The sequence below is a fragment of the Pseudomonas fungipugnans genome (assembly GCF_029955235.1).
Taxonomy (GTDB): domain Bacteria; phylum Pseudomonadota; class Gammaproteobacteria; order Pseudomonadales; family Pseudomonadaceae; genus Aquipseudomonas; species Aquipseudomonas fungipugnans.
Window position 1 is genome coordinate 1,494,690 of sequence record NZ_JARBWL010000002.1, and the last position, 56,555, is coordinate 1,551,244.

Below are 56,555 nucleotides of genomic sequence, written 5' to 3' on the forward strand. Positions count from 1 at the left end.
CCCAGGAAGCGGCCGCGCCATTGTTGCGCAAGATCATGAACATTGGCTGGCTGATTGGCGAGAAAGGCAAACGGGTGCGCTCGGCGCCGACCCCGTCGCGCAGCTCGGCGTCGCGCCAGCGACTGGTGGCCATCGGCTCGTCCGCAGGCGGGCCGGCGGCGCTGGAACTGTTACTCAAGGGCCTGCCGAAGGATTTTTCCGCCGCCATCGTCCTGGTGCAACATGTGGACCAGGTGTTCGCCGCCGGCATGGCCGAATGGCTCAGCAGCGCCAGCGGCCTGAACGTGCGCCTGGCTCGCGAGGGCGAACCGCCCCAGCCTGGCACGGTGTTGCTGGCGGGCACCAATCACCATATTCGCTTGTTGAAAAACGGTACGCTGGCTTACACCGCCGAACCGGTCAATGAGATATATCGGCCCTCTATCGATGTGTTTTTCGAGAGTGTGGCCAGTTACTGGAACGGCGATGCGGTGGGCGTTTTGCTGACCGGCATGGGCCGTGATGGCGCGCAAGGGCTCAAACTCATGCGCCAACAGGGTTATCTGACCATCGCCCAGGACCAGAACAGCAGTGCGGTGTATGGCATGCCGAAGGCGGCCGCGGCCATCGACGCCGCCGTGGAAATTCGCCCACTGGACAAGATAGCGCCAAGATTGCTGGAGATATTCCCCAAATGACGATTTTCCCCGGCAACCCTGGCCCCGGCAGTACTCAGGTGACAGCTCATGAATGACTTACAGCTCGACGGCTACAAGACCGACGAAAACGCCGCCATGGTGTTGTTGGTGGATGATCAGGCGATGATCGGCGAGGCCGTGCGCCGTGGGCTGTCGAATGAAGAGAACATCGACTTCCATTTCTGCGCCGACCCGCACCAGGCCATTGCCCAAGCCATTCGCATCAAGCCGACGGTGATTCTGCAGGACCTGGTCATGCCCGGCCTCGACGGTTTGAGCCTGGTGCGCGAATACCGCAATCATCCGGCGACCAAGGACATTCCGATCATCGTCCTGTCGACCAAGGAAGACCCGCTGATCAAGAGCGCGGCGTTTGCCGCCGGCGCCAACGACTATCTGGTCAAGCTGCCGGACAACATCGAACTGGTGGCGCGTATCCGCTATCACTCGCGCTCCTACATGACCCTGCTGCAACGCGATGCCGCTTACCGGGCGTTGCGGGTCAGCCAGCAGCAGTTGCTTGACACCAATCTGGTGCTGCAACGGCTGATGAACTCCGACGGCCTGACCGGGCTGTCAAATCGTCGCCACTTTGACGAATACCTTGAACTCGAATGGCGCCGCTCGCTGCGCGACCAGACGCAACTGTCGTTGCTGATGATCGACGTCGATTACTTCAAGTCCTACAACGACAGCTTCGGCCATCTGGAAGGCGACGAAGCCCTGCGCAAGGTCGCTACCGCCATTCGCGATGCCAGCGCCCGGCCGTCCGACTTGCCGGCTCGTTATGGCGGTGAAGAATTTGCGCTGGTATTGCCCAACACCTCGCCGGGCGGGGCGCGACTGGTGGCGGAGAAACTGCGCCAGACCGTGGCAGCGTTGAAAATCCCGCACATCGTTCCGGCTGAAGGGGCGAGCCTGACGATCAGTATCGGCCTGTCGACTGTGATTCCGCAGGCGGGCAGCGATTGCCGGCAATTGATCTCGGCGGCGGATAAAGGGCTGTACCTGGCGAAGAACAATGGGCGTAATCAGGTGGGGATCGAGTGAGGGCGCCTGATCCCACAGGTTTCCTGTCGTCTCGCAACGCGGTAGCGAAACTGCAAACAGTCTGAAACCATTCACCCCTAAAGCCGCCAGGCGGGCTGCCGTGACAGTCTGATTACGTTATACTCGTCGGCTTTCAAAAGTTCGCCAACGAGTGCTGCCCGCCATGGAAATCAACCCGATCCTTAACAGTATCAAGGACCTGTCCGAGCGCTCCGAAACTATTCGGGGGTATCTTTGACTACGATCAAAAGCATGAGCGTCTGACTGAGGTCAATCGCGAGCTTGAAGATCCGGCTGTCTGGAACAACCCGTCATACGCTCAGGAACTGGGCCGCGAGCGGTCGCTGCTGGCGCAGATCGTCGAAACCCTCGACGAAATGCACACCGGCCTGGCCGACGCCAAGGATTTGCTGCTGATGTCCGCCGAAGAGGAAGACCAGGCCGCCGTCGATGACGTCGCCGCCGAAGTCGAACGTCTGCGCGAATCCCTGGAAAAACTCGAATTCCGTCGCATGTTCAGCGGTGAAATGGACGCCAACAACGCCTACCTGGACATCCAGGCCGGCTCCGGCGGCACCGAGGCCCAGGACTGGGCCAACATCCTGCTGCGCATGTACCTGCGCTGGGCCGATAAACGTGGCTTCGACGCGACCATCATGGAACTGTCCGCCGGTGAAGTCGCCGGGATCAAGGGCGCGACCGTGCACATCAAGGGCGAGTACGCCTTTGGCTGGTTGCGGACCGAGATCGGTGTACACCGTCTGGTGCGCAAGAGCCCGTACGACTCGGGCAACCGTCGCCATACCTCGTTCTCGGCCGTGTTCGTGTCGCCGGAAATCGATGACAACATCGAAATCGACATCAACCCGTCGGACCTGCGCATCGACACCTACCGCTCCTCCGGTGCCGGTGGTCAGCACGTAAACACCACCGACTCGGCCGTACGTATCACCCACGTACCATCCAACACCGTGGTCAGCTGCCAGAACGAACGCTCCCAGCACGCCAACAAAGACACCGCGATGAAAATGTTGCGGGCGCGCTTGTACGAGCAGGAAGTGCAGAAACGCAACGCCGCCTCCCAGGCCCTGGAAGACACCAAGTCGGACATCGGCTGGGGTCACCAGATTCGCTCGTATGTACTCGATGCGTCGCGAATCAAGGATTTGCGCACTAACATCGAACGCAGCGACTGCGACAAGGTGCTCGACGGCGATATCGACGAATACCTGGTGGCCAGCCTCAAACAAGGGCTGTAAACCGTCAGTCAAGACCTTAAGTCCCCTGCCACCGGTGGGGGCAACGAACCTGTGATGGAATTTTTAAAGACATGAGCGACCTAGAACTCGACCCGCAAGCCCTGCAACAGGAAGAAAACTCCCTGATCGCCTTGCGCAAGGAAAAGCTGGCTGCCGAGCGCGCCAAGGGCAATGCTTTCCCGAACGACTTCCGCCGTGACGCCTACTGCGAAGACTTGCAGAAGCAGTACGTCGACAAGACCAAGGAAGAGCTGGCGGAGGCCGCAATCGCGGTCAAGGTTGCCGGTCGCATCATGCTCAACCGTGGCTCGTTCATGGTGATCCAGGACATGTCCGGTCGCATTCAGGTTTACGTCAACCGTAAAACCCTGTCGGAAGAAACCCTGGCCGCGGTGAAGACCTGGGACCTGGGCGACATCATTGCCGCCGAAGGCACACTGGCCCGTTCCGGCAAGGGCGACCTGTACGTTGAAATGACCAGCGTGCGCCTGCTGACCAAATCCCTGCGCCCACTGCCGGACAAGCACCACGGCCTGTCCGACACCGAGCAGCGCTACCGCCAGCGTTACGTTGACCTGATCGTCAACGAAGACGTGCGCCATACCTTCCGCGTGCGTTCGCAAGTGATTGCCCACACCCGCGCCTTCCTGATGCAGCGTGACTTCCTGGAAGTCGAAACGCCGATGCTGCAAACCATTCCGGGTGGTGCCGCAGCCAAGCCTTTCGAAACTCACCACAACGCGCTGGACATGGGCATGTACCTGCGCATCGCGCCGGAGCTGTACCTCAAGCGCCTGGTTGTGGGCGGCTTCGAGAAAGTGTTCGAGATCAACCGCAACTTCCGTAACGAAGGCGTTTCGACTCGTCACAACCCTGAATTCACCATGTTGGAGTTCTACCAGGCCTACGCCGACTACGAAGACAACATGGACCTGACCGAAGAACTGTTCCGCGAACTGGCGCAACTGGTCCTGGGCAGCACCGACGTGCCGTACGGCGACAAGGTGTTCCACTTCGGCGAACCGTTCGTGCGTCTGTCGGTGTTCGACTCGATCCTCAAGTACAACCCCGAGCTGAGCGCTGACGACCTGACCGACATCGACAAGGCTCGCGCCATCGCCAAGAAAGCCGGCGCCAAGGTGCTGGGCTTCGAAGGCCTGGGCAAGCTGCAAGTGATGATTTTCGAAGAACTGGTCGAGCACAAGCTGGAACAGCCGCACTTCATCACCCAGTACCCGTTCGAAGTGTCGCCGCTGGCCCGTCGTAACGATGACAACCCGAACGTCACCGACCGTTTCGAGCTGTTCATTGGCGGCCGTGAAATCGCCAACGCCTACTCCGAGTTGAACGACGCGGAAGACCAGGCCGAGCGCTTCATGGCTCAGGTGGCCGACAAGGACGCCGGCGACGACGAAGCCATGCACTACGACGCCGACTTCGTTCGCGCACTGGAATACGGCATGCCGCCGACCGCCGGTGAAGGCATCGGTATCGACCGTCTGGTGATGTTGTTGACCAACTCACCGTCGATCCGCGACGTGATCCTGTTCCCGCACATGCGGCCGCAAGCGTAAGTGCTTCAATTAAAAAGCCGCCTATGACAGGCGGCTTTTTATTGCCTGTCTGGTACAAACGTATCAATTTGTTACTTTCATTTGAGAGGAAATGCCTGTCGTGAATCGTGCAATTGCTCAAGAAGGTGCAGCGGGCATCGCCACTGCGGTCGCTGAAAGTGTTCAGTATCAGGGCCGCAAGGCCAGCCGCCAGGGCAGCGAGCAGCGCCGACAGGACATTCTTGATGCAGCGATGCGCATCGTCGTACGCGACGGCGTGCGTGCGGTACGCCATCGGGCGGTGGCGGCTGAAGCGGGTGTGCCGTTGTCGGCCACCACTTACTATTTCAAGGACATCGATGACTTGCTCACCGATACCTTCGCGCAATACGTGGAGCGCAGCGCCGCTTACATGGCCATGCTGTGGATAAACAACGAAGGTCTGCTGCGTGAGATGGTGGTCAGCGGCGACGGCAGCCCCGAGTCGCGTTCGCAACTGGCGGACAATATTGCCCGGTTGATGGCCGACTATGTGCACCGGCAACTGCTCAATCGCCGCGAGCACTTGATGGCCGAGCAGGCGTTCCGCCAGGAAGCGCTGCTTAATCCGCGCCTGGCGCTGCTGGTACGTTCCCACCAGCAGATTCTGCTACAGGGCACGTGCCAGCTTTTCCAGGTTCTGGGTTCACGCGAGCCGCAACAGGATGCCAAGGTGTTGACGGCTATCATCGGTCGCATGGAATATCAGGGCCTGCTCAACGATGCCGAGCCTTTGGCCGAAGAGGACATGCTCGGTATCCTGAACCGCTATATGCACCTGGTATTGGCGTCGGTGTGATTTTTATGTGAGCACAAAACCCTGTGGGAGCGAGCTTGCTCGCGATAGCTGTCTGACATTCAACATCTTTGTTGCCTGACATGACGCCATCGCGAGCAAGCTCGCTCCCACAAGGGCCAGTTTTGCCAAGGGTTTTAACAGGAGTTTCGGGTGGACGATTACCAGCAGACGATTCGCATGTTGTCCGACCGCATTGTGCTGGCGCAGACGCCGATTCGCGTCCTCGATGCAGTGAAGTGGGACGAGAACATCCGCAAGGGCTTCCTCAAGGCCAAAGGCAAGGAAATGCCGGCGGTCGATCGCGACTATTACCTCAATCGGCCGCTATCGTTCGACTCCAGCAAGGTGAAGCTGGAATTCCAGAACATCGAGCGCGACATCACCCGCCAGCTGGGCCAGTTCAATCCGGTCGGCCAGATCATGCGCCGCATGTGCAAGGAATACCGGATGGTGGTGCGCATGCTCGAGGCACGCGGCACCGAGGATTTCGGCCTGATTTCCCAGGAGCTGTATGGCGCGGCATCGGATGCGTTTCACGCCGGCGACCCGACCCTGGCCGACCTGGGCCTGATGCTCTCCGACTACCTGAATAACATCGACGGCCGTGGCGACCTCAAGGACGAACCGAAAACCCTCACCGCCAAGGACGCTGTCAACCTGCTGCAAACCCGGCTGAACAAGGTGTTTGGCGAGGCCGAGGAAACCATTCGGGTGTTCGAGTCCGACGGGATCGTCGCCGACGCAGCGGCGGGCGCCGACTACATCAAGATCCGCGCCGACGCGATGTTCAACGACCGCGACGTGCGTGCGCTGGAAGTCCATGAAGGCCTGGTGCATGTCGGCACCACCCTCAACGGCCTGAACCAGCCGATCTGCACTTTCCTGTCCAAAGGCCCGCCGTCGTCCACCGTGACCCAGGAAGGCCTGGCGATCCTGATGGAAATCATCACCTTCGCCTCCTACCCGAGCCGCCTGCGAAAGCTGACCAACCGCACTCGTGCCATCCACATGGTGGAGGAGGGCGCGGACTTTTTGCAGGTGTTCGAGTTCTTCCGTGAGCAAGGCTTTGAAATGGCCGAAAGCTATGGCAATGCCAGTCGGGTTTTCCGTGGTTCGACACCGACAGGTCTGCCATTCACCAAAGACTTGTCCTACCTCAAGGGCTTTATCATGGTTTACAACTACATTCAGTTGGCCGTGCGTAAAGGCAAGCTTGAGCAGGTGCCGCTATTGTTCTGCGGCAAGACCACGCTGGAAGACATGCGCACCTTGCGTCAGTTGGTCGATGAGGGCTTGGTAGTGCCGCCCAAGTATTTGCCGGAACAGTTCAGGGACATGAACGCGTTGTCGGCGTGGATGTGCTTCTCCAACTTCCTCAACCACCTGAGCCTGGATCGGATCGAGGCGGATTACTCGAACATCCTTTAACGATGACACCCTCTCCTGTGGGAACGGGCTTGCCCGCGATTGCGGACTGACAGACAACATAGATGTTGGATGTACCGGCCCCATCGCGGACAAGCCCGCTCCCACAGGAACTGCTATCCAATCTATCTCTGCGAGGTTCCAACGGATGCGAATCCTCGGCATTTTCTGCCTTCTCCTGACCCTGAGCGGTTGCAGCTCGCTGCTGTTCTACCCCGAACCCGGCCAGCCGTTCACTCCCGAAAAAGCTCATCTTCAATTTCGTGACGTCACCCTGACCACCGCCGACGGCCTCAAGCTGCACGGCTGGTGGTTGCCGGCCAAACAGGGCGTCGAAGTCAAAGGCACCGTGCTGCACCTGCACGGCAACGGCGGCAATCTCTCCATGCACCTGGGCGGCAGTTGGTGGTTGCCGGAGGCGGGTTACCAGGTATTGCTGGTGGACTATCGCGGTTATGGCCTGTCCGAAGGCAAGCCAAGCCTGCCGGCGATCTATCAGGACATCGACGCCGCGTTCAAATGGCTCGACCAGGCCCCCGAGGTCAAAGGCAAGCCGCTGATCGTGCTGGGCCAGAGCCTCGGCGGCTCGATGGCCGTGCACTATCTGGTTCAGCACCCGCAGCGTCAGCGCCAACTCAAGGCATTGGTACTCGACGGGGCGCCCGCCAGCTACCGCGATGTCGGACGCTATGCCCTCACCACGTCGTGGCTGACCTGGCCATTCCAGGTGCCGCTGTCGTGGCTGGTGCCGGACGGCGACAGTGCGATCAACTCCATGGCGCAACTCAACGGCGTGCCGAAACTGATCTACCACAGCATCGACGACCAGCTCGTGCCCCTTTCCAACGGCATCCGTCTGTATCAAGCTGCGCCGCCACCGCGCGTGCTGCAACTGACCCGTGGCGGTCATGTGCAGACCTTTGCCGATCCGGTCTGGCGCACCGTCATGCTGCGCTATCTGGAAGACCCGCAGCATTTCAACGGCCTGCGGCGCCTGGGGGAAATCCCCAATTACCCGGTGCCGACGAATTCAAAAGATGAACCACCAGAGAGTCCGCAATGAGTGAAGAACGTAACGCCATCCCGCTGATCATCACCGGTATCTGCAGCATCATCGGCACCGTCGGTTGCCTGTGGTACTACGGCTACCTGCACTTCGCCAAGCCTGAGGATGCGTTGCTGCTCAACGAATTCACCATGCTCAAGACCGTGCCGGGCGAAGACTACAAAGTCTCCCTCGACCCGGCGCCGCAGGTCGCACAATGTATCGACGGCGTGCTGGTGCTGTTCGACACCGAACAGAAAGGCCTGACCGGCGTGCTGGTCAATGCGCAGAAAAAAGCAGTGCGGTGCATGGGGCAGGAGACTCCGCAGAAGCTGGAGCCGTAACAAATCCCGTGGGCACCACATCACTACTGTGGGATTTTGTGAACGGCCACCAAAAAGCCCCCGCCTGATCACTCAGGCGGGGGCTTTTGCGTTACAGCGTGGCGCTTAGTTCGAGCTGACCGCCGAACGTGGCACCACCGGCTGGTTGTCGTTGGAAATGGTCACTTCCACCCGACGATTCATTGCACGGCCCGATACGCTGCCGTTGTCGGCAACCGGGTATTCCTTGCCATAACCCTGCACGACGATGCGCGAAGGATCGACGCCCATCTTGATCAGCGCCACTTGTACCGAAGTCGCACGGCGCTCGGACAGCGACTGGTTGTAGCCCGGTGCGCCGGTGCTGTCGGTGTAGCCTTCGATAATCACTTTACGGTCCGGGTTTTCCTGGAGGAATTGCGCCAGCTTGTTGATGTTGACCAGGCCGGTGGACTTCAGGTCAGCCTTGTTGGTGGCGAACAGCACGTCACCGAAGGTCACCAGCGTACCGCGATCGGTCTGCTTGGCGTTGAGGCTGTCCTGCAGCTGTTTGATCTGCGCGTTGCGCGAATCGAGGATGGCGCGGGCGCGCTGGTCACCGGCGTTTTTCAGATTGGCTTCAGCGGTGCGCAGGGCGATGGTCTGCTTGGCCACTTCAACACGCTGATTGGTCAGGTAAGCCAGTTGGTCGACTTTCGACGCATCCTGTTTGTCCTGATAGGCCTTCTCCGCCTTGTCCAGATAATCGCTGGCGTCTTTGGTTTCCAGCGCCGCGACTTTGCTGGCTTGTGGATTGGCCTGCAGGCCTTCGTAGTTGGTACGAGCGTTGTTCAAATTGCTGTTCGGCGGCGTGGAGCAGGCAGCCAGAGCAACACTTGCAGCCAGCAGGGCAGGGATCATCAATTGTTTACGCATAATATTTTCGTCCTTTTAATCGATTTCGAAATACGTGGGGCTGTCGACAGCGGCTTATTGCACGCTGCGCATGCCTTCCTGACGCAGTTCCTGAACACCTTTCTGGGAGTCCTTCAGAGCCTGCTCGGCTTTGGCGGCCTGAGCCTTGCGTTCAGCGACGCGAGCGTCCCATTCAGCCTGTTCGGCCAGACGCTTGGCTTCGTCGTACTTCTTGTCGTGCATCGCGATTTCGGCTTGTTTGAGCTTGTCCTGGGCGGACTTCATTTCCACCGCTGCGAACTCGGTGCCACCGGCGCTGACCGCGCTGTTGACGGCCGATTGAGTCACCGCGTATTGCTCGGTCGGCGGGTTGCCAGCGCAACCGGCGAGCACGAAGGTGCTGCCGAGGGCCAGGGCAGCCAGTTTCAGACCGCGCAGGTTGGCGAACGAGGATTTGGCAGTACGGGTCTTCATGGTCTTCAACTCCATTAGATAGCTCCTGAAAAACATCAAATCCAGCCTGGTTTGCTGTGCCGTCACCGTGCAATCACCACGCGGTGTTTTGAAACGACCGTACCAGGCGTGGTTAATGGGTACGACCCGAGGCGTTTTTCAAAAGTTCAGAGAAGATGGCCCATGGCCTGAAAAAACTTTGACCGAACGGACAAGGCTCTAAACCGGGAACTTTGGCGGTGTGAAGTGGTATTCCCGGCGTTTTTCAGACGCGGGAATAGCCCATTTTCGAAGGGGAATGCGAACCCTGTGGGAGCGAGCAAGGCTCGCTCCCACAGGGTGAATGCCTCAGGATCAATGTTTCTGCTTGTCGTCGCCCGCAGCCAGATCATGCAAATGCCGACGCGACAACGTCAGAAAACGCGGCGTCGGGCCGACGTCTTCATACAGCGGATCGCCTTCTTCGTCCGTGGCGACCACCGTCTGGCCTTTCACATACGGAAAGCTCGCTTCCAGCTCCTCCAATGCAGCACCGATCAATTCGCCGAGCAGCTCTTCCCGGTGGCGTTTTGGGTACATTTCGGTGATAGCGGCCAGTCGCGCAGCGGCTTCCACGTCCAGATGAATTTCATAACCCGTGTCGGTCAGGCGACCCTTGGCGTTTTCTTCCCAGTGCTGGGCTAGCTCGCGGATTTTCATGATGACCTCATGGCGCGCCTGCTCGTGGCAGGCCGGTTGAGTGTCCGGCAGCGGCCGGTGGCAAGCCGTTGTACGGCTTACTGTTGAGACTAGCTTCAAGTCATAAGGTTTAAAGTCCCTTTTTCGTCTGCTTGTAAGAACCGCCTTACAACGGCACTCTTGAGGTTCATAGCCGCCCGGATTTTTGCTGGAGAACTGCTGATGACCGATATTGATGCACGCTTGCGCGAGGATGTTCACCTGTTGGGTGAGCTGTTGGGCAACACCATACGTGAGCAGTACGGGGACGAGTTTCTCGACAAGATCGAGCAGATTCGCAAAGGCGCCAAAGCCGACCGACGCGGTTCGATGGACGCCGAACTCAGTGCCAGCCTCAACCAGCTGAGCGAAGACGAGCTGCTGCCGGTGGCGCGGGCGTTCAACCAGTTCCTCAACCTGGCCAATATCGCCGAGCAATATCAGCTGATTCACCGCCGCGAAGAATCTCAGCCGGCGCCGTTCGAGGCCCGCGTGCTGCCGGAACTGCTTGCCCGCCTGCGCGCTGAAGGCCACAGCGCCGAATCCCTGGCCCGGCAACTGGGGCGCCTGGAGATCGAGCTGGTGCTCACTGCGCACCCGACCGAAGTCGCCCGTCGCACGTTGATCCAGAAATACGACGCCATCGCCGCGCAACTGGCTGCCCAGGATCATCGCGACCTGACCAGCGCCGAGCGCGAACAGATCCAGATCAAGCTGCAACGCCTGATCGCCGAAGCCTGGCACACCGAAGAAATCCGCCGCACCCGCCCGACGCCGGTTGACGAAGCCAAATGGGGCTTTGCGGTGATTGAGCACTCGCTGTGGCAGGCGATTCCCAACTACTTGCGCAAGGCCGATCAGGCGCTGCACGCGGCCACTGGCCTGCGCCTGCCATTGCAAGCGGCGCCGATTCGTTTTGCCTCGTGGATGGGCGGCGACCGCGACGGCAACCCGAATGTCACCGCGCCCGTTACCCGCGAAGTACTGCTGCTGGCGCGCTGGATGGCGGCTGATCTGTACCTGCGCGATATTGATCAGCTGGCCGCCGAGCTGTCGATGCAGCAGGCCAGCGATGACCTGAAAGCCAAGGCCGGGGACAGCGCCGAACCATACCGGGCGGTACTCAAGCAATTGCGCGAACGCCTGCGGGCGACGCGCAACTGGGCGCAGGCCGCGTTGAAAGTCAACACGCCAGCCACCGCCGATGTGCTGCAGAACAACCGAGAACTGCTCGATCCGCTGGAGCTGTGCTACCACTCGCTGCATGAGTGCGGCATGGGCGTGATCGCCGATGGCCCGCTGCTCGATTGCCTGCGCCGGGCGGTGACGTTCGGCCTGTTCCTGGTGCGCCTTGATGTGCGTCAGGACTCGTCGCGCCATACCGCCGCCATGACCGAAATCACCGATTATCTGGGCCTTGGGCGTTACGAAGACTGGAGCGAAGAAGAGCGCATCGCCTTCCTGATGCGCGAACAGAACAACCGTCGGCCCTTGCTGCCGGCGTACTTCAAACCGTCCGCCGACACCGCCGAAGTGCTGGCGACGTGCCGGGAAATCGCTGCCGCACCGGGCGCATCCCTTGGCTCGTATGTGATTTCCATGGCCGGCGCCGCTTCCGACGTGCTGGCCGTGCAGTTGCTGCTCAAAGAGGCCGGGGTGTTGCGGCCGATGCGCGTGGTGCCGCTGTTTGAAACGCTCGCCGACCTGGATAACGCGGGTCCGGTGATTGAAAAATTGTTGCTGCTGCCGGGCTATCGTTCGCGCCTGCAAGGGCCCCAGGAAGTGATGATCGGCTACTCCGACTCGGCCAAGGATGCCGGCACGACAGCGGCGGCGTGGGCGCAGTATCGGGCGCAGGAGCGGCTGGTGGACATCTGCCGCGAACAGCAAGTGGAACTGTTGCTGTTCCACGGTCGCGGCGGCACCGTGGGCCGTGGTGGCGGCCCGGCGCACGCGGCCATTCTGTCGCAGCCGCCAGGGTCGGTGGCGGGGCGCTTCCGCACCACCGAACAGGGCGAAATGATCCGTTTCAAATTCGGCCTGCCGGACATCGCCGAGCAGAACCTCAATTTGTATCTGGCAGCGGTGCTGGAAGCGACTTTGCTGCCGCCGCCGCCACCGGAGCCTGCGTGGCGCCATTTGATGGATGAACTGGCGGCAGACGGTGTCAGTGCGTACCGCGCCGTGGTGCGGGAAAATCCGCAGTTCGTCGAGTATTTCCGCCAGTCCACGCCGGAGCAGGAACTGGGTCGTTTGCCCTTGGGCAGCCGCCCGGCCAAACGTCGCGCTGGCGGGATTGAAAGCCTGCGAGCCATCCCGTGGATCTTCGGCTGGACCCAGACCCGCCTGATGCTACCGGCCTGGCTCGGCTGGGAAGCGGCGCTGAGCAAGGCGCTGGGGCGCGGCGAAGGCGACCTGCTGGGGCAGATGCGCGAGCAGTGGCCGTTTTTCCGTACGCGCATCGACATGCTTGAGATGGTGCTGGCCAAAGCCGACGCGGACATCGCCAGGTCCTATGACGAGCGTCTGGTGGAGCCGGAATTGCTGCCGTTGGGCGCCCATTTACGCGACCTATTGTCGCAGGCGTGCACAGTGGTCCTTGGGCTGACTGGTCAGTCGCAACTGCTGGCGCATAGCCCTGATACGCTTGAGTTCATCCGCCTGCGCAACACCTACCTCGACCCGCTGCATCTGTTGCAGGCCGAGCTGTTGGCCCGTTCGCGGCAACAGGATGCGGCACAGGACAGCCCGGTAGAACAGGCGTTGCTGGTGTCTGTGGCAGGTATTGCCGCCGGTTTACGTAATACCGGCTAAGGTTTTGCCGTGGGGGTGGCATCCGGCGCCAGGGCGGGCCGGTTGCCTGAAACACGCAGAAAAGGTTTGTCAGGCGACACTTGATGGTGGGGTTGCGACTTGGTGCACCTCGTCGCAAGGTCGCGGCAGACAACGGTTTCTCCGACTTTTGGCGTCTTGTGTGGTCGCAGCCTGCTGTGTATCTTGATCAGCCTTTGGCCGTTTGGGCGGCCACGACCCTATTTTTGAGATTGGCCCCACGAGGCGAATCTGACGTTATCCATATAAAAAATTTGAGGAGCACATCGATGCGCGTCATTCTGCTGGGAGCTCCCGGGGCCGGTAAAGGTACTCAGGCTAAGTTCATCACCGAAAAATTCGGCATCCCGCAAATCTCCACCGGCGACATGCTGCGAGCTGCGGTCAAGGCTGGCACCGAGCTGGGCCTGATCGCCAAGAGCGTCATGGACAGCGGTGGCCTGGTTTCCGACGACCTGATCATCAACCTGGTCAAGGAACGCATCAGCCAGGCTGATTGCGCCAACGGTTTCCTGTTCGACGGTTTCCCGCGCACCATTCCTCAGGCTGAAGCCCTGGTGAAGGCCGGCGTGGAGCTGGACAACGTGGTCGAAATCGCGGTTGATGACGAAGAAATCGTTCAGCGTATTGCGGGTCGTCGCGTTCACGAGGCCAGCGGCCGTGTGTACCACACCGTCTACAACCCGCCGAAAATCGCCGGCAAGGACGACATCACCGGTGAAGCCCTTGTCCAGCGCAAGGACGACACCGAAGAAACCGTTCGCCATCGTCTGTCGGTCTACCATTCGCAGACCAAGCCGCTGGTGGCGTTCTACCAGAACCTCGCCGCTGCCCAGGGCAAGCCGAAGTACAGCCACATTGCTGGCGTCGGCTCGGTAGAAGCGATCACCGGCAAGGTGCTTGAAGCACTGAGCTGAAAAGTCTGATCCGCTTCATCTTCTACGGCCCGCTTGCGGGCCGTAGTTGTTTATACTGGCGCACTTTTTCTGAACTCTCTTACGGAAACATCGATGAGCACCTTGCTGGCCCTGGACACCGCGACTGAAGCTTGCTCCGTTGCCTTGCTGCATGACGGCAAAGTTACGAGCCATTACGAGGTGATCCCGCGCCTGCATGCGCAGAAGCTGCTGCCGATGATCCAGCAACTGCTGGCCGACGCCGGCACCACCCTGCAAGCGGTGGACGCTATTGCGTTTGGCCGTGGGCCGGGGGCATTCACCGGGGTGCGGATCGCGATTGGTGTGGTGCAGGGGCTGGCGTTTGCGCTGGACCGTCCGGTGTTGCCGGTGTCCAACCTGGCGGTGTTGGCGCAGCGGGCTTATCGTGAACACGGCGCCAGCCAGGTCGCGTCCGCCATCGATGCGCGGATGGATGAGGTGTATTGGGGCTGCTACCGCGAAACGGCGGGGGAGATGCGTCTGGTCGGCAAGGAAGCCGTGTTGCCGCCGGAGGTTGCAGCATTGCCTGCCGAAGCCAGCGGCGACTGGTTTGGCGCAGGCACGGGCTGGGGTTACGCGGAGCGGATCGGTGTCAGCCTGAGCGGGCAGGACGCTGGAATGTTGCCGCATGCCGAAGACCTGCTGACCCTGGCGCGATTCGCCTGGGAGCGGGGCGAGGCGATTGTGGCGGATGAGGCTCAGCCGGTTTATCTGCGCGACAAAGTGGCCACCCCAAAGGCTCGTTAAGCCGCAGTACCGAGTTGGCCCAATCGCGAGCAAGCTCGCTCCCACAGGGTCTGTGAGTATCATGTGGGAGCGAGCTTGCTCGCGATTGGCAGCCTGCGCACCGCCGCCAATCGTCAGTTTCTAAACGCCATCCTTAAACCTTTTTCCTTTTATGTGTTCTAGTTATCACTCGGCTGTTTGCGAAGTGGCGAAAGCGCCACTAAACTGCCATCACTGATACCGAGCATGCACTTATGCGTATAGACGGCCTTTCCTCTCAGTCCTACCCCATCAAGCGCAAGCCTCGCAAAGGCCATGTGGCGGAAGACGAGTCAGTCGATATCGACGGCGAGCTGGAATTCCCGACTGAAGAGCAACTGGCCGCCCGCGCCGCCAAAGCCTCTGCGCAACGCCTGAGCAATCTGCCCGCCCGCCAGCAAGACCTGATTTACCATCGCGCCATGAGCAAAAGCGTGGCGATGGCCCTGGCCAGCTACCTGAGTACTGCCGGGTTTGTCGATTGGGATACGGACGTGCTGGGTCTCGATCTGTACATCTGATGTTGCTGCCTTACTACCTCGGTTGCCCGTCCTGGAGTGAAAACGCCTGGCGCGACTATCTGTATCCGCAAGACGCCAGACCCGCTGAATTTCTAAATCTCTATTCCCAAGTGTTCAACGCCGTTGAAGGCAACACGACCTTCTACGCGAGCCCGGCTGCCACTACCGTGCAACGTTGGGCCGAGACCATGCCCGAACACTTTCGCTTCACCGCCAAGTTTCCCGGTGACATCAGCCACAGCGGCGACCTGCGCGATCAATTGACTGGCGCCGAGACCTTTATGCAGTTGCTCAAGCCTCTCGGCCAGCGAGTCTCGCCGCTGTGGTTGCAGTTGTCCAAAAGTTTTACCCCGCAGCGACTGTCGGAACTGGCCGGTTTTATCGACGCGATTGACCGGCCTCTGGCAGTCGAAGTGCGCCATGACGCGTTTTTCGCCAAGGGCGATGATGAGCGCATGCTCAATCGCCTGCTGCTGGATCGCGGCGTCGAACGCATCTGCCTGGATCCGCGTGCGCTGTTCAGTTGCACCTCCACCGAGCCGTCGGTGCTGCACGCGCAATCGAAAAAGCCCCGGGTGCCGACGCGTCCCGCCGCCTTCACTCAATTCCCGCAGGTGCGCTTCATCGGCCATCCGCAGCTTGAGGCCAACGACACGTTCCTGGTGCCGTGGGTGGAAAAGATTGCCGTATGGATCGAAGAGGGGCGCACGCCGTATATCTTCCTGCACACTGCCGACAACCTGCTGGCAGCGAAACTCGCGCAGCGTTTTCACGCAAAACTGATGCTGCGGTTGCCTGGCTTGCCGCCGCTGCCTGAGCTATACAGAGAGCCCGCGGCCGAACAACTTGGGTTGCTCTGAAGCGGATTCATTCCTCTTCACAGGAGCCTGCCAATGGATGCGCAAACCCTTAGAGCCCAGGCGTTCAAGGCATTGCATGAACGCGCCGGGGCTTTTGTCATTCCCAATCCCTGGGACGCCGGGTCGGCGAAAATGCTCGCCAGTCTTGGCTTCGAGGCGCTGGCCACCACCAGCGCCGGCTATGCCTTTTCCAACGCTCGCCCCGATGGCGCGTTGACGCTGGACGATACCCTGGCCAACGTTCGTGCGATTGTCTCGGCGACCGATCTGCCGGTGGCGGTGGACCTGGAAAACGGTTTCGCTGACGACCCCGCCGAATCCGCACAAAGTATTATTCGCGCTGCCGAGGCGGGCGCCGTTGGCGGCTCGATCGAAGATGCCACGGGTCGCGAAGAAGCACCGATCTACTGCTTCGAACATGCCGTGGCGCGCGTCGAATCTGCTGTAGCGGCGGCTCGCAGCCTGCCTTTCCCTTTCACGTTGACCGCCCGTGCCGAGAATTTTTTGCACGGCAACCCGGACCTCGCCGACACCATCCGCCGCTTGCAGGCGTTCGCCGAGGCGGGGGCCGACGTGCTGTATGCGCCCGGTCTGCGTAGCGCTGAAGACGTGTTGGCGGTGGTTCGTGCCGTGGCGCCGAAACCGGTCAATGTGTTGATGTCCGGTGGCCTCAAGCTGACGGTCGAGCAGTTGAGCGAGATGGGCGTCAAACGCATCAGCGTCGGTTCGGCGCTGGCCCTGGCAGCATATGGCGAGTTCTTTCGCGCGGCTGAAGAGATCAAGACTTCGGGTACGTTCAGCTTTACGTCGCGTTCTATGCCGTATGCGCAGGCCAATAAACTGTTCAAAGGCTGACAATGCGGTTTGCGAAGGGACTGCTGCTGATGGTGTTGATCATCGGTGCGGCGGGAGTGAGCGTCTGGCGCGAATGGATCGCGGTGCCGGCGCAGTGGAATCCCTGGGCGCCGCTGGACGTGAACGCCATGCCGAACCTGTTGACCCGTTACAAGCTGATGCTTCTGCGCGATGATCCGCAGTTGTGCGATCAGGCCCTGAGCACTTCGGGTCTGCATGTAACCCGACAGGCCAACAGCCCGGACGGCGCATGCCCGCTGACCAACACGGTGCGTGTGCAAGGTGGCGAGGTAACCCTGAGCAGCAGTTTTCTCGCCAGTTGTCCGTTGGCCGTAGCCTTTGCACTCTTCGAGCGGCATGCGTTGCAGCCAGCGTCACAGGCGGTTTACGGCCAGGCGGTGACCCGCGTCGATCACCTCGGCAGTTTCGCCTGCCGCAATATCTACAACCGCCAGAATGCTGTTCGCAGTCAGCATGCCAGTGCCAATGCGCTGGATATCGCCGGTTTTCGCCTGGCAGACGGTCGAACCATCAGCGTACTCAAGGACTGGCCGAAGGATAATCAGGACGCCAAGTTTCTACGTCAGGTCCGTGATGGCGCGTGCGACGTGTTCAGTGTGGTGCTGAGTCCGGACTACAACGCGGCCCATCGCAATCACTTTCATCTGGATGTCGGGCCGTGGTGGGTGTGTCGCTGAGGTTCGCTCAAGCGGCGATGCGCAGGTTCTGCAGAACGATCGGGCGCGCCCAGCCGTTGTCGAAATCGAGTTGTTTCTGTTGTTCCACCACTTCTTCTGGCGAGAACGGCGGGAACGGCTTGTCCAGCAGATCGAGTTCGAACTCGGCAATCGGCAGGTGCAGTGGACGCGGTTGCGGCGCGGCGCCAGGCGTTGGCAGCGGCTGACCGGCATTGAGCACGATCGGGCGCACCCAGCCGCTTTCGAAGTTCTGTTGTTTCTGTTGTGCGGCGATTTCTTCTGGCGGGAACGGCGGGAACGGTTTGTCGGCCAGGTCCATTTCGAACTCGGCAATCGGCAGGAACAGTGGCTCTGGTGGTCTGACCGGGGTTTCGGTCACGTCGCACTCACGTTGGGACACGATGTGCGCGTACAGGTCGCTGCCGACGGTAGGCTCTATCGGGCTGTCGAGATCCACCGGTGGAAACGTGCCGCAGGCAGGCACAACATCACTCGACTGTTCGGCCAGGGCCTGGGCAAAAAAATCCTGCCACAGGTGACTGACGCCGCTCAGTGCTTGCGAGTTTCGCAGGCCATAATCGCCGTGACGCGATATATAACCAACGGATGTGCTTTGAATGTCTGACATTTCTCTCGGTCGACGCTCAGCTCTGGCAAAATGCTCGATAGTTTTGTTATCGGACGTTTTTTGCCGATCATTAATTTTTTGAGCGTGTTTTCCCATGATTGAGCAACCTGCGGCCTGCCGCATCCATGTCGAGGCCTCGGCCCCGGCGTTTCAGCCACAGGCCGAGCAATGGGCCGAGCGCCTGGGCTTGCCGTTGCAGGTGGATGATGGCGAATTTGCCTTGCAGGTGGGCGAGCAGGGCTTGCAGCTGCAACAACTGGGGCCGGACGCACCAGGGCCGGTGCGGGTCGACTTCGTTGAGGGCGGCGCGGCACATCGCCGTTTGTTCGGTGGTGGCACCGGGCAGATGATCGCCAAGGCGGTCGGCATCGCTCAGGGCGTGCGCCCACGAGTGCTGGATGCTACGGCGGGGCTGGGCAAGGATGCGTTCGTGCTGGCCAGCCTGGGCTGCGAGATGAGCCTGATCGAGCGCCAGCCGCTGATTGGCGCGTTGCTCGAAGACGGCCTGGCTCGCGGCGCCGAGGATTTTGATGTCGCGCCGATCGTTGCGCGGATGCGTTTGCTCAAGGGCAACTCGATTGAAGTGATGCGCAACTGGGAAGGCGAGCCACCGCAGGTGATCTACCTTGACCCGATGTTCCCGCACCGTGAGAAAACCGCACTGGTGAAGAAGGAAATGCGCCTGTTCCGGCCACTGGTCGGGGATGACCCGGATGCGCCGGCCTTGCTTGAAGCAGCGTTGGCATTGGCCAGCCATCGGGTGGTGGTCAAGCGACCGCGCAAGGCGCCTTGCATCGAGGGGCCCAAGCCGAGTCATGCGCTGGACGGGAAATCCAGTCGGTATGATATTTATCCGAAGAAGGCGCTCAAACCTTAAAGACCGAGTTGCGCCCTTCGCGAGCAGGCTCGCTCCCACAAGGAACCCGCATTCCAACGTGGGAGCGAGCCTGCTCGCGAAGGCGTCCGTCGAAACACTGAAAAGCGATCAGACTGTCTCAGGTTGATAAGCCCGCATAAACAACCCCACCACTTCGCGCACATGCTCCTCGGCCGCATCCCCGGTCAGCGGCTCCCCGCAGCCATACAACACCCGAAAATTACCCGCGCCCTTGAGCAGGCAGAAGAAATGCTCGGCGGCATTGCGCGGTTTATCGATGCTCAGCGCACCGGTCTGATCGATGTGAGCCAGCAGCCGTTCCATGCCATTCAACATGCGCTCCGGCCCTGCTTCGAAGAAGATCTGCGACAGTCTCGGGTCCAGGCTGCCCAGGCTCATCATCAAACGGTGCAGGTTCACCGATTCATCACTGTTGATCAGTTGATGAAAACCGCGAGCAATGTTCAGCAACACACTTTCCACCGCGATGCCGTCCGACAATTCGAAGAACAGCGGCGGCAGTTGTTCCTCGCATTTGGCGACCACGGCTGCGCAAAACAGCGTCTCCTTGTCGTTGAAGTGGCTGTAGACCGTCAGCTTCGACACCCCGGCTTCAGTGGCTACGGCATCCATGCTGGTACTCGAATACCCCTTGCTGAGAAACAGGATTTTCGCCGCATCGAGGATCGCCTGGCGCTTGACCAGATCCTTGGGACGGCCCGGGCCGTTGGGTGCTGAAAGATTGTTCGACATTCTTCGCTTTTAATACTGGACTGGTGAGTTTGCTATTAATAACATACCGACCAGTATAATTATTCCAAGCACCATTAGCGAAGGTCCATCACCATGTTGCGCTATGCCTTGCCCCTTGCATTGCCAGTCAGCCTGGCTTTTTTATTGTCCGCATGCGGTCAGGAAGAGGCAGCGCAAAGCAGCGTGCGTCCGGCCATGGTGGTGCAGCCAGAGCCTTCGGCGCAGGCGATGGAAAGTTATCCTGGTGAAGTCCGTGCTCGCTACGAGCCGGATCTGGCCTTTCGCATTGGCGGCAAAGTCAGCCGACGACTGGTCGAGGAAGGTCAGCGTGTCAAAGCGGATCAACCGCTGGCCGAACTTGATCCGCAAGATGTGCGCCTGCAACTGGAAGCCACTCGCGCTCAGGTTGCTGCCGCCGAAGCCAACCTGAGCCTGGTGCGCGCCGAGCGTGATCGGTACAAGACCCTGATGGACCGTCAGATGGTCAGCCGGTCGGCGTACGACAATTCTGAAAACCTCTTCCGGTCCGGTGAGGCGCGCCTCAAGCAGATCAAGGCCGAGTTCAACGTTTCCACCAACCAGGCCAGCTATGCGGTGCTGCGTGCGCCGCAGGATGGCGTGGTGGCCAGGCGCTCGGTGGAAGTCGGGCAGGTGGTGGCGGCCGGGCAAACGGTGTTTACCCTCGCCACCGATGGCGAGCGCGAAGTGTCGATCAGCCTGCCGGAGCAGAGTTTCGGCCGCTTCAAGGTCGATCAGCCGGTGACGGTCGAGCTGTGGACCCAGCCTGATCAGCGTTTTACCGGACGCATCCGCGAACTGTCGCCAGCGGCCGATCCAAAATCGCGCACCTTCGCCGCGCGCATTGCCTTCACTGCCGGCAAAGTCCCCGCCGAACTCGGCCAGAGTGCCCGGGTGTTTATCCAGACTGCGCAGTCGGTGCCGTTGTCCGTACCGCTGTCAGCGGTGACCGCTGAAAATGGCGCGACCTATGTGTGGGTTGTCAGCGCCAACAACACCGTGAAGAAGGCCCCGGTGCGCGTCGGCGCCTTCGGCGAGAAGACCGTGCCGGTGATTGAAGGCCTGAATGCCAGCGACTGGGTGGTGGCGGCTGGCGTGCATGTGCTCTACGACGGGCAGCAGGTGCGCCCGGTGGATCGCTCCAACCGCGTGGTCAATCTGGCGGCCAAGGAGTAGTTTCGATGGGTTTCAATCTTTCCGAATGGGCGCTGCGCAACCGCCAGATCGTACTGTTCCTGATGCTTTTGCTGGCCGTCGTCGGTGCGCTTTCCTACACCAAACTCGGCCAAAGCGAAGACCCGCCGTTTACCTTCAAGGCCATGGTGATCCGCACCAATTGGCCGGGTGCCACAGCCCAGGAAGTTTCGCGCCAGGTGACCGAGCGCATTGAAAAAAAGCTGATGGAAACCGGCGAGTACGAACGCATTATCTCGTTCTCACGCCCCGGCGAATCCCAAGTGACGTTTGTTGCCCGGGATTCGATGCATTCGGCCGAGATTCCGGACCTGTGGTATCAGGTCCGCAAGAAAATCAGCGATATCCGCCAGACCTTGCCACCCGGCATTCAAGGGCCGTTTTTCAATGATGAATTCGGTACCACTTTTGGCAACATCTACGCCCTGACGGGCGATGGTTTTGACTACGCGGTGCTCAAGGACTACGCCGACCGGATCCAGATCCAGCTGCAACGGGTCAAGAATGTCGGCAAGGTCGAGCTGCTCGGTTTGCAGGACGAGAAGATCTGGATCGAACTGTCCAACGTCAAGCTGGCTACCCTCGGACTGCCGTTGGCGGCAGTGCAGCAGGCGCTTGAAGAACAGAATGCGGTGTCCACGGCCGGGTTCTTTGAGACTGGAAGCGAGCGATTGCAGCTACGGGTCTCGGGAAATTTTCAGACAGTCGATCAGATAAAACACTTCCCGATCCGGGTGGGTGATCGCACGTTCCGTATATCCGATGTGGCAGACGTGCGTCGCGGTTTCAACGATCCACCGGCGCCGCGCATGCGCTTCATGGCCGAAGACGCGATTGGCCTGGCCGTAGCGATGGAGGACGGTGGCGACATTCTGGTGTTGGGCAAGGCGCTGGAAGTCGAGTTCGAACGCATCCAGAAAAACCTCCCCGCCGGTATGCAGTTGCGCAAGGTGTCGGACCAGCCGGCAGCGGTTAAAACCGGGGTGGGCGAATTCGTTCAGGTATTGGTGGAAGCGCTGGTGATTGTGTTGCTGGTGAGCTTTTTCTCGCTAGGCGTGCGCACCGGTATGGTGGTGGCGCTCACCATCCCACTGGTGTTGGCGATGACCTTCGCCTGCATGTATTACCTTGGCATCGGCCTGCACAAGATTTCCCTTGGGGCATTGGTGCTGGCACTGGGGCTGCTGGTGGACGATGCGATCATTGCCGTTGAAATGATGGCGATCAAAATGGAGCAGGGCTTCGACCGCATCAAGGCTGCCAGTTACGCCTGGACCAGCACCGCGTTTCCTATGCTCACTGGCACGCTGATCACTGCCGCCGGTTTCCTGCCGATTGCCACCGCGCAATCGGGCACCGGTGAATACACCCGTTCGATCTTCCAGGTGGTAACCATTGCGCTACTCGCATCGTGGGTTGCCGCCGTGGTGTTCGTGCCGTATCTGGGGGAAAAACTCCTGCCGGATCTGGCGAAAATTCACGCCGTAAAACACGGCACTGGCGATGGCCAGCCTGACCCGTATGGCACGCCGTTTTACCAGCGCGTACGGCGACTGGTGGGGTGGTGTGTGCGTCGGCGAAAAACCGTGATTACCCTGACCGTGGTGTTGTTTATCGCCTCCGTCGTGCTGTTCCGGTTTGTCCCGCAACAGTTTTTCCCGGCGTCGGGGCGACTGGAACTGATGGTCGATCTGAAGCTGGCCGAAGGTGCTTCCCTGAGCAACACCGCCGGCGAGGTCAAACGTCTCGAAGCGCTGCTCAAGGATCACGCCGGCATTGATAACTATGTGGCGTATGTCGGCATTGGCTCGCCGCGTTTCTACCTGCCGTTGGACCAGCAACTGCCGGCGGCAAGCTTCGCTCAGTTTGTGGTGTTGGCAAAAACCATCGAGGAGCGCGAAACCTTGCGCACCTGGTTGATCGACACCCTCAATGAACAGTTTCCGGTCCTGCGCTCGCGGGTCACGCGTCTGGAAAATGGTCCGCCGGTTGGCTATCCGGTGCAGTTCCGGATAACCGGCGAATACATCGAGGAAGTCCGTGCGCTGGCGCGTAATGTGGCGGCCAAGGTTCGCGAAAACCCGCATGTGACCAACGTTCATCTGGACTGGGAGGAACCAAGCAAAGTCGTGTACCTGAATATCGATCAGGACCGCGCCCGTGCGCTGGGCGTGAGCACGGCCAACCTGTCGAAGTTCTTGCAGAGTTCGCTGACCGGCTCCAGTGTCAGCCAGTATCGCGAAGACAATGAGTTGATCGAAATTCTGCTGCGCGGCACGGTGCGTGAGCGCACAGAGTTGTCGTTGCTGCCGAGCCTGGCAGTGCCCACCGATAATGGTAAAAGTGTGGCACTGTCGCAGATCGCCACGCTGGAATACGGTTTTGAAGAGGGCATTATCTGGCACCGCAATCGGCTGCCCACCGTGACGGTTCGCGCCGACATTTATGGCAAGGAACAACCGGCGACCCTGGTGCAGCAGATCATGCCGACGCTGGATCCGGTTCGTGCCGAATTGCCTGACGGTTATTTACTGGAGGTGGGCGGCACGGTTGAGGATTCGGCGCGTGGGCAGGACTCGGTGAAGGCGGGTGTGCCGCTGTTTATCGTGGTGGTGCTGACGTTGCTGATGCTGCAGTTGCGCAGTTTTTCGCGCACGGCGATGGTGTTTCTGACGGCGCCGTTGGGGTTGATCGGGGTGACGTTGTTTCTGATGGTGTTCCGGCAGCCGTTCGGGTTTGTTGCGATGTTGGGGACTATCGCGCTTTCCGGGATGATCATGCGTAATTCGGTGATTCTGGTGGATCAGATCGAGCAGGATATTGCGGCGGGGCTCAAGCCCTGGGATGCAATTATCGAGGCGACGGTGCGGCGGTTCCGGCCGATTGTGTTGACGGCGCTGGCGGCGGTGTTGGCGATGATTCCGTTGTCGCGCAGTGTGTTTTTTGGGCCGATGGCGGTGGCCATTATGGGTGGGTTGATTGTGGCGACGGCGTTGACGTTGCTGTTTTTGCCTGCGCTTTATGCGGCCTGGTTTCGGGTCAAGCGGGGTGGGCCGTTGTGACCTTGGCGGCCTTTGGGCCGACCATGCTCCTGGGGTTTTGTGTGTATATCCATTTGTGCGGTAACGGTGGCTTATGGTTTCGCCCTTACGGCGAGTCCCTTTTGTCAAACGTCACAAAAGGAACCAAAAAGTCTCGCCCCGAGCGTACGGCGCCTCGCCCGGGCTCGGCGTTCCCTCGCTCCGGTATTCATCTGGGGGCATCGCCTACGGTCTGCTTCGCGACGACCTCCTCTCGATGTGTGCGGCTTCGCCGCACGGCGCTACGCGCCCACCCCCAGATAAACACCTCCACTCGGCCTCCCGAAGGGGCGGGTAGATCAAGAGCTGCAGGCGAGCTAACGCTCGGCCTGTTGAGTGGTGAAGAGCGGGGGGGATGCGGATCTGCTTCTGCTTCTGCTTTTCTGTGGGAGCGAGCTTGCTCGCGATGGCGGCCTGACAGCCGACCAATCTCTCCCAGGTGCACCCGATCCAACTGTGGGAGCTGGCTTGCCTGCGAAGACGCCCAGCCAGCCGATCAATATCTTCTGATGTACCCAGTCCAAACTGTGGGAGCTGGCTTGCCTGCGAAAGCGGCCCAGCAACCAACTAATCTCCCCAGGATGTACACCGCTCAAAACTGTGGGAGCTGGCTTGCCTGCGAAAGCGGCCCAGCAACCAACTAATCTCCCCCAGGATGTACACCGCTCAAAACTGTGGGAGCTGGCTTGCCTGCGAAAGCGGCCCAGCAACCAACTAATCTCCCCCAGGATGTACACCGCTCAAAACTGTGGGAGCTGGCTTGCCTGCGAAAGCGGCCCAGCAATCAACCAATCTCCCCAGGATGTACACCGCTCAAAACTGTGGGAGCTGGCTTGCCTGCGAAAGCGGCCCAGCAACCAACCAATCTCCCCCAGGATGTACACCGCTCAAAACTGTGGGAGCTGGCTTGCCTGCGAAAGCGGCCCAGCAACCAACTAATCTCCCCAGGATGTACACCGCTCAAAACTGTGGGAGCTGGCTTGCCTGCGAAGGCGGCCTGATAGCCGACCAATCTCCCCCAGATGCACCCAGTCCAACTGTGGGAGCTGGCTTGCCTGCGAAGGCGGCCTGACAGCCGACCAATCTCCCCCTGATGCACCCAGTCCAACTGTAGGAGCTGGCTTGCCTGCGAAAACGGCCCAGCAACCAACCAATCTCCCCCAGGATGTACACCGCTCAAAACTGTGGGAGCTGGCTTGCCTGCGAAGGCGGCCCAGCAATCAACTAATCTCCCCAGGATGTACACCGCTCAAAACTGTGGGAGCTGGCTTGCCTGCGAAAGCGGCCCAGCAACCAACCAATCTCCCCCAGGATGTACACCGCTCAAAACTGTGGGAGCTGGCTTGCCTGCGAAAGCGGCCCAGCAACCAACCAATCTCCCCAGGATGTACACCGCTCAAAACTGTGGGAGCTGGCTTGCCTGCGAAAGCGGCCCAGCAACCAACTAATCTCCCCCAGGATGTACACCGCTCAAAACTGTGGGAGCTGGCTTGCCTGCGAAAGCGGCCCAGCAACCAACCAATCTCCCCAGGATGTACACCGCTCAAAACTGTGGGAGCTGGCTTGCTCGCGAAGACGCCCAGCCAGCCGACCAATCTCTCCCAGATGCACCCGATCCAACTGTGGGAGCTGGCTTGCCTGCGAAGACGCCCAGCCAGTCAACCAATCTCCCCCAGGATGTATACCGCTCAAAACTGTGGGAGCGAGCAGGCTCGCGAAGGCAGCCTGGTTATCGGTAAGTCCTGTGCGGATCATCTGGATCCGCAGGAATAACACCCATGAAAAAGCCCGCTGAACCAGCGGGCTTTTGTTGTGGTTTAACGCTTAGAGCGTACCAAATACTTTCTTGGCCAAACTGGTGGCCGCAGCTGCCGGGTTCTGGCGGATGGTTTCTTCCTGTTTGCCGATCATCTCGAACAAGCCATTCAGCGCCTGCTCGGTGACGTAGTTTTCGATGTTGGCGTTCTTCGCATCCAGCACACCCAGGGTCGCAGCCTGGCCGGCGAACGAGTTGTATTGTTTGGCCAGGCCAACCTGGTCGGTGGCCTGCTTGACGATAGGCAGGAACTTGACGCGAATCTGCTCACGGCTGGACTTGTCCAGGTACTGGGTGGCTGAGTCCTTGCCGCCGCTGAGTATGCCTTTGGCGTCGGCCACGCTCATTTTCTTCACGGCATCTACCAGGATCGGCTGCGCCTGAGTCACGGCCGTTTCAGCCGCTTTGTTCATGCTGGTTTCCAGCTGATCGACCTGATCACCCATGCCGAACTGTTTCATCTTGCTGGCGACTTTACCCAGCTTGCCCGGCAATTCAATCTTCACCTGCGGGTTGTTGCTGAAGCCACCCGGCGCGCCGAGTTGTTTCACGGCGATTTGCGCGCCTTGGGTCAGGGCGTCCTTGAGGCCACCGGTGGCATCGCCTTGCGACAGGTCGCTGAGCGACAGCGCCAGGGCGCTGGCGGACATCATCAAGCCTGCACACAGGGCGGTGAAGCGGAGGGTAGGGCGGAGCATGGCAGCTTCCTTGTTCGAAAATGAATTAGCGGACGGCATCGACACGGATTTTCAGCGGCTGAGGGTCGTTGCCATCCAGCTGCACGGCATGGTTCTCGGTGCTGATGAACATCAGCTCACCGTTGACCTCAATGCGTGCACTGACCGAATAACGATGACCGGGTTTGACCTGCGACGGGTCGTAGCTCAGATGAAACGGCAGCGGCACCTGGCCTTTGACCGGGCCTTTCTGTTCGTCTAGGACCACGGCCGGCGCGTCGGCGAGGGAGACATCTTGCAGGCTGACGCTCAGAACGGCACTCGGTGGCAGGGCGATGCGTTGCAGGTAGAAGACTTCGCCATCAAGGCTGGTTTTGGCGGCGGGTTGTATGGATTGGCAGGCGCATAGCAAAGCGGCAAGTCCAAGGAGAGAAAGTTTTTTCATGAAGCGGATCCTTGTCATTGGCATCAGAAGAAGATCGACGCCAACGACAATTTAGCGGATTTCAACGGCAAAATCGCCCGCTGACTTTTTTACAAACGACTGCTGTGACAGCTTGCGCGGGGGGGCAGTCACCATCAGTTTTTTGTGAAGGATGGCCGTTAAACCAGGTGGACCAGAATTTCCAGTGGTTGCAAATAGTCGACACCCAGCTCTACAGAATGACGTTCGGTGGTCGTAAAGATCAGGCGGTCGTCGGTTTTGATGTGTGCACTGATCGCATAACTGTGGCCAGGGATTACATCTACATCGTCGTACTCAAGGTTAAAGCTCAAACCTGCGACTTCTGCATTAGGTATGATCTGGGAGGCAAGTTTTTTGGCGGGAACATCGGCCCGGGAGACGTCTTCCAGGATGACATAAAGCGTCGAGTTCCGAATAAGCCCGATTCTCGGAAGATAGTGAACCTTGCCACCGATAGTTCTGGTGCTGTTAGTCATGTTGATTTCCTTATCTGATATTTTTCGGTAAAGCCCCGTTGTCTACTCATACTCACGGCCATGAATCATGTGAGGGGAGAGTTCAGCCTCCAAACGACATTAGTTTCTTCTCTGGCATCAATACCAACTCGCGGGGATGTACACCGAGGGTCAAGTGTTTGCCCCCTTGGATCTCAAACACGGCTGTCAGTCTGTAACGTTGTGCCGGTTTGATAGTCTGCGGGTTATAACGCAGGTAGAACGGTTGGGTGGCAGCGGTCAGGATGCTGCCCTCGGTCACAACAATTTCCGGTCCACCGTCTGCAGGCTTTTCAATCAGCTTGACCGTCATCTTCGAGTCTTCAGGATAGGCAATCCTGGGCATGAAGGTTTTATGGACTGAGATATAACCCACGGGGCTGAGGTGAATATCAACTTCCTCATTGTCGCCGCCCCATCTGAAAGTGTGCTCGATATCAAGTAATAACTCAGTGCCTTCATGTGTCATGTTGACGTTGATTGCAAACTCGTCGCCTACCGCGGTCGAGTCGGAGTCAATGTTGAAGGTAAATCGTTTGGGAGATTCAGTCGGGAGTCGCGGCGTCCCCCACACACTGTGATTGATTGGTGTTGCTCGGTCCGTGATGTTGCGTATCTTGACTTCAGTGCCCCCGGTGTCGGGCAGGGCATAGTCATCGGGCAAATGAAAAGTTGCAGTAATGACATAGAGGCTCATTTTGATTTCCTTATCAAATGAATCGTCGAAAATGACGTGCTGACAGAATAGCGTCGTGAGGTCGAACCTTATGTAGGCAGTTTCCGGTGATCGGAGGCGAATTTAAAACGGGATAGATCAGAAGCGTCCTTGCTCCTGCCATGAAAAAGGAACGTCGTTATCTGGATGGATCAGCGGGCTTGACCAACTCGGCCGCATCTTCACTGCGGTGCAACGCCACCTGACGGATCGACAAGCGAATTTCTGCCGGCAACACTCGCTTGGCTGCGCCTTCGGCCAGTTCGCCGAGCAGTTCGTGGTAGCTCAGCTTGCCGGCTTCGTCGCGGCGCAGCACGTCGAGGTCAAGCATGGTCTGGATGAAGTGGCGGAACAGGCTCTTGTCGAAGAATTCCGGGGCGTTGAGGCCATGCAGGATCGACAGGCGCTGGGCCATGACCGTGCACAGGTCTTCCAGTTCTTCGGCGCTGAGGGTGTTCTGGCCGCTGTTGAGTAGCAGCGACACGGTCATGTAGAAGCGTTGCAGAGTCTGGGCAATGCTTTTCGACAGGAGCGTCAGCAGCACGAAATGCCGCGAGCTCGGCGCCGGACGCAGGTACACGTTGTTCTCGAAACGCAGCAGGCCCTGTTCGACGAAGGCGTCGAGCCATTGATCGATGACCGCGTCCAGTTCGTCCATGGACCAGCGAATGAACAGCTCCGCTTGCAGGTACGGGTACAGCGCACGCGCGTAGCGCAGGATCTGTTCGCGGCTCATGCGCGATGCGCTCTGGAAGAAGCTTGCGAGCAGTGCTGGCAGGGCGAAGATGTGCAACACGTTGTTGCGGTAGTAGGTCATCAGGACGGCGTTTTGCTCATCCAGATACAAAATCTTGCCCAGTGCGTCGCTTTGTTCGGACAACAGGTCCATGTCCTTCACATGCTCGATCAACGCGCGGCCATCACCTTCCGGCAGCGTGGTGTGCGGCGAATACGGGACTTTGCGCAGCAGTGCCAGGTACAAGTCCAGAACCCGCGCCATGGCGCGGTCATCCAGGGCCAGGCGGGTGGTGGACAGCAACGCCAGCGCCACCAGGTTGACCGGGTTAATCGCCGCGGCTTCGTTCAGATGCTGCGCGACTTTCTCGCCGAGGCGGTTGGTGGTTTCGTTGAGCCAGGCCGGTTTGTACTGCGGGCCGAGTTCCTGTTGGCGCCAGTCCGGCTGCTCGCTGTCGAGAAATTCCGCCAGTTTGATCGGCTCGCCGAAGTTGACCGCGACCTGGCCGAAGCGCTGCTTGAGGGCGCCGATGACCTTGAAAATGTCGAAGATCGACTCTTTCTTCTTGCTCGCGCCACGCAGCTCGCCGAGGTACGTCCGGCCTTCCAGGACGCGCTCATAGCCGATGTACACCGGAATGAAGACGATGGGCATGCGTGACGAGCGCAGGAAACTGCGCAAGGTGATGGCGAGCATCCCGGTTTTTGGTTGCAGCATGCGTCCGGTGCGTGAGCGGCCGCCTTCGACGAAGTACTCGACCGGGAAGCCTTTGGTGAACAGGGTGTGCAGGTATTCGTTGAACACCGAGGTGTACAGCGGGTTGCCCTTGAACGTGCGGCGCATGAAGAACGCGCCGCCGCGCCGCAGAAGGCTGCCGATCACCGGCATGTTCAGGTTGATCCCGGCGGCGATGTGCGGCGGGGTCAGGCCGTTGCGAAACAGCAGGTACGACAGCAACAGGTAGTCGATGTGGCTGCGGTGGCACGGCACGTAGATCACTTCGTGACCCTGGGCGACCTTTTGCACGCCTTCGATGTGGTTGACCTTGATGCCGTCGTAGATCTTGTTCCAGAACCAGCTCAGCACCACTTCCAGAAAGCGGATGGCGGTGTAGGTGTAGTCCGAGGCGATCTCGTTGCCGTAGCGCAGGGCCTGGGCCTTGGCTTTTTCCGGGGAGATTTTCTCGCGCTCGGCTTCGTCGAGGATGGCCTGCTTGACCAGCGGCTGATTGAGCAGGCCCTTGACCAGATTGCGCCTGTGGGAAATGTCCGGGCCGATCACGGCGGCTTTCAGGTTGCGAAAGTGCACCCGCAGGATGCGCTGGGCCATACGTACGGTGCGCTCGTGGCCCTTGTTGTGGTCGATCAATTCGCGCAGGTGGATCGGTGCGGAGAACTGCACGCGGGTCTTGCGCCCCAGCACGATGATGCTGAGCAAGCGGCGCAGACGCCCGGTGACCGCCCAGCTGTCGGCGAACAGCAGTTTCCACGGGCTCGATTCGCTGTCCGGCGATTGGCCCCAGAACACGCTGACCGGGATGATCTGCGCATCTTCGGCAGCATTCTGGCTCAGCGCGCTGACCAGCCGGGTCAGGGTTGGCGGCGCACCACGTTTGTCCTGGCGGCCGAGGAAGTCGGGCTCCGGCGTCAGGTAAAAGAACGCGGCGGGCTCCAGCAGATCACCCACCGACACTGGCAGCACCGGACGCGGCAGGCCGGCCTTGGTGCACTCGGTGTCGACCACGGCCAGGTCGGTCAGCGAAGGGTTTTGCAGGACGTAGAACACCGGACGACTGCGGTCGAGGTTGAGGGTGAACGACGACTGGTTGATCGTCTCCGAGCGAACCCAGAGGTACAGCAGTCGGCGCAGGGTGCCAAACACAAGACGGCGGAACGGGGAGCGGGTCATACGGCTTCTGCGTGAGTGATTAAAACCAAGCAAATGCTCGGGCGGTGGATAGTGTGCCGGATTCGCCGAAAATCGGCAAAAAAGCGGGCATCCATTCTGTAGTTGAGAGTTTTCGCGGCTGTCATATACTCGCCCGTCCAACAATAAAAAGAAGGGGTAATGACTCATGTCTACACGCGAAACCGGCAACGTGAAGTGGTTTAACGATGCCAAGGGCTATGGCTTCATTCAACGCGAGGACGGGGTGGACGTGTTCGTGCACTACCGCGCCATTCGCGGCGAGGGCCACCGCTCGCTGACCGAAGGCCAGCAGGTTGAATATGCCGTGGTGACCGGTGAGAAAGGGTTGCAGGCTGAGGATGTGGTAGGTCTGTAAACCCGATCCGCGGGTCACACCAGACACTGTGGGAGCGAGCATTCAACATTGATGTTGACTGATAGGGCCTCATCGCGAGCAAGCTCGCTCCCACAGGTTTTTGTGTGTGGTTTTTACGCGGTTTTCCAGGTGATCTCTTCTTCACCATCAGCGCTGATGCGCATCCAGCGATCCGCCGTCTCTTCACCTTCTTCCTCGACCCAGGTACCCGGCGCGCAACGCACTTCGACGTTCAGCGCGGCAAAGGCTGCGCGGGCACAGGCGATGTCGTCGTCCCACGGCGTCTGGTCGCTTTCCAGGTACAGGCTGTTCCATTTTCCTACAGCCTTCGGCAGCCAGGTGACGGGCACGTTGCCGGCCTTGCACTTGTAGGTCTGGCCTTTCTGTACCCAGTCGGTGCATGGGCCCAGCGCTGCGCCGAGCCAGGCCGCGATGGCCTTGTAGTCGACGTCGGCGTCTTTCAGGTAAATCTCGATATCGGGTTGGCGCATGGATGTCCTCACTGTTGTCTTGAAAAATCCATTCGCGGATTTAGCCGGCCTCAAGCCACTGCTCAAGGCCAAAATTGATCGTTATTGAAGTGCGAAATAATCGTAGCGCATCGACACGGTGACCTCGAACGGTTCGACCTGTTCGATGACCGCCGCCCGGCGTTCGGCACTGGCGCGCCAGCCGTGGGGCGTCATGGCCAGCAGGTTGGCACGATCCTGACCGCTGGCAAGCGTCAGTTTGAATTCCAATGTTTCGCTATGTTCCAGCGCCATGCCATCCGGCACCAACGCCAGATGCTTGTCATCCGTGTATTCGCGCACTTCGTCGTACAGGCTTTCACGCAATTCCATCAGATGGCCGCTGGTCGGCCCGACTTTCATCAAGCCGCCGCCGGGGCTGAGCAGGCGTTTGGCTTCTTCCCAGTCCAGCGGGCTGAAGACACTGGCGAGAAACTGGCAGCTACCGGACGCCAAAGGCACCCGTGCCATGCTGGCGATCAACCAGGTCAGCGCCGGATTGCGTTTGCACGCGCGTTTGACGGCTTCCCGGGAAATATCCAGCGCGTAGCCATCGGCATTCGGCAGCGCCTCGGCGATCTGCGCGGTGTAGTAGCCCTCGCCGCAGCCGATGTCCAGCCAACGCTGCGGCGCGTAGCCGGCGGCCAGTTCTGCCAGACGCTTGGCCACGGGGGCGTAATGCCCGGCGTTCAGGAAATCGCGCCGGGCTTCGACCATCGCCAGGTTATCCCCAGGGTCGCGGCTGTTCTTGTGCTGCACCGGCAGCAGGTTCAGATAACCCTGGCGCGCGCGGTCGAAACGGTGCCCGGCGGGGCAGGCCACGCCGTTGTCCACCGCGTTCAGCGGTTCGCTGCAGATCGGGCAGGCCAGCATCAGGCGAGCAACTTGATCAGGGTCTGGTAGTAGATTTCGGTCAGCACATCGAGGTCGGCAGCCAGTACCCGCTCGTTGACCTGGTGAATCGTTGCGTTGACCGGGCCCAGTTCAACCACCTGGGTGCCCATGGTTGCGATGAAGCGCCCGTCGGACGTACCACCGCTGGTGGATGCCTTGGTCTCGCGACCGGTGATGTCCTTGATGCTCGACGCGACGGCGTCCAGCAGGGCACCTGGTTCGGTGAGGAACGGCAAGCCGGACAGCGCCCAGTCGACGTGCCAGTCCAGGCCGTGCTTGTCGAGGATGTCGGCGACGCGCTTTTGCAGGCCCTCGACGGTGGATTCGGTGGAGAAACGGAAATTGAACACCGCCACCAGATCACCGGGGATCACGTTGGTCGCGCCGGTGCCGGAGTTGACGTTGGAAATCTGGAAACTGGTCGGCGGGAAGAAGTCGTTACCGTGGTCCCAATGCTCGGCGGCCAATTCGGCCAGGGCCGGGGCGGCGAGGTGGATCGGGTTCTTCGCCAGGTGTGGGTAGGCCACGTGGCCCTGAATCCCGCGAACGGTCAGCTTGGCGCCGAGGGAGCCGCGACGGCCGTTCTTGACCACGTCACCCACCAGCGTGGTGCTCGATGGTTCGCCGACGATGCACCAGTCCAGGCGCTCGTTGCGTGCGGCCAGGCGTTCGACCACAGCCTTGGTGCCGTGATGCGCCGGGCCTTCTTCGTCGCTGGTGATCAGGAAAGCGACCTTGCCTTTGTGATCCGGGTAGTCGGCGACGAAACGCTCGGCGGCCACGGTCATCGACGCCAGGCTGCCTTTCATGTCTGCCGCACCACGGCCGCAGAGCATGCCGTGTTCGTCGATCAGCGCGTTGAACGGGTCGATCTGCCAGGCGGTAACCGGACCGGTCGGCACCACGTCGGTGTGACCGGCGAAGCACAGCACCGGGCCGTCGTGTTTACCGTGGGTAGCCCAGAAGTTATCCACATCTTCGATGCGCATCGGTTCCAGCTTGAAACCGGCATCGCCCAGGCGCTGCATCATCTGCTTCTGGCAATCGGCGTCGACCGGCGTCACGGACGGACGGCGGATCAGATCGATGGCGAGTTGGAGGGTCGGCGAAAGGTCGGCGTGGGCCGTCATGGAAAACTCCGGAAGCTTGAAATTGGGCATGGACTATGTGGGAGCGAGCTTGCTCGCGATGGCGGTGTGTCAGTCAACATAAACGTTGATTGTTACACCGCCATCGCGAGCAAGCTCGCTCCCACAGGGATTGCGGTTTTATCGGCAAACCGTATTCCGTCAAGCCCTGCAAAATGGCGGTTATCTTAAAGCAAAACGGCGGCCATTGGCCGCCGTTTAGTGCATCTGTACTGATTTAGACAGCCGGTGCAGGCTCAGGCTCGGCCACCGGTTTGGGCAGCGAAGACAGGAACGCCATGATCAGCGCTGCCAGGTACGGCAGCGACTGTACCAGCAACATGGTCACCCAGAAGCGCATGTCGTTGCTCGGCAGGCCCTGCACCAGGAAGATCCCCAGCGCCGCGCCCCATAGCAGCAACATGATGAACACCTCTTCGCGTGCTTCCGAAATCGCCACCCAGAAGCCGTGGTTGTCGGCGTTTTTGGGGGTGCGGAAGAACGGAATGCTGCTGGTGAAGAAGCCGTACAACACTGCTTTGGCAATGGTATGCGACAACGCCAGGCCGGCCAGCGCCGCGCAGAACGCATCCTTGAGATTGACCCCAACCGCACGGCGGTAGAGGAAAATGATCTTGCCGACCTTGAACACGAACAGCGCCAAAGGCGGGATCGCGAAAATCAGCAGCGGCGGATCGACCCGTTGCGGCACGATGATCATTGCCGCCGACCACAACAGCGCGCCGACGGTGAAGAAGATGTTCATGCCGTCCGCCACCCACGGCAACCAGCCCGCGAGGAAGTGGTAACGCTGGCCACGGGTCAGCTCGGTGCCCTTGCCGCGCAGCAGGCTGGCGGTGTGCCGCTTGATGATCTGAATCGCGCCATAGGCCCAGCGGAACCGCTGTTTCTTGAAGTCGATAAAGGTATCGGGCATCAGGCCTTTGCCGTAGCTGGTGTGGTAGTACGCCGCCGACAGGCCTTTTTCGAACACACGCAGACCCAGTTCGGCGTCCTCACAGATGCACCAGTCGGCCCAGCCCAATTCCTCAAGCACCGAGCGCCGGGTCATGGTCATGGTGCCGTGCTGGATGATCGCGTCACGGTCGTTACGGGTGACCATGCCGATGTGGAAGAAGCCTTTGTATTCGGCGTAGCAGAGCTTTTTGAAGGTGCTTTCGTTCTGGTCGCGATAATCCTGCGGCGACTGCACCACGGCGATTTTCGGATCGGCGAAGTGCGGCACCATGTGCTTGAGCCAGTTCGGGTCGACACAGTAGTCCGAGTCGATCACGGCAATGACTTCGGCGTCCTTGGCGGTGTGCGGAATCAGGTAGTTCAGCGCGCCGCCCTTGAAGCCGGCCAGCGGCGCGACGTGGAAGAACTTGAAGCGCGGGCCCAGGGTTTCGCAGTAATCGCGCACCGGCTCCCAGACCGCCGGGTCCTTGGTGTTGTTGTCGATGATCAGGACTTCGAAGTCCGGATAGTCGAGGTTGGCTAGGGCATTGAGGGTCTGTTTGACCATCTCCGGCGGCTCGTTGTAGCAGGGCACGTGGATCGAGACTTTTGGTCTGTAGTGCGAATCACCTTCTACCGGCAGGAATTCACGCCGGCGCTTGTGGGTCCAGACCGCTTCAGCCAGTTCGTGCGCCTCGGTCAGCAGCACGATAAACACCCCGAGCGCACCAAGGGCGAGCAGGAAGCCCACCGTCAGGCTGAACCAGGTGCTGTATTGCTGACTGTAGTCATAACCGATCCAGACCAGCACCGAACCGCACAGGAACGCGATAAAGGTCAGGAATGTGCGGCCGCGTTGGCGCAGGGCCGAGCCGTCGATCATCAGCAGGGTCAGCGACAGCAGCGCCAGTACGGCAGAGCCGATAGCCAGCACGCGCCATTGCGGAATTGCTACCACCGGGCCTTCGAAGTTGAATTTCTGCTGGCGTGCGGCGTTGAACACGCCCCAGTAAGCGCCTACCGAACCTTCGTCGCTGGCCTTCCACGGTTGGTCAAACGCTTCGATCACGAAGTAGTTGAAACCCTGACGGTTCAGCTTGTTGACCAAGGTGCGCAGGTAGATCGCCTGATCTGCCGGGCTGGCATCGGTGCCGCCGCGCATACGACCGTTGCTCGGCCAGCCAACCTCCGAGAGCAGCAGCGGTTTTTTCGGGAACATCTTTTTCAGGTCCCGGGCGCGGTCGAGAACGAACTGGCCAGCCTTGTCCACCGGGATGAATTCCCAGTAAGGCAAAACGTGGGCAGCGATCAGGTCGACGTGCTTGGCCAGTTCCGGGTGTTCTTCCCAGACGTGCCATTGCTCGGACGTGGTTACCGGTACTTTCACGGCGGCGCGCACGCGATCGAGGATCACGCTGAGGTCGGCGGCGGTGATTTCCTTGCGGAAAATCGCCTCGTTGCCGACCACCACACGAACCACGCTGCGCGAGGTGTTGGCCAGCTCGATGGCGCGCAGGATTTCGCGTTCGTTGCGCTCCTGGTCCGGGCTGATCCAGATACCCAGGGTCACCCGCAGGCCGAACTCTTCCGCCAACCGGGGAATGTCCTGCAGGGTGCCATCGACTGAGTACGTACGGATGTTGTCCGTCAGCTTGCTCATGATCTCCAGGTCGCGACGCATTTCATCGTCGGTCGGGTACTGGTCTTTCTGCGGGTACTGGCCTTGTTGAAACGGCGAGTACGAAAAACCGGAGATCTGTTCAGGCCAGTTGGGGGCGGAGACCGGGCGGTTGATCAGCGCCCAGAAGCCGGTAAACAAGGCTGCGATGGCGAGCACCACGACCAGGTTGAGTCCAAATTTACGCGATGACATAGCTATTTCGGGTTCCAAAGGCTGTGGAACGAAGGAACGGTCGGCGATTGCCAAGCGGCGCGCATCCTACACCGTGTGTTCACTGACCGTACAGCGGGCAGGGAAAAGCCGACATTGGGCACTGCACTTTGACATAAGTTCTTACACTCATGGCTGGAAGGTCAAACTTCGCGCTGCGCAGGCCCATTAAAGCAGGCCTTGTTGCCGTTCATAGCGCAAAGATGCTCTTGGCCGCTGTCGGCCCTATAATGCGCGCCGGTTTTTGGGGTAATGGTCATGAGTACAGAAGATCCACGGTTTGCCGGCATCGCCCGTTTATATGGCATAGAAGGCCTGGCGCGCTTGCGCTCGGCCCATGTCGCTATCGTTGGCGTTGGTGGTGTCGGTTCCTGGGCGGCGGAAGCCATTGCCCGTTGTGGCGTGGGCGAGATTTCGCTGTTCGACCTCGACGACGTGTGCGTGAGCAACGCCAACCGGCAGTTGCACGCGCTGGACAGCACGGTCGGCAAACTCAAGGTCGAGGTCATGGCCGAGCGTTTGCGCGGGATCAACCCGGATTGCACGGTGCACGCGGTGGCGGATTTCGTCACCCGCGAGACCATGGCCGAGTACATCACGCCGAACATCGACTGCGTGATCGACTGCATCGACAGCGTGAACGCCAAGGCGGCGCTGATTGCCTGGTGCAAACGCCGCAAGATCCAGATCATCACCACCGGCGGGGCGGGCGGGCAGATCGACCCGACCTTGATTCAGGTGTGCGACCTGAACCGCACGTTCAATGATCCGCTGGCCTCGAAAGTACGCTCCACGTTGCGCCGCGATTATGGTTTTTCCCGCACCGTGACGCGTCATTACAGCGTGCCTTGTGTGTTTTCCACCGAGCAACTGCGCTACCCGAAACCGGATGGCAGCATCTGCTTGCAGAAAAGTTTTGTTGGCGATGGTGTGAAACTTGACTGTGCCGGGGGCTTTGGCGCGGTGATGATGGTGACGGCGACGTTCGGCATGGTCGCGGCGACCAAGGCGGTGGACAAGATTGTGGCGGGTGTGCGGCGGCCGGCGGATCGGGCCAAGGCCTCATAGATTTCACGGTCGTACAAAGATCAAATGTGGGAGCTGGCTTGCCTGCGATAGCGGTGTGACATTCAACAGAGATGTTGACTGACACTCAGTCATCGCAGGCAAGCCAGCTCCCACATTTGAACCGCATTCATACAGGTCCTACTGCAAGCTCAGTTCGTGCATCCGCTGAAGCACGGCGTTCAGGCCATTACTGCGCGACGGCGATAACTGCCGGCTCAGCCCAAGCTGATTGAACCAGTCGGGCAAATCCACCTGTCGCAACTCAGCCGCCGACAACCCGTTGACCCGCGCCAGCAACAATGCCACCAGCCCGCGAATCATGCGTGCATCGCTAGCGGCGCTGAACTGCCAGTGGCCATCCTGTAACTGGCCCACCAGCCATACCTGGCTTTCACAGCCATGCACACGATTGGCCTCGACCTTATCCACATCGCTCAATGCCGGAAGACGTTCGCCCCACTGCATCAGCAGCCGTGCCCGTTGCTCCCAGCCAGCGGCCTTCTGAAATGTCTCCAGCGCAGTAGTCGCATCGACGGGCAGGCTCATCGCAGCAGCTCCAGCGCCTGATCCAGCGCTTCGAAGAAGCGTTCCAGATCTTCAGAATCGTTGTACAGCGCCAGCGACACGCGAATCGCCCCGGCCAGCTCCAGGCTCTTGAGCAGCGGCATGGCGCAGTGATGACCGGCGCGTACGGCAATGCCCTGTTCGGTCAGCAAGTGCGCCAGATCCGAGTTATGCACACCCTCGACGACAAAACTTGCCAGTGCCAATTGCGGTTTGCCCAGCAGGCGAATGCCATTGCGCGCTTGCAGTCCCTTTAACAGGTAGTCGTGCAATGCCGCTTCATGGGCCGAAACGGCTTCCTGATCCAGCGCGCCGAGGTAATCGAGCGTTGCGCCGAGCCCGATCACACTGGCGATGGGCGGCGTACCGGCTTCAAAGCCCAATGGCGCCGGGCGAAAGCGGGCGTCATGGTAATTGGCATCAAGCACCATTTCGCCACCAAACTGCCACGGGCGCAATTGTTCAAGGGCCTCATTGCGCCCGAACAGCACGCCCAAGCCATCGGGGCCATAGAGCTTGTGGCTGGAAAATACATAGAAGTCGCAGCCCAGCGCCTGCACGTCGTGTCGGCCATGGACAACGCCTTGCGCGCCATCGACCACGGTCAAGGCGCCGTGCACCTTGGCCATCGTCAGTAACGCAGGCAACGGCTGCCAGGCGCCAAGCACGTTGGATAGCTGACTGACGGCCAGCAGCCGTGTGCGTGGGCCGATCAGGTGCACGGCGGCGGCCAGATCGATCACGCCTTCGGCGTCCAGCGGCAGAATCACCAGTTTCAGGTCGCGACGTTGCGCCAGTTGCTGCCACGGCAGCAGGTTGGCGTGATGCTCCAGAGCGCTGATGACGATCTCGTCGCCCGGATGAAACAAGTGTTCCAGGCCATAGGCCAGGAGGTTCAGCGCGCTGGTGGCGCCGTGGGTAAAGACGATCTGCCCGCAATCGCGGGCATTGAGCCATTGCGCGACCTTGCTTCGGCTATCTTCAAACGCCTGGGTGGCGTGGGCGCCGGGCAGGTGTTGCGCCCGATGCACGTTGGCCGCGCCATTGGCGTAATAGTGCGCCAGGGCGTCCAGCAGGGCTTGAGGTTTTTGGGTGGTGGCGGCGTTGTCCAGATACGTCTGGTCTTGCCGTTGCAATGCGGCGATGGCCGGAAAGTCGGCGCGCCAGGGGGAGGGAATCATCATGCTGTCGGGCCCTGGTGGGTTACGCCGGACCCTGTGGGAGCGAGCCTGCTCGGCGAAGCTTTTTCGCGTCCTCACGGACGCCTTCGCGAGCAGGCTCGCTCCCACAGAGGGTCATGTGGTGCTTAGTTGTGAGCGTGCAGCGCTTCGTTCAGTTCGATCGCCGATTTGTGGGTTTTGCATTCCACGGCGCCGGTTTCCGAATTGCGGCGGAACAGCAGGTCCGGCTGACCGGCCAGGTCACGGGCCTTGACCACCTTGACCAGGTTGTTGCTGTCGTCCAGCAGCGCCACTTTGGTGCCCGCGGTGACGTACAGGCCCGACTCAACGGTGTTGCGGTCGCCCAACGGGATACCGATACCGGCGTTGGCGCCGATCAGGCAGCCTTCGCCAACCTTGATCACGATGTTGCCGCCGCCCGACAGGGTGCCCATGGTCGAGCAACCGCCGCCCAGGTCCGAACCTTTGCCGACGAACACGCCAGCCGAGACGCGGCCTTCGATCATGCCCGGGCCTTCGGTGCCGGCGTTGAAGTTGACGAAGCCTTCGTGCATCACGGTGGTGCCTTCGCCCACGTAGGCGCCCAGGCGGATACGTGCGGCGTCAGCGATACGCACGCCAGCCGGCACCACGTAGTCGGTCATTTTCGGGAACTTGTCCACCGAGAACACTTCCAGCAACTCGCCGCGCAGGCGGGCTTCGAGTTGATGTTCGGCCAGCTCGGCCAGATCGATCGCGCCCTGGCTGGTCCAGGCCACGTTCGGCAGCAGTGGGAACACACCGGCCAGGCTCAGGCCATGAGGCTTGACCAGACGATGAGACAGCAGGTGCAGCTTGAGGTAGGCCTCTGGCGTGGAAGTCAGTTGTACGTCTTCGGCCAGAATAGTGGCGACCAGCGGCTTGTGGCTTTCTGCCAGACGGGTCAGCAGCGCGGCCTGGGCAGCGTCGACGCTCTTCAGCGCTTCAGCCAGTTGCGACGCCTGAGCGGTGCTGAAGGCGATGGCCTGGTTGCCTTCGCTGTAGCCCAGGATTGGCGCGATGGCCGCGACCAGTTCGGCCGAGGGGTGGAGCAGTGGCTGCGCGTAGAACACTTCCAGCCATGCGCCTTGACGGTTTTGAGTGCCGACACCAAAGGCCAGGCTGAACAGGGTAGTGGACATGGTTATACCTCTAACAAAATTGAACGGGCAGCCTTACTTGAGTGCGGCCGCGTAGATATCTGGCTTGAAGCCAATCAGGGTTCGGTCACCGAGATCGAGCACCGGGCGCTTGATCATCGAGGGTTGCGCGAGCATCAGTTCGATGGCTTTCGACTGGTCGAGATCGGCTTTACGTTCGTCGTCGAGTTTGCGAAAGGTCGTGCCTGCGCGGTTCAACACCACTTGCCAGCCGTGCTCGTCGCACCATTGGGTCAGGTGTTCACGGTCGATTCCGGCCGTCTTGTAATCATGGAAGTCATAGCTGACAGCGTGTTCATCGAGCCAGGTGCGCGCCTTTTTCATGGTGTCGCAGGCTTTGATGCCGAAAAGGTGCAACGTTTTGCTTGAAACGGTCAAGGAATTGCCCCCTTTACAGGTGCTGAAAAAAAAGGTCCCGGATTATGCCATGGTCATTCGGTTAAAGCGCAAAACCTGTGGGAGCCGAGCTTGCTCGCGATGAGGACGTGTCAGTCGACATCAACATTGACTGACCTGACCCCTTCGCGAGCAAGCCCGTTCCCACAGTGGACTGGTGGTGTTCCGCAGGATGCGACATTGGTGTTACGGTCAGGCGTCAGCCCACGCGGCTAATATGGCACTTCAAAGCTGTCGATTGTCTGGGAAATCAGCGTTATGCAAACCGCCTATACCGTCCTGATCATGCTGATGCTGGTCAGTGTTTCACGTTTGGTCGGACGGGTGATCCCGCTGCCGTTGCCGTTGGTACAGATTGGCGCGGGGGCGTTACTGGCGTGGCCGACCCTGGGTCTGCATGTGGCGCTGGACCCGGAACTGTTCCTTTTTCTGTTCCTGCCGCCGCTGCTGTTTTCCGATGGTTGGCGCATGCCCAAGCGTGAGTTGTGGCGCCTGCGAGGGCCGATCCTGACGCTGGCGGTGGGGCTGGTGCTGTTTACGGTGGTCGGCGCTGGCTATTTCATCCATTGGTTGCTGCCAACGATCCCGTTGCCGGTGGCCTTCGCGTTGGCCGCCGTGCTGTCGCCGACCGACGCCGTGGCCGTCTCGGCGATTTCCCAGAACCGCTTGCCGACCCCGCTGATGCACATGTTGCAGGGCGAGGCCCTGATGAATGACGCCTCGGGTCTGGTGACGTTCAAGTTTGCACTGGTTGCCGCAGTGACCGGCGTGTTCTCGCTGGCCAACGCCAGCCTGACGTTTGTGTTGGTGGCGCTCGGCGGCCTGGCCGTCGGCGTGGCATTGAGCTGGCTGGTCGGGCGTTTGCGCTCATGGATGATCGCTCGTGGCTGGGATGATCCGGCGACCCACGTGGTGTTCATGTTGTTGCTGCCGTTTGCGGCCTACGTATTGGCCGAACGACTGGGCGTGTCCGGGATCTTGTCCGCCGTGGCGGCGGGGATGATGCAGAGCTGGCTCGATCTGCTGCCGCGTCAGACCAGTACCCGATTGCTCAATCGCAGCGTCTGGTCGTTGCTGGAGTTTGCCTTCAACGGGTTGATTTTCCTGCTGTTGGGGTTGCAGTTACCGGACATCATCAAGGCTGTGGCCAGCCACGAAACCTCGTTGTGGCCGACGCTGTTCTACCGTTGCCTGGACGTGGCGGCGATTTTCCTGGTGCTGCTGGTATTGCGGTTTGTCTGGGTGCAGAGCATCTGGCGGTTGTCTGGTTTGCTGCGGCGCTGGCGCGGCAAGGGCGAATTGACGCTGGTGCCTACGGCCCGCTCCTGCTGGTTGCTGACCGTGGGTGGGGTGCGCGGTGCGGTGACGTTGGCGGGTGTGTTGTCGGTGCCGTTGCTGATCGGCAGTGAAGCATTTCCCGAGCGTGACCTGCTGATCTTCATCGCTGCCGGGGTGATTTTGCTGTCGCTGATTGCGGCTTGTATCACTTTACCGTTGCTGCTGCGCGGCATCGAAAAAAGCCCCGACGACAAACGCCGTAACGAAGTACGTGACGCCTGGCGCAAGACCGCTGAAGCCGCCATTCACGCGCTGGAGGCCGAGGAAGCCACGCCCCAGGATGCCGCACAGGCGGCGCTGGCCGCCGAGCTCAAGGCGCGGATCATGTCCGAGTATCGCCACCAGTTGGAGGTATTCAACGATTCTGCCGAAGCCCAGGCCCTGGCGTTTCAGATGGACTTGCTGGAGCGGCGTCTGCGCTTGAAGGCGCTGCGGGCGCAGCGCCTGGAATTGTATAGCCTTAGCCGTCATCACCAGATTGGTGATGACGTGTTGCGCGAAGTGCTGGGTGAACTGGATTTGAGTGAGGCAAACCTTGGTTCGGTGAAATGACGGCATTACCTGAAGACTGGTTATTTTGGATAAATCTTTTGAGCGAATGCTATATCCGCTGCGCTGAGTCTGGTGTTTAGGGTCTGCTCCCAGCCACCAAGGGTGTAATCGCTTGATACTGGATAGTGCATTACCGAGTGTCGATCATACGGGGTGTAACTTTGCTGGCTTTGGCGATCTACAGGAAAAAGGTTGGCGTCAACCAGGGCTTTTGACCATCCAAATTTAAGTTTGTAAAGCGTGTATGTTTTTTCCTTGTTCCAAGGAATATTCGCATCGGGGTGTTGATGTTCGTGCATTAAGCCCAAGGCGTGCCCGAACTCATGAATCACAGTGTATTTAAAATAAGAAGAGGTGTGATCGGTGCCCAGGGTCATGGTCGTGTGATGAGGGCGAGCATTCAAGGCGTCCGTTCCGATGTGTGAACTTCCGGTGCCGTCGCTAAGCGGCGACAAGTTGATTCTGATATCGCCCTCATATAATTCATCGTTGTCAGGAAGCTCGATAAAGTGGAAGTGAAGATTGACATGGGGTTGCCATGTGTTGATGCCATCCTTGACGGCCTGGACCAGCTCATCACCAAAATCGGCTATGGCAATTTTTAGTGTTCTACCTGGCTTCCAGTATTTCGTATGTGTGCCGACGGACCTTTTCTTGCGGTTGGATGGGGTGAGTGGCGCGTTGGCCGGGTTTTCGGTGATGGCGGCGTCATAAGAGGCGAGAATGTCCGCGGGGTGTTCGATAATACAAGGTCTTGTGGGGGTCATCAGTAACTTCCATGTTTTGAGGCAGTGGGCCTTGGTGGCCGGTTGCGAATATTTAGATGCGTTGCTCTGCACCTTGTTTGATGCGCAGTGGTTGTTCGGTTTAAATGTTAGTTTGAAATGCTGCTGAATAAAGTTGAATTTGAATTCGTGATGTGTACGTGATGTGTACGTGATGTTTGTGAGGGGCCAGACTGCATTGCACAGTCTGGTCCTTTTATTAACTTGGTGTTTACTGGGTTCGAGTGATAAAAGCGCGGATACGCTCTGCCGCCTCGACGCACTCCGCCAGCGGTGCAACAAGTGCCATGCGCACTCGACCGGCGCCCGGATTGACGCCATCAACTTCCCGCGACAAGTAAGAACCCGGCACGACGGTGACATGTTCTTCTACGAACACGTCACGGCAGAATGCCTCGTCATCGCCCTCGACGTTCGGCCACAGATAGAAACCGCCATCCGGGCGCTGCACATCCATTACCGGGCTGAGGATCGCCAGTACGGCATCGTACTTCTCGCGATACAACGAGCGATTGGCGCGAACATGCACTTCGTCATTCCAGGCGGCCACGCTGGCCAGTTGGGTCTGAACCGGCATCGCGCAGCCGTGGTAGGTGCGATACAGCAGAAAGCCTTTGAGGATATCGGCATCGCCGGCCACGAAGCCAGAACGCAGGCCTGGCAGGTTGGAGCGCTTGGACAGGCTGTGGAATACCACGCAACGTTTGAAGTCCTTGCGGCCCAGTTCCACGCAGGCGCTGAGCAGGCCCGGTGGCGGCGTCTGTTCGTCGAAGTACAGCTCGCTGTAGCACTCGTCGGCGGCGATCACGAAGTCGTATTCGTCGGCCAGAGCAATCAGCTTCTTCAGGGTTTCAACCGGGATCAGTGCGCCGGTCGGGTTGCCTGGCGAGCACAGGAACAGGATCTGGCAGCGTTTCCAGATATCAGCCGATACGGCATCGAAATCCGGATTGAAGCCGTTCTCATCTAGGCACGGCAGGTAATGCGGCTTGGCCCCGGCGAGAAACGCGGCGCCTTCGTAGATTTGATAGAACGGGTTCGGGCTGACCACCAGCGCGTCTTCGCCACGATTGACCACGGTCTGGGTGAAGGCGAACAACGCTTCGCGGGTGCCGTTGACCGGCAACACGTTGCGCGCCGGGTCGAGCCAGCCGTTCGGCACGTTGAAGCGGCGCTCGCACCAGCCGGCGATGGCTTCGCGCAGGGCCGGGATGCCGAGGGTGGTCGGGTACACGGCCATCTGGTCCAGATTGCTGGCCAGCGCTTCGGCGACGAAACTTGGCGAGCGATGTTTCGGCTCGCCGATGGACAGCGCGATCGGACGCTTGTCCGGGTTTGGCGTAACGCTGCCGAGCAGGGCGCGGAGCTTCTCGAACGGGTAAGGCTGCAGCTGGGACAGGGCGTTGTTCATGGGGGCCTCTTTTAATGTGGGAACGGGCCTGTGTGGGGGTTGGCCTGCCTGCGATGCAGCCGCCTCGGTGTGTCAGGTACACCGAAGTGATGCTGTCGCAGGCAAGCCAGCTCCCACACTGGCGCTTTCCCACAGGGGGAAATGTGTTGATTCAGATGCTCAGGCGCGACAGTTTGATATCCGGTTCCTGGTTGACGCTCAGCTGTTCGACGATTGCATCCTGCAAACGGCTGCACAGTTGCGGGTCGGACAGCGGCTGATTGTGCGCATCGGTGATGAAAAATACGTCCTCTACCCGCTCGCCGAGGGTGGCAATCTTTGCGTTCTGTAACGACAGGTCGAACTCCAGGAAAATCGTGCCGATCCGCGCCAGCAGGCCCGGGCGATCCGGTGCGCTGAGTTCCAGCACGGTGACCGGACGTTGCGCATCGTTGTGGATCGTCACCTGGGGCGCGAACGCGAAGTGCTTGAGCTGGCGTGGCACCCGGCGCTGGATGATCGTCGGGTAGTCGTCCGGGTTACGCAGGGCTTCGGTCAGGCCGTCGCGGATCTGCTTGACCCGCGTCGGATTATCGCCGATCGAGTCGCCGTCAGTGTCGAGCACGATGTAGGTGTCGAGGGTGAACTGGCTGCTGGAGGTGATGACCCGGGCATCGTGAATGTTCAGGTTGAGCTGGTCCATCGCCGCCACGGTCACGGCGAAGAAGTCGTGCTGGTCCGGTGCATAGATGAAGATCTGCGTGCCGCCTTCGAACTCGCGCTGGGTGGTTTCCTTGATCAGTACCAGGGGGCCGCCATCGGCGGGTTGCTGGAGGATCGCATCACTGTGCCAGGCGACGTCGCCGGCGGTATGGCGCAGGAAGTAGTCATCGCCCAACTGCGACCACAGCTGCTCGACATCGTCTGGATCGGTGCCGCCGCGTACCAGAATGTCCAGCGCGGCGCGTTGGGTCTGGCGGATCTGCTCTTCGCGGTCCACCGGGTTTTCCAGGCCCCGGCGCAAGGCGCGCTTGGTCTCGGTATAGAGCTGGCGCAGCAGGCTGGCGCGCCAGGAGTTCCACAGCGTCGGGTTGGTGGCGTTGATGTCGGCGACGGTCAGCACGTACAGATAATCAAGGTGGGTTTCGTCACCGACGATCTGGGCGAAGTCGTGGATTACCTGCGGGTCGGACAAGTCCTTGCGCTGAGCGGTGGTCGACATCACCAGGTGGTTCTGCACCAGCCAGACGATCAGGCGGCTGTCCCACACCGGCAATTGATGCCGCTGGCAGAACGCTTCGGCATCCACCGCACCGATTTCCGAGTGATCGCCGTGCCGGCCTTTACCGATGTCATGGTAGAGACCGGCGAGATAAATCAGCTCGGGCTTGGGCAGCTTGCCCATGAGCTTGCTGGCCAGCGGAAATTTTTCTGACACCTGGGTGTACTGCAGCTTACGCAGGTGCTTGATCAGGTTCAGGGTGTGGGCGTCGACCGTATAAATGTGAAACAGGTCGTGCTGCATCTGCCCGACAATAAAACCGAACTCCGGCAGGTAGCGCCCGAGAATGCCGTAGCGGTTCATCCTGCGCAGGTTGCGATGGATACCGATCTTGCACTTGAACAGCTCGATGAACAGGCTGGTATTGCGAATATCGTTGCGAAAATCGTCGTCGATCAAATGCCGGTGCTCGCGCAGCAGGCGAATGGTATCGGCCCGCACGCCCTTGATTTCCGGCTGCTGGGCCATCAGCACGAAGATTTCGAGCATGGCGAACGGCGTACGGCGAAACACATTGTTGTTGCGTGCTTCGATATAGCCGTCGTGCAACTGGAACCGCGAGTTGATCGGTTGCGGCGGCGCTTCGTCTTCCGGCGCCAGAATGACTTCTTCGAAATGCTGGATGATCAGGTCGCTGAGCTGGGCAATGCTCATGACCACCCGGTAATACTGTTGCATGAAGTTTTCAATGGCTTGCTTGGCATCATCGCCTGCAAAACCCAGGAGTCCGGCAATGGAACGCTGGTGGTCGAACAGCAGGCGGTCTTCGGAGCGGCCGGCGAGCATGTGCAGGGCGTAGCGCACTTTCCACAGGAATTCCTGGGAAGAAGCCAGCAAGGCATTTTCGCTCTCGACCAGAAAACCTTCACCGGCCAGGGCGCGCAGATTCAAGGTGCCATATTGACGACGGGCAACCCACAGAATTGTCTGAATATCCCGTAGGCCACCGGGCGAGCCTTTGACGTTGGGTTCCAGGTTGTATTCGGTATCGTTGTACTTGTGATGACGGGCTTTTTGCTCGGCGCGTTTGGCCAGGAAAAACTCTTTGCTCGGCCACATGTGCGCGGTGCTGGTGACGTCCAGCATGCGTTGGCGCAGACGCTCGGGGCCGCAGATCGTGCGGCTTTCCATCAGGTTGGTGACAACGGTCAGGTCGGCGCGGGCCTCGACGGCGCATTCGTCGACCGAGCGAACGCTCTGGCCGACTTCCAGGCCGATGTCCCACAACAGTGTCAGAAAGCGCTCGATGGAGTCGCGGAAAACTTCGTGGTCGGCGCTGTCCAGCAGGATCAATAAATCGATGTCGGAGTAGGGGTGCAACTCCCCGCGACCGTAGCCGCCGACCGCGACCAGCGCGATATCGGCGTCTTCGCTCCAGTTGAACTGTTCCCAGGCCTTTTGCAGGATGTTATCGACGAACCAGGCGCGGTCCTCGATCAGCCGGCGAATGTCCCGGCCGCTGCGAAAGCGCCCGTCAAGTACGTCGCGGGCCTGGCGGATGGCCTTCTTGAACGCTGCAATCGGGCTTGCCTTCAACGCCAGTTCGGCCTGGAACTGGCCGCGGTCGAAAAGTTCGGGATCCACCTGCGGCATCGATTGGCTTTCCTTTCTATAGGCTGGGAACGGTGGCTGGATCAGGCCGAAACGCGGGGGATGGTGTCATCGGCGCGCAGGGTGAAGATCTCGTAGCCGGTCTCGGTCACTACCAGGGTGTGTTCCCACTGGGCGGAGAGCTTGCGGTCCTTGGTGATCGCGGTCCAGCCATCACCCAGTACCTTGGTGTCGGCGCGGCCCTGGTTGATCATCGGCTCGATGGTGAAGGTCATGCCTGCTTGCAGTTCCATGCCAGTGCCGGCGCGGCCGTAATGCAGGATCTGGGGTTCTTCGTGGAAAACCTTGCCGATGCCATGGCCGCAGAACTCACGAACCACTGAGAAGCCGTTCTTTTCGGCGTGCTTCTGGATCACTTCACCGATATCGCCCAGGCGGCAGCCGGGTTTGACGATCTCGATGGCCTTGTACATGCATTCCTGAGTGATCTGCGACAGGCGCTCGGCCCACACCGGCACTTTGCCAACGTGGAACATGCGGCTGGTGTCGCCGTGGTAGCCGTCCTTGATGACGGTGACGTCTATGTTCAGGGTGTCGCCATCTTTCAGCGGCTTCTCGTTCGGGATGCCGTGGCAGACCACGTGGTTGATCGAGGTGCAGATCGACTTCGGGTAGCCCTTGTAGTTGAGCGGGGCAGGGATGGCCTGCTGCACGTTGACGATATAGTCGTGGCAGATGCGGTCCAGCTCTTCGGTGGTGATGCCCGGTTTGACATGTTCGGCAATCATTTCCAGCACATCGGCGGCCAGTTTGCCGGCGACGCGCATTTTTGCGATGTCCTCGGGGGTTTTGAGGGTGACGGTCATACAGGCTCTCTCTGCGCTCGTTGGCGCTTTCCTGAAACGGGATGGGCGTTGCGCGACGGTTGTTCGCGGCCCCGAAAAACGCGATTCTATCAGACGATCAGCGCAAATCTGAGCTTCTGTGCGTCGCTTCTCTCTATAGATTGGCGCATTCTTGGGCGATTCCAAGGTGCGTTCGAAGACGGATGTCGGGTTTTGAGAATCCGGGTTCCGTTTTTTGCAAGCTTGTGATATAAAATGCGCCGCTTTCCGGGGATACCCCGAAAGGCTTAAATCCACACACGTGTCGACACGATGACCTGGGTGCCTTCAGCTGATGCTGCTGGTTGGTCATTGGGATACGTGGAGGCCAAACCCGACTTATTAAGGAACTATCATGTCCCAAGTCAACATGCGCGATATGCTGAAGGCCGGTGTGCACTTCGGTCACCAGACCCGTTACTGGAACCCGAAAATGGGTAAGTACATTTTCGGCGCGCGTAACAAGATTCACATCATCAACCTTGAAAAAACCCTGCCAATGTTCAACGAAGCTCTGACTTTCGTAGAGCGTCTGGCCCAGGGCAAAAACAAGATTCTGTTCGTCGGCACCAAGCGTTCCGCTGGCAAGATCGTTGCTGAAGAAGCAGCACGTTGCGGTTCGCCGTACGTCGATCACCGCTGGTTGGGCGGCATGCTCACCAACTTCAAAACCATCCGTGCTTCCATCAAGCGTCTGCGTGACCTTGAAGTGCAAGCCGAAGACGGTACTTTCGCCAAGCTGACCAAGAAAGAGGCGCTGATGCGCACTCGCGACCTGGAAAAGCTGGATCGTTCCCTGGGTGGTATCAAGGACATGGGCGGTCTGCCAGACGCTCTGTTCGTTATCGACGTTGATCACGAGCGTATCGCGATCACTGAAGCCAACAAGCTGGGCATCCCGGTTATCGGCGTAGTCGATACCAACAGCAGCCCGGAAGGCGTTGACTACATCATCCCAGGCAACGATGACGCAATCCGCGCTATCCAGCTGTACATGGGTTCGATGGCTGACGCTGTAATCCGTGGTCGCAACCACGTTGCTGGCGGCACCGAGCAGTTCGTTGAAGAAGCTCCGGTAGCAGCAGCTGAGTAATTGACGCCTTGGCGTTGACTCAGTAAGCAAAAAGGGGGCTTGGCCCCCTTTTTGCCACCTCGAAAACCAATTGTGGGCAGCGCAGCTACAGCGGTTGTAACGTGCAGCGGCTTACAAGGGTGGTTCGGGAAGAATTGAACGCCCGTTCGATCGGGTGGAATGGTTGATAACCTATCCAAGAGGATTTTTGAAATGGCAGAGATTACTGCAGCGTTGGTCAAAGAACTGCGCGAGCGTACCGGCGAAGGCATGATGGATTGCAAAAAGGCCTTGACCAAGGCCGGCGGCGACATCGAAAAAGCCATTGATGACATGCGTGCTTCGGGCGCCATCAAGGCTGCCAAGAAAGCGGGCAACGTTGCCGCTGAAGGCGCTATCGCTCTGAAGGAAGACGGCAAGTCCGCTGTTCTTCTGGAAGTGAACTCGCAGACAGACTTCCTGGCTCTTCAGGACGACTTCAAGGCATTCGTTGCTTCCAGCGTTGAAAAAGCATTCGCTGACAAGCTGACGGACGTTGCGCCGCTGATCGCCGCTCAAGAAGCCGATCGTCTGGTTCTGGTTGGCAAGGTTGGCGAAAACGTCAACATCCGTCGCCTGGCTCGCGTTGAAGGTGATGTTGTTGGTGGTTACCTGCACGGTAACAAGATCGGTGTTGCGGTTGTTCTCAAAGGCGGCGACGTTGAGCTGGCCAAAGACATCGCTATGCACGTAGCGGCGACCAACCCTGAATTCCTGCTGCCATCGGAAGTTTCCGCTGAAGCGGTCGAGCGCGAGAAAGCCGTGTTCCTGACCCTCAACGCTGACAAGATCGCTGGCAAGCCAGAAAACATCGTTGAAAACATGGTCAAAGGTCGTATCAGCAAGTTCCTGGCTGAAGCGAGCCTGGTTGAGCAGGCGTTCGTCAAGAACCCTGAAATCAAGGTCGGCGAACTGGCCAAGAAAGCTGGCGCTGAAATCGTTTCTTTCACCTACTTCAAAGTAGGCGAAGGCATCGAGAAGCCGGTCGACAACTTCGCTGAAGAAGTTGCTGCCCAGCTGGCTGCCGCCAAGCAATAAGACGGTTTTTTAACTGTCGCCCTGAAGAGGCTGCCCGCTTACGCGCGCAGCCTCTTTTCAGATGGGCTACCAATTTTTATTGGTTTCCCTTTGGAACTGGCTTACAAAGCCATGTTCCGATGGCGCTGAAGCAGCGCCAAGCTAGAGTGAACGCCAGCTGTAAACAGCTCGCAAAGAATTTTTAAAATACGCCGCAGGAGAGATTCGCAATGGCTCAGCAGGGCAGTGGTTATCAGGCTCGCTATAAACGCATTCTACTCAAGCTTAGCGGCGAGGCCCTGATGGGCTCGGAAGAGTTCGGGATCGACCCGAAAGTTCTGGATCGCATGGCGCTGGAAGTCGGCCAACTGGTTGGCATCGGCGTGCAGGTCGGTCTGGTGATCGGCGGCGGCAACCTGTTCCGTGGCGCGGCGCTGAGCGCGGCTGGCATGGACCGGGTCACAGGCGACCACATGGGCATGCTGGCCACTGTGATGAACGCCCTGGCCATGCGTGATGCGCTGGAGCGGGCCAATATCTCGGCCATCGTGATGTCGGCCATTTCCATGGTTGGCGTAACGGATCACTATGATCGTCGCAAAGCCATGCGTCACCTGAACGCCAAGGAAGTCGTGATTTTCGCGGCCGGTACCGGCAATCCGTTCTTCACCACGGATTCGGCAGCCTGCCTGCGTGCAATCGAAATCGATGCCGATGTCGTGCTTAAGGCGACCAAGGTCGATGGCGTCTACACCGCTGACCCATTCAAAGACCCGCATGCCGAGAAGTTCGATCATCTGACTTACGATGAAGTGCTGGATCGCAAGCTGGGCGTGATGGACCTGACCGCCATCTGCCTGTGTCGCGACCACAAGATGCCGTTGCGCGTATTCAACATGAACAAGCCCGGCGCCCTGCTGAACATCGTGCATGGCGGCGCTGAAGGCACCCTGATCGAGGAAGGCCAACAATGATCAACGAAATCAAGAAAGACGCCCAAGCGCGTATGCACAAATCCCTGGAGTCTCTGGCCCATGCATTTGGTCAGATTCGCACCGGCAAGGCGCACCCGAGCATCCTGGGCAGCGTGATGGTGCCTTACTACGGTTCGGATACGCCTATCAGCCAGGTGGCCAACGTCACTGTTAAAGACTCCCGCACCCTGCAGGTCGTGGCCTTCGAGCGCAATATGCTCGCGGCGGTCGACAAGGCAATCCAGAGCGCTGGCCTGAACCTCAATCCGACCAACCTGGGCGAATTGTTGTTGATCTCCATGCCTGCCCTGACTGAAGAGACCCGGAAGGTTTTCGCCAAACAGGCGCGTGATGCCGCAGAAGATGCGCGTATTGCCGTGCGCAATATTCGTCGCGATGCGCTGAGCCAGCTCAAAGACCTGGTCAAGGAAAAGGAAATCAGCGAAGACGAAGAGCGTCGTGCTGCTGATGACGTCCAGAAGCTGACAGACAAGGCCGTGGCTGATATCGAAACCGCCACCAAGCAGAAAGAAGCGGACCTGATGGCCGTATAAGGGTCGCGTTTTCATGGATAAGACCAAGCAGACTGCGCCGTCCGCGGTGCCGCGCCATGTCGCGATCATCATGGATGGCAACAATCGCTGGGCGAAAAAACGCTTCATGCCGGGTGTCGCCGGGCATAAAGCGGGTGTAGATGCCGTTCGCGCGGTGATTGAAGTGTGCGCCGAGGCCAAGGTCGAGGTGCTGACCCTGTTTGCCTTCTCCAGTGAAAACTGGCAGCGCCCGGCCGATGAGGTCAGCGCCTTGATGGATCTGTTCTTCAAGGCGCTGCGTCGTGAGGCCAAGCGCCTCAATGACAACAACATCAGCCTGCGCATCATTGGTGACCGTTCGCGTTTTCACCCCGAGCTTCAGGCAGCCATGCGTGAAGCCGAGGCGATCACTGCCGGCGCCAATCGCTTTATCCTGCAGATTGCTGCCAACTACGGTGGTCAGTGGGATATCGCGCAAGCGGCTCAGCGTCTGGCGCGGGAGGTTCAAGCCGGGCATTTGCGCGCGGAAGACATCACCCCCGAGCTGTTGCAAACCTGCCTGGTGACCGGTGATCTGCCGTTGCCGGACCTGTGCATCCGTACCGGCGGTGAGCACCGCATCAGTAATTTCCTGCTGTGGCAGCTGGCTTACACCGAGCTGTATTTCTCCGACCTGTTCTGGCCGGACTTCAAACACGACGCCATGCGCACTGCGCTGGCTGATTTCGCTTCTCGCCAGCGACGCTTCGGTAAAACGAGCGAGCAGGTCGAGTCTGGAGCCCGGGTTTAATGCTTAAACAACGAATCATTACTGCACTCATCCTGCTGCCGATTGCCTTGTGCGGGTTTTTCCTGCTCGAGGGCACAGGGTTTGCGCTGTTCATTGGCCTGGTCGTGACCCTGGGTGCCTGGGAATGGGCGCGTCTGGCTGGCTTCACGGCTCAACCGATGCGCGTGGCCTATGCCGTGATCGTTGCCTTGATGCTGTTCGTCATGCACATCCTGCCCGGGCTCGCGCCCTGGGTGTTGGGCGCTTCGGTGCTCTGGTGGGGCGTGGCGACGTATCTGGTACTGACATATCCGCGCTCCAGTGAGCATTGGGCGAGTGCCGCCTGCAAGCTGGTGATCGGCTTGCTGATTCTTTTGCCGGCCTGGCAAGGCCTGATCCAGATCAAGCAGGAGCCACTGGGCAACTGGCTGATCATGGCGGTGATGGTGCTGGTGTGGGGTGCCGATATCGGTGCGTACTTTTCCGGTCGCGCTTTCGGCAAGCGCAAACTGGCCCCGCAGGTCAGTCCTGGCAAGAGCTGGGAAGGCGTTTACGGTGGCCTTGCGCTGAGCCTGGTGATCACGCTGATTGTCGGTCTGGTGCGCGACTGGACATTCGCAGAGCTATTCAAAGGCCTGCTCGGCGCCGCACTGATCGTATTCATCTCGGTGGTGGGCGACCTGACCGAAAGCATGTTCAAGCGCCAATCCGGGGTCAAGGACAGCAGTAACCTGCTGCCGGGTCACGGCGGCGTACTGGATCGTATCGACAGCCTGACGGCGGCGATTCCGGTATTTGCGGTGTTGTTGTGGATGGCTGCAGCGTGAGCCGCCCACAGCAGATTACAGTGCTGGGGGCGACCGGCTCGATTGGTCTGAGCACCCTGGATGTCATCGCGCGTCACCCCGACCGCTATCAGGTGTTCGCCTTGAGCGGTTTTACGCGCCTGAGTGAGCTGCTGGCATTGTGCGTGCGCCATGTGCCGCGCTTTGCCGTTGTGCCTGAGGCGAACGCCGCTCGCGGTCTGCAGGACGATTTGCGGGCTGCCGGGTTGTCGACGCGTGTGCTGGTGGGGGAGGAGGGCCTGTGCCAGGTCGCTGCCGATCCTGAGGTCGATGCTGTCATGGCGGCCATTGTCGGTGCTGCGGGCTTGCGCCCGACACTGGCCGCGGTCGAGGCGGGCAAGAAAATCCTGTTGGCCAACAAGGAAGCGCTGGTCATGTCCGGCGCCCTGTTCATGCAGGCTGTGCGCAAAAGCGGCTCGGTGCTGCTGCCGATCGACAGTGAACACAACGCAATTTTCCAGTGCATGCCTCAGGATTTCGCTCGTGGTCTGGGTGCAGTCGGCGTGCGTCGGATTTTACTGACAGCCTCTGGTGGTCCTTTCCGGCAGACGCCGATGGCTGAATTGGCGCACGTTAGTCCAGAGCAAGCGTGCGCTCACCCGAACTGGTCCATGGGGCGCAAGATTTCGGTGGATTCGGCCAGCATGATGAACAAGGGGCTTGAGCTGATCGAAGCTTGCTGGTTGTTCGATGCCAAGCCATCACAGGTTGAAGTGGTCATTCATCCGCAAAGTGTCATCCATTCGCTGGTGGACTACGTTGATGGTTCGGTGCTGGCGCAATTGGGCAATCCCGATATGCGTACGCCCATAGCCAACGCGCTAGCCTGGCCCGAGCGGATCGATTCGGGTGTCGCGCCTCTGGACCTGTTTGCCATCGCTCGCCTGGATTTCCAGGCGCCCGATGAAGAACGGTTCCCTTGCCTGCGCCTGGCGCGTCAGGCAGCAGAAGCGGGCAACAGTGCCCCGGCCATGCTCAATGCGGCAAACGAAGTGGCCGTCGCGGCGTTTCTCGATGGGCGGGTTCGTTACCTCGAAATCGCGAGTATTATCGAGGAAGTCTTGAATCTCGAACCTGTCGTGGCAGTGAATGATCTTGACGCGGTGTTCACGGCAGACGCCAAGGCGCGTTCGCTGGCCGAACAATGGTTGAGTCGTCAGGGGCGATAGGTGCTGCGCTACCCATGCAACACTGGACAGGATTGCGGAGAAAATAGATGAGCGCGCTCTATATGATTGTCGGCACCCTGGTTGCGTTGGGCGTGCTGGTCACCTTCCACGAGTTCGGCCATTTCTGGGTCGCGCGTCGTAGCGGCGTCAAGGTCCTGCGTTTTTCCGTGGGCTTCGGCATGCCGCTGCTGCGCTGGCACGACAAGCAAGGCACCGAATTCGTGGTGGCCGCCATCCCGTTGGGCGGCTACGTGAAGATGCTCGATGAGCGCGAAGGCGAAGTGCCGGTCGATCAGCTCGATCAATCCTTTAACCGCAAATCCGTGCGTCAGCGCATTGCCATCGTTGCCGCCGGTCCGATTGCCAACTTTCTGCTGGCGATGATTTTTTTCTGGGTACTGGCGATGCTCGGCAGCGAGCAGGTGCGTCCGGTCATCGGTGCCGTCGAGTCCGGCAGTCTCGCCGCGAAGGCGGGTCTGAGCCCGAATCAGGAAATTGTCGCAATCGATGGCGAGCCGACAACCGGCTGGGCTGCCGTGAACCTGCAGCTGGTGCGGCGCCTGGGCGAGAGCGGCACTTTGCAGTTGATGGTGCGCGAGCAGGGGTCTACTGCGGACTCGCCTCGGGAACTGATGCTCGATCACTGGCTCAAGGGCGCAGACGAGCCGGATCCGATTCGTTCGCTGGGGATTCGTCCGTGGCGTCCGGCACTGGCACCGATCCTGGCCGAGCTTGATCCGAAGGGGCCGGCGCAGGCGGCGGGCTTGAGGACCGGCGATCGGTTGTTGGCCCTCGATGGTCAGTCGCTCAATGACTGGCAACAAGTGGTCGATATTGTCCGTATGCATCCGGATACCAAAATCATGCTGCGCGTTGAGCGTGATGGTGCTCAAATCGACGTCCCGGTAACGCTGGCCGCCCGCGGTGAGAGCAAGGCACCCACCGGTTATATGGGGGCCGGGGTCAAAGCTGTCGATTGGCCGCCAGAGATGATTCGCGAGGTCAGTTACGGTCCTGTGGCCGCGATTGGTGAGGGTGCCCGACGCACCTGGACCATGAGCGTACTGACCCTCGATTCGCTCAAGAAAATGTTGTTCGGCGAGCTCTCGGTAAAAAACTTGAGTGGACCGATAACCATTGCTAAAGTGG

The 56,555-nt window shown here is 59.8% G+C and carries 51 protein-coding genes (2 of these 51 cut by a window edge); 29 read left to right on the forward strand and 22 right to left on the reverse strand.

What is annotated here, in order from left to right:
- The 8 genes from POF45_RS21575 to POF45_RS21610 form a co-directional block, all read left to right on the forward strand.
- Positions 1-677, forward strand: the 3' portion of a protein-coding gene (locus POF45_RS21575) for a chemotaxis response regulator protein-glutamate methylesterase (RefSeq protein ID WP_259499799.1). Its footprint begins 334 nt before the window's first position; the window shows 677 of its 1,011 coding nt (coding positions 335-1,011); its start codon lies off the left edge, out of view; it ends in the stop codon at positions 675-677.
- A gap of 48 nt (positions 678-725) precedes the next feature.
- Positions 726-1,727, forward strand: a complete 1,002-nt coding sequence (locus POF45_RS21580) for a response regulator (RefSeq protein WP_259499800.1) — start codon at positions 726-728, stop codon at positions 1,725-1,727.
- Between the two features lie 163 nt (positions 1,728-1,890).
- Positions 1,891-2,986, forward strand: a protein-coding gene (prfB, locus tag POF45_RS21585; RefSeq protein ID WP_259499802.1) for a peptide chain release factor 2 whose coding sequence is annotated in 2 segments (ribosomal slippage) — positions 1,891-1,962 and positions 1,964-2,986 — 1,095 coding nt in all. Because the reading frame shifts where the segments join, the coding sequence is not laid out codon by codon here.
- Positions 2,987-3,057: 71 nt separating this feature from the next.
- Complete coding sequence (gene lysS, locus POF45_RS21590) at positions 3,058-4,560, forward strand: lysine--tRNA ligase (RefSeq protein WP_259499804.1); 1,503 nt, start codon at positions 3,058-3,060, stop codon at positions 4,558-4,560.
- A 100-nt stretch (positions 4,561-4,660) separates the two neighbouring features.
- Positions 4,661-5,377, forward strand: coding sequence for a TetR/AcrR family transcriptional regulator (locus tag POF45_RS21595; RefSeq protein ID WP_282316677.1), 717 nt, complete (start codon positions 4,661-4,663; stop codon positions 5,375-5,377).
- 177 nt (positions 5,378-5,554) lie between these two features.
- The gene (locus POF45_RS21600) at positions 5,555-6,805 is read left to right on the forward strand and encodes a flavohemoglobin expression-modulating QEGLA motif protein (RefSeq protein ID WP_259503099.1); all 1,251 of its coding nucleotides are present in this window, start codon (positions 5,555-5,557) and stop codon (positions 6,803-6,805) included.
- 145 nt (positions 6,806-6,950) lie between these two features.
- Positions 6,951-7,865 (forward strand): alpha/beta hydrolase, encoded by a 915-nt coding sequence (locus POF45_RS21605; RefSeq protein ID WP_259499809.1) that lies wholly within the window; start codon positions 6,951-6,953, stop codon positions 7,863-7,865.
- The gene (locus POF45_RS21610; RefSeq protein WP_259499811.1) at positions 7,862-8,191 is read left to right on the forward strand and encodes a PA3694 family proteiin; all 330 of its coding nucleotides are present in this window, start codon (positions 7,862-7,864) and stop codon (positions 8,189-8,191) included. Before POF45_RS21605 ends, POF45_RS21610 begins: the two co-directional genes overlap by 4 nt.
- Positions 8,192-8,296: 105 nt before the next feature.
- On the opposite strand, the gene lptF is transcribed toward POF45_RS21610, so the two are convergent.
- The 3 genes from lptF to POF45_RS21625 all read right to left on the reverse strand — a co-directional run bounded on the left by lptF (position 8,297) and on the right by POF45_RS21625 (position 10,216).
- Positions 8,297-9,085 (reverse strand): lipotoxin F family OmpA-related lipoprotein LptF, encoded by a 789-nt coding sequence (lptF, locus tag POF45_RS21615; RefSeq protein ID WP_259499813.1) that lies wholly within the window; start codon positions 9,083-9,085, stop codon positions 8,297-8,299.
- A gap of 54 nt (positions 9,086-9,139) precedes the next feature.
- A complete protein-coding gene (locus POF45_RS21620; RefSeq protein WP_259499814.1) occupies positions 9,140-9,553 on the reverse strand; it encodes a DUF4398 domain-containing protein in 414 nt (137 codons plus the stop codon).
- A gap of 318 nt (positions 9,554-9,871) precedes the next feature.
- Complete coding sequence (locus POF45_RS21625; RefSeq protein ID WP_259499815.1) at positions 9,872-10,216, reverse strand: pilin assembly protein; 345 nt, start codon at positions 10,214-10,216, stop codon at positions 9,872-9,874.
- Positions 10,217-10,417: 201 nt separating this feature from the next.
- Between POF45_RS21625 and ppc the strand changes: the two genes are divergently transcribed.
- From ppc to POF45_RS21660, 7 genes are all read left to right on the forward strand, one after another.
- Positions 10,418-13,048 carry a phosphoenolpyruvate carboxylase gene (gene ppc, locus POF45_RS21630; RefSeq protein ID WP_282316680.1) on the forward strand — a complete coding sequence of 877 codons (2,631 nt, stop codon included), beginning with the start codon at positions 10,418-10,420 and terminating at the stop codon, positions 13,046-13,048.
- Positions 13,049-13,335: 287 nt separating this feature from the next.
- Complete coding sequence (gene adk, locus POF45_RS21635; protein WP_259499819.1) at positions 13,336-13,983, forward strand: adenylate kinase; 648 nt, start codon at positions 13,336-13,338, stop codon at positions 13,981-13,983.
- Positions 13,984-14,076: 93 nt separating this feature from the next.
- Positions 14,077-14,751, forward strand: a complete 675-nt coding sequence (gene tsaB / locus POF45_RS21640; protein ID WP_282316681.1) for a tRNA (adenosine(37)-N6)-threonylcarbamoyltransferase complex dimerization subunit type 1 TsaB — start codon at positions 14,077-14,079, stop codon at positions 14,749-14,751.
- A 233-nt stretch (positions 14,752-14,984) separates the two neighbouring features.
- On the forward strand, positions 14,985-15,290 hold the full coding sequence (locus POF45_RS21645) for a hypothetical protein (protein WP_282316682.1): 306 nt from the start codon (positions 14,985-14,987) through the stop codon (positions 15,288-15,290).
- Positions 15,290-16,150 (forward strand): DUF72 domain-containing protein, encoded by an 861-nt coding sequence (locus POF45_RS21650; protein WP_282316683.1) that lies wholly within the window; start codon positions 15,290-15,292, stop codon positions 16,148-16,150. Before POF45_RS21645 ends, POF45_RS21650 begins: the two co-directional genes overlap by 1 nt.
- A 33-nt stretch (positions 16,151-16,183) precedes the next feature.
- Positions 16,184-17,005: an isocitrate lyase/PEP mutase family protein gene (locus POF45_RS21655; protein WP_282316684.1), complete on the forward strand. Its 822-nt coding sequence runs from the start codon at positions 16,184-16,186 to the stop codon at positions 17,003-17,005.
- Between the two features lie 2 nt (positions 17,006-17,007).
- On the forward strand, positions 17,008-17,703 hold the full coding sequence (locus POF45_RS21660; RefSeq protein WP_282316686.1) for an extensin-like domain-containing protein: 696 nt from the start codon (positions 17,008-17,010) through the stop codon (positions 17,701-17,703).
- 7 nt (positions 17,704-17,710) lie between these two features.
- On the opposite strand, the gene POF45_RS21665 is transcribed toward POF45_RS21660, so the two are convergent.
- Positions 17,711-18,331: an energy transducer TonB gene (locus POF45_RS21665; protein WP_282316687.1), complete on the reverse strand. Its 621-nt coding sequence runs from the start codon at positions 18,329-18,331 to the stop codon at positions 17,711-17,713.
- Positions 18,332-18,425: 94 nt separating this feature from the next.
- On the opposite strand from POF45_RS21665, the gene POF45_RS21670 reads away from it, so the two are divergent.
- Positions 18,426-19,208, forward strand: coding sequence for a class I SAM-dependent methyltransferase (locus POF45_RS21670; RefSeq protein WP_431978613.1), 783 nt, complete (start codon positions 18,426-18,428; stop codon positions 19,206-19,208).
- 108 nt (positions 19,209-19,316) lie between these two features.
- Here the strand turns inward: POF45_RS21670 and POF45_RS21675 are convergent, their stop codons facing one another.
- Positions 19,317-19,961, reverse strand: coding sequence for a TetR/AcrR family transcriptional regulator (locus tag POF45_RS21675; RefSeq protein WP_259499833.1), 645 nt, complete (start codon positions 19,959-19,961; stop codon positions 19,317-19,319).
- A gap of 93 nt (positions 19,962-20,054) precedes the next feature.
- On the opposite strand from POF45_RS21675, the gene POF45_RS21680 reads away from it, so the two are divergent.
- Together POF45_RS21680 and POF45_RS21685 are read left to right on the forward strand one after the other, a co-directional pair.
- Positions 20,055-21,155, forward strand: a complete 1,101-nt coding sequence (locus POF45_RS21680) for an efflux RND transporter periplasmic adaptor subunit (protein ID WP_259499835.1) — start codon at positions 20,055-20,057, stop codon at positions 21,153-21,155.
- 5 nt (positions 21,156-21,160) lie between these two features.
- Complete coding sequence (locus POF45_RS21685; protein ID WP_282316688.1) at positions 21,161-24,235, forward strand: efflux RND transporter permease subunit; 3,075 nt, start codon at positions 21,161-21,163, stop codon at positions 24,233-24,235.
- Between the two features lie 1,842 nt (positions 24,236-26,077).
- On the opposite strand, the gene POF45_RS21690 is transcribed toward POF45_RS21685, so the two are convergent.
- The 5 genes from POF45_RS21690 to plsB all read right to left on the reverse strand — a co-directional run bounded on the left by POF45_RS21690 (position 26,078) and on the right by plsB (position 31,065).
- A complete protein-coding gene (locus tag POF45_RS21690) occupies positions 26,078-26,767 on the reverse strand; it encodes a DUF4197 domain-containing protein (protein ID WP_282316689.1) in 690 nt (229 codons plus the stop codon).
- A gap of 25 nt (positions 26,768-26,792) precedes the next feature.
- Positions 26,793-27,191, reverse strand: a complete 399-nt coding sequence (locus tag POF45_RS21695; protein ID WP_259499840.1) for a YbaY family lipoprotein — start codon at positions 27,189-27,191, stop codon at positions 26,793-26,795.
- A 158-nt stretch (positions 27,192-27,349) separates the two neighbouring features.
- On the reverse strand, positions 27,350-27,688 hold the full coding sequence (locus POF45_RS21700) for a YbaY family lipoprotein (RefSeq protein WP_259499841.1): 339 nt from the start codon (positions 27,686-27,688) through the stop codon (positions 27,350-27,352).
- 82 nt (positions 27,689-27,770) lie between these two features.
- Complete coding sequence (locus POF45_RS21705; protein ID WP_282316690.1) at positions 27,771-28,403, reverse strand: YbaY family lipoprotein; 633 nt, start codon at positions 28,401-28,403, stop codon at positions 27,771-27,773.
- A gap of 157 nt (positions 28,404-28,560) precedes the next feature.
- Entirely contained in the window at positions 28,561-31,065 is a 2,505-nt protein-coding gene (gene plsB, locus POF45_RS21710) for a glycerol-3-phosphate 1-O-acyltransferase PlsB (RefSeq protein ID WP_259499843.1), read from the reverse strand.
- A 166-nt stretch (positions 31,066-31,231) separates the two neighbouring features.
- Here plsB and POF45_RS21715 point away from each other — a divergent pair, with 166 nt between their 5' ends.
- Entirely contained in the window at positions 31,232-31,441 is a 210-nt protein-coding gene (locus tag POF45_RS21715; protein ID WP_259499845.1) for a cold-shock protein, read from the forward strand.
- A 113-nt stretch (positions 31,442-31,554) separates the two neighbouring features.
- Here the strand turns inward: POF45_RS21715 and POF45_RS21720 are convergent, their stop codons facing one another.
- The 4 genes from POF45_RS21720 to POF45_RS21735 all read right to left on the reverse strand — a co-directional run bounded on the left by POF45_RS21720 (position 31,555) and on the right by POF45_RS21735 (position 36,801).
- The gene (locus POF45_RS21720; protein WP_282316691.1) at positions 31,555-31,932 is read right to left on the reverse strand and encodes a hypothetical protein; all 378 of its coding nucleotides are present in this window, start codon (positions 31,930-31,932) and stop codon (positions 31,555-31,557) included.
- Positions 31,933-32,013: 81 nt separating this feature from the next.
- Complete coding sequence (locus POF45_RS21725; protein ID WP_282316692.1) at positions 32,014-32,823, reverse strand: putative RNA methyltransferase; 810 nt, start codon at positions 32,821-32,823, stop codon at positions 32,014-32,016.
- Complete coding sequence (dapE, locus tag POF45_RS21730) at positions 32,823-33,974, reverse strand: succinyl-diaminopimelate desuccinylase (RefSeq protein WP_259499850.1); 1,152 nt, start codon at positions 33,972-33,974, stop codon at positions 32,823-32,825. Before dapE ends, POF45_RS21725 begins: the two co-directional genes overlap by 1 nt.
- Positions 33,975-34,209: 235 nt before the next feature.
- Positions 34,210-36,801, reverse strand: coding sequence for a glycosyltransferase (locus POF45_RS21735; RefSeq protein WP_282316693.1), 2,592 nt, complete (start codon positions 36,799-36,801; stop codon positions 34,210-34,212).
- Positions 36,802-37,077: 276 nt separating this feature from the next.
- Here POF45_RS21735 and tcdA point away from each other — a divergent pair, with 276 nt between their 5' ends.
- Positions 37,078-37,887 (forward strand): tRNA cyclic N6-threonylcarbamoyladenosine(37) synthase TcdA, encoded by an 810-nt coding sequence (gene tcdA / locus POF45_RS21740; protein ID WP_282316694.1) that lies wholly within the window; start codon positions 37,078-37,080, stop codon positions 37,885-37,887.
- A 138-nt stretch (positions 37,888-38,025) separates the two neighbouring features.
- Here tcdA and POF45_RS21745 read toward each other — a convergent pair whose 3' ends face one another.
- The 4 genes from POF45_RS21745 to POF45_RS21760 all read right to left on the reverse strand — a co-directional run bounded on the left by POF45_RS21745 (position 38,026) and on the right by POF45_RS21760 (position 41,188).
- Positions 38,026-38,433 (reverse strand): SufE family protein, encoded by a 408-nt coding sequence (locus POF45_RS21745; protein ID WP_282316695.1) that lies wholly within the window; start codon positions 38,431-38,433, stop codon positions 38,026-38,028.
- Positions 38,430-39,635 (reverse strand): aminotransferase class V-fold PLP-dependent enzyme, encoded by a 1,206-nt coding sequence (locus tag POF45_RS21750; protein WP_259499860.1) that lies wholly within the window; start codon positions 39,633-39,635, stop codon positions 38,430-38,432. Before POF45_RS21750 ends, POF45_RS21745 begins: the two co-directional genes overlap by 4 nt.
- Before the next feature lie 122 nt (positions 39,636-39,757).
- Complete coding sequence (dapD, locus tag POF45_RS21755) at positions 39,758-40,792, reverse strand: 2,3,4,5-tetrahydropyridine-2,6-dicarboxylate N-succinyltransferase (RefSeq protein ID WP_259499862.1); 1,035 nt, start codon at positions 40,790-40,792, stop codon at positions 39,758-39,760.
- Positions 40,793-40,825: 33 nt separating this feature from the next.
- Positions 40,826-41,188, reverse strand: a complete 363-nt coding sequence (locus tag POF45_RS21760; RefSeq protein ID WP_282316696.1) for an ArsC family reductase — start codon at positions 41,186-41,188, stop codon at positions 40,826-40,828.
- A 276-nt stretch (positions 41,189-41,464) separates the two neighbouring features.
- Between POF45_RS21760 and POF45_RS21765 the strand changes: the two genes are divergently transcribed.
- Complete coding sequence (locus POF45_RS21765; RefSeq protein WP_259499864.1) at positions 41,465-43,096, forward strand: Na+/H+ antiporter; 1,632 nt, start codon at positions 41,465-41,467, stop codon at positions 43,094-43,096.
- A gap of 20 nt (positions 43,097-43,116) precedes the next feature.
- On the opposite strand, the gene POF45_RS21770 is transcribed toward POF45_RS21765, so the two are convergent.
- From POF45_RS21770 to map, 4 genes are all read right to left on the reverse strand, one after another.
- A complete protein-coding gene (locus POF45_RS21770; RefSeq protein WP_282316697.1) occupies positions 43,117-43,863 on the reverse strand; it encodes a M12 family metallopeptidase in 747 nt (248 codons plus the stop codon).
- A gap of 229 nt (positions 43,864-44,092) precedes the next feature.
- The gene (gene dapC / locus POF45_RS21775; protein WP_259499868.1) at positions 44,093-45,292 is read right to left on the reverse strand and encodes a succinyldiaminopimelate transaminase; all 1,200 of its coding nucleotides are present in this window, start codon (positions 45,290-45,292) and stop codon (positions 44,093-44,095) included.
- 151 nt (positions 45,293-45,443) lie between these two features.
- Entirely contained in the window at positions 45,444-48,146 is a 2,703-nt protein-coding gene (locus POF45_RS21780) for a [protein-PII] uridylyltransferase (protein ID WP_259499869.1), read from the reverse strand.
- 41 nt (positions 48,147-48,187) lie between these two features.
- The gene (gene map, locus POF45_RS21785) at positions 48,188-48,970 is read right to left on the reverse strand and encodes a type I methionyl aminopeptidase (protein ID WP_259499871.1); all 783 of its coding nucleotides are present in this window, start codon (positions 48,968-48,970) and stop codon (positions 48,188-48,190) included.
- 373 nt (positions 48,971-49,343) lie between these two features.
- Here map and rpsB point away from each other — a divergent pair, with 373 nt between their 5' ends.
- The 8 genes from rpsB to rseP all read left to right on the forward strand — a co-directional run.
- Positions 49,344-50,081 carry a 30S ribosomal protein S2 gene (gene rpsB, locus POF45_RS21790; RefSeq protein ID WP_003219330.1) on the forward strand — a complete coding sequence of 246 codons (738 nt, stop codon included), beginning with the start codon at positions 49,344-49,346 and terminating at the stop codon, positions 50,079-50,081.
- A gap of 192 nt (positions 50,082-50,273) precedes the next feature.
- Entirely contained in the window at positions 50,274-51,137 is an 864-nt protein-coding gene (tsf, locus tag POF45_RS21795; protein WP_201114335.1) for a translation elongation factor Ts, read from the forward strand.
- A gap of 209 nt (positions 51,138-51,346) precedes the next feature.
- Positions 51,347-52,090, forward strand: a complete 744-nt coding sequence (gene pyrH / locus POF45_RS21800) for a UMP kinase (protein ID WP_003172271.1) — start codon at positions 51,347-51,349, stop codon at positions 52,088-52,090.
- The gene (gene frr / locus POF45_RS21805; protein ID WP_259499877.1) at positions 52,087-52,644 is read left to right on the forward strand and encodes a ribosome recycling factor; all 558 of its coding nucleotides are present in this window, start codon (positions 52,087-52,089) and stop codon (positions 52,642-52,644) included. The genes pyrH and frr overlap by 4 nt, the downstream gene beginning before the upstream one ends.
- A gap of 13 nt (positions 52,645-52,657) precedes the next feature.
- On the forward strand, positions 52,658-53,413 hold the full coding sequence (gene uppS, locus POF45_RS21810) for a polyprenyl diphosphate synthase (RefSeq protein WP_259499879.1): 756 nt from the start codon (positions 52,658-52,660) through the stop codon (positions 53,411-53,413).
- The gene (locus tag POF45_RS21815; RefSeq protein ID WP_259499881.1) at positions 53,413-54,219 is read left to right on the forward strand and encodes a phosphatidate cytidylyltransferase; all 807 of its coding nucleotides are present in this window, start codon (positions 53,413-53,415) and stop codon (positions 54,217-54,219) included. Before uppS ends, POF45_RS21815 begins: the two co-directional genes overlap by 1 nt.
- Positions 54,216-55,406, forward strand: coding sequence for a 1-deoxy-D-xylulose-5-phosphate reductoisomerase (ispC, locus tag POF45_RS21820; protein ID WP_282316701.1), 1,191 nt, complete (start codon positions 54,216-54,218; stop codon positions 55,404-55,406). The genes POF45_RS21815 and ispC overlap by 4 nt, the downstream gene beginning before the upstream one ends.
- A gap of 47 nt (positions 55,407-55,453) precedes the next feature.
- Positions 55,454-56,555: the 5' portion of a sigma E protease regulator RseP gene (gene rseP / locus POF45_RS21825; RefSeq protein ID WP_282316702.1), read on the forward strand. The gene runs 251 nt beyond the window's last position; 1,102 of the gene's 1,353 nt are visible here — the first part of the coding sequence; its start codon is at positions 55,454-55,456; the stop codon falls past the right edge of the window.

Excerpts from the sequence above, each read along its gene's own strand:
- POF45_RS21580 (WP_259499800.1), top strand. The coding sequence starts at position 726 with ATGAATGACTTACAGCTCGACGGCTACAAGACCGACGAAAACGCCGCC.
- lysS (WP_259499804.1), top strand. The coding sequence starts at position 3,058 with ATGAGCGACCTAGAACTCGACCCGCAAGCCCTGCAACAGGAAGAAAAC.
- POF45_RS21600 (WP_259503099.1), top strand. The coding sequence starts at position 5,555 with ATGTTGTCCGACCGCATTGTGCTGGCGCAGACGCCGATTCGCGTCCTC.
- POF45_RS21605 (WP_259499809.1), top strand. The coding sequence starts at position 6,951 with ATGCGAATCCTCGGCATTTTCTGCCTTCTCCTGACCCTGAGCGGTTGC.
- POF45_RS21610 (WP_259499811.1), top strand. The coding sequence starts at position 7,862 with ATGAGTGAAGAACGTAACGCCATCCCGCTGATCATCACCGGTATCTGC.
- lptF (WP_259499813.1), bottom strand. The coding sequence starts at position 9,085 with ATGCGTAAACAATTGATGATCCCTGCCCTGCTGGCTGCAAGTGTTGCT.
- POF45_RS21620 (WP_259499814.1), bottom strand. The coding sequence starts at position 9,553 with ATGGAGTTGAAGACCATGAAGACCCGTACTGCCAAATCCTCGTTCGCC.
- POF45_RS21625 (WP_259499815.1), bottom strand. The coding sequence starts at position 10,216 with ATGAAAATCCGCGAGCTAGCCCAGCACTGGGAAGAAAACGCCAAGGGT.
- ppc (WP_282316680.1), top strand. The coding sequence starts at position 10,418 with ATGACCGATATTGATGCACGCTTGCGCGAGGATGTTCACCTGTTGGGT.
- adk (WP_259499819.1), top strand. The coding sequence starts at position 13,336 with ATGCGCGTCATTCTGCTGGGAGCTCCCGGGGCCGGTAAAGGTACTCAG.
- tsaB (WP_282316681.1), top strand. The coding sequence starts at position 14,077 with ATGAGCACCTTGCTGGCCCTGGACACCGCGACTGAAGCTTGCTCCGTT.
- POF45_RS21645 (WP_282316682.1), top strand. The coding sequence starts at position 14,985 with ATGCGTATAGACGGCCTTTCCTCTCAGTCCTACCCCATCAAGCGCAAG.
- POF45_RS21650 (WP_282316683.1), top strand. The coding sequence starts at position 15,290 with ATGTTGCTGCCTTACTACCTCGGTTGCCCGTCCTGGAGTGAAAACGCC.
- POF45_RS21655 (WP_282316684.1), top strand. The coding sequence starts at position 16,184 with ATGGATGCGCAAACCCTTAGAGCCCAGGCGTTCAAGGCATTGCATGAA.
- POF45_RS21660 (WP_282316686.1), top strand. The coding sequence starts at position 17,008 with ATGCGGTTTGCGAAGGGACTGCTGCTGATGGTGTTGATCATCGGTGCG.
- POF45_RS21665 (WP_282316687.1), bottom strand. The coding sequence starts at position 18,331 with ATGTCAGACATTCAAAGCACATCCGTTGGTTATATATCGCGTCACGGC.
- POF45_RS21670 (WP_431978613.1), top strand. The coding sequence starts at position 18,426 with ATGATTGAGCAACCTGCGGCCTGCCGCATCCATGTCGAGGCCTCGGCC.
- POF45_RS21675 (WP_259499833.1), bottom strand. The coding sequence starts at position 19,961 with ATGTCGAACAATCTTTCAGCACCCAACGGCCCGGGCCGTCCCAAGGAT.
- POF45_RS21680 (WP_259499835.1), top strand. The coding sequence starts at position 20,055 with ATGTTGCGCTATGCCTTGCCCCTTGCATTGCCAGTCAGCCTGGCTTTT.
- POF45_RS21685 (WP_282316688.1), top strand. The coding sequence starts at position 21,161 with ATGGGTTTCAATCTTTCCGAATGGGCGCTGCGCAACCGCCAGATCGTA.
- POF45_RS21690 (WP_282316689.1), bottom strand. The coding sequence starts at position 26,767 with ATGCTCCGCCCTACCCTCCGCTTCACCGCCCTGTGTGCAGGCTTGATG.
- POF45_RS21695 (WP_259499840.1), bottom strand. The coding sequence starts at position 27,191 with ATGAAAAAACTTTCTCTCCTTGGACTTGCCGCTTTGCTATGCGCCTGC.
- POF45_RS21700 (WP_259499841.1), bottom strand. The coding sequence starts at position 27,688 with ATGACTAACAGCACCAGAACTATCGGTGGCAAGGTTCACTATCTTCCG.
- POF45_RS21705 (WP_282316690.1), bottom strand. The coding sequence starts at position 28,403 with ATGAGCCTCTATGTCATTACTGCAACTTTTCATTTGCCCGATGACTAT.
- plsB (WP_259499843.1), bottom strand. The coding sequence starts at position 31,065 with ATGACCCGCTCCCCGTTCCGCCGTCTTGTGTTTGGCACCCTGCGCCGA.
- POF45_RS21715 (WP_259499845.1), top strand. The coding sequence starts at position 31,232 with ATGTCTACACGCGAAACCGGCAACGTGAAGTGGTTTAACGATGCCAAG.
- POF45_RS21720 (WP_282316691.1), bottom strand. The coding sequence starts at position 31,932 with ATGCGCCAACCCGATATCGAGATTTACCTGAAAGACGCCGACGTCGAC.
- POF45_RS21725 (WP_282316692.1), bottom strand. The coding sequence starts at position 32,823 with ATGCTGGCCTGCCCGATCTGCAGCGAACCGCTGAACGCGGTGGACAAC.
- dapE (WP_259499850.1), bottom strand. The coding sequence starts at position 33,974 with ATGACGGCCCACGCCGACCTTTCGCCGACCCTCCAACTCGCCATCGAT.
- POF45_RS21735 (WP_282316693.1), bottom strand. The coding sequence starts at position 36,801 with ATGTCATCGCGTAAATTTGGACTCAACCTGGTCGTGGTGCTCGCCATC.
- tcdA (WP_282316694.1), top strand. The coding sequence starts at position 37,078 with ATGAGTACAGAAGATCCACGGTTTGCCGGCATCGCCCGTTTATATGGC.
- POF45_RS21745 (WP_282316695.1), bottom strand. The coding sequence starts at position 38,433 with ATGAGCCTGCCCGTCGATGCGACTACTGCGCTGGAGACATTTCAGAAG.
- POF45_RS21750 (WP_259499860.1), bottom strand. The coding sequence starts at position 39,635 with ATGATGATTCCCTCCCCCTGGCGCGCCGACTTTCCGGCCATCGCCGCA.
- dapD (WP_259499862.1), bottom strand. The coding sequence starts at position 40,792 with ATGTCCACTACCCTGTTCAGCCTGGCCTTTGGTGTCGGCACTCAAAAC.
- POF45_RS21765 (WP_259499864.1), top strand. The coding sequence starts at position 41,465 with ATGCAAACCGCCTATACCGTCCTGATCATGCTGATGCTGGTCAGTGTT.
- POF45_RS21770 (WP_282316697.1), bottom strand. The coding sequence starts at position 43,863 with ATGACCCCCACAAGACCTTGTATTATCGAACACCCCGCGGACATTCTC.
- dapC (WP_259499868.1), bottom strand. The coding sequence starts at position 45,292 with ATGAACAACGCCCTGTCCCAGCTGCAGCCTTACCCGTTCGAGAAGCTC.
- POF45_RS21780 (WP_259499869.1), bottom strand. The coding sequence starts at position 48,146 with ATGCCGCAGGTGGATCCCGAACTTTTCGACCGCGGCCAGTTCCAGGCC.
- map (WP_259499871.1), bottom strand. The coding sequence starts at position 48,970 with ATGACCGTCACCCTCAAAACCCCCGAGGACATCGCAAAAATGCGCGTC.
- rpsB (WP_003219330.1), top strand. The coding sequence starts at position 49,344 with ATGTCCCAAGTCAACATGCGCGATATGCTGAAGGCCGGTGTGCACTTC.
- tsf (WP_201114335.1), top strand. The coding sequence starts at position 50,274 with ATGGCAGAGATTACTGCAGCGTTGGTCAAAGAACTGCGCGAGCGTACC.
- pyrH (WP_003172271.1), top strand. The coding sequence starts at position 51,347 with ATGGCTCAGCAGGGCAGTGGTTATCAGGCTCGCTATAAACGCATTCTA.
- frr (WP_259499877.1), top strand. The coding sequence starts at position 52,087 with ATGATCAACGAAATCAAGAAAGACGCCCAAGCGCGTATGCACAAATCC.
- uppS (WP_259499879.1), top strand. The coding sequence starts at position 52,658 with ATGGATAAGACCAAGCAGACTGCGCCGTCCGCGGTGCCGCGCCATGTC.
- POF45_RS21815 (WP_259499881.1), top strand. The coding sequence starts at position 53,413 with ATGCTTAAACAACGAATCATTACTGCACTCATCCTGCTGCCGATTGCC.